The sequence below is a fragment of the Aquisalibacillus elongatus genome (genome assembly GCF_003843875.1).
Classification (GTDB): Bacteria; Bacillota; Bacilli; order Bacillales; family Alkalibacillaceae; genus Aquisalibacillus; species Aquisalibacillus elongatus.
Genome location: NZ_RKRF01000014.1, coordinates 57,672 through 115,342 on the forward strand (window position 1 = coordinate 57,672; position 57,671 = coordinate 115,342).

53 protein-coding genes (2 of these 53 cut by a window edge) are annotated in these 57,671 nt (G+C 36.9%); 46 read left to right on the plus strand and 7 right to left on the minus strand.

All coding sequences use genetic code 11. From position 1 onward, the window contains the following. The 9 genes from EDC24_RS14255 to EDC24_RS14295 form a co-directional block, all read left to right on the plus strand. Positions 1 to 448: the 3' portion of a methylated-DNA--[protein]-cysteine S-methyltransferase gene (locus EDC24_RS14255; RefSeq protein WP_245998201.1), read on the plus strand. The gene continues 83 nt to the left of window position 1, outside the view; the window shows 448 of its 531 coding nt (coding positions 84-531); its start codon lies beyond the left edge, outside the window; its stop codon occupies positions 446 to 448. A gap of 50 nt (positions 449 to 498) precedes the next feature. After that, a complete protein-coding gene (trmL, locus tag EDC24_RS14260; protein ID WP_124223735.1) occupies positions 499 to 972 on the plus strand; it encodes a tRNA (uridine(34)/cytosine(34)/5-carboxymethylaminomethyluridine(34)-2'-O)-methyltransferase TrmL in 474 nt (157 codons plus the stop codon). A 258-nt stretch (positions 973 to 1,230) separates the two neighbouring features. Beyond that, positions 1,231 to 2,832: a hypothetical protein gene (locus tag EDC24_RS14265; RefSeq protein ID WP_124223736.1), complete on the plus strand. Its 1,602-nt coding sequence runs from the start codon at positions 1,231 to 1,233 to the stop codon at positions 2,830 to 2,832. A gap of 222 nt (positions 2,833 to 3,054) precedes the next feature. Next, positions 3,055 to 5,886 (plus strand): 2-oxoglutarate dehydrogenase E1 component, encoded by a 2,832-nt coding sequence (locus EDC24_RS14270; RefSeq protein ID WP_425455194.1) that lies wholly within the window; start codon positions 3,055 to 3,057, stop codon positions 5,884 to 5,886. Between the two features lie 14 nt (positions 5,887 to 5,900). Continuing rightward, on the plus strand, positions 5,901 to 7,184 hold the full coding sequence (gene odhB / locus EDC24_RS14275; RefSeq protein WP_124223739.1) for a 2-oxoglutarate dehydrogenase complex dihydrolipoyllysine-residue succinyltransferase: 1,284 nt from the start codon (positions 5,901 to 5,903) through the stop codon (positions 7,182 to 7,184). Between the two features lie 488 nt (positions 7,185 to 7,672). Then, a complete protein-coding gene (locus tag EDC24_RS14280) occupies positions 7,673 to 8,236 on the plus strand; it encodes a hypothetical protein (RefSeq protein ID WP_124223740.1) in 564 nt (187 codons plus the stop codon). Positions 8,237 to 8,433: 197 nt separating this feature from the next. Beyond that, entirely contained in the window at positions 8,434 to 9,630 is a 1,197-nt protein-coding gene (locus tag EDC24_RS14285; protein WP_124223842.1) for a NupC/NupG family nucleoside CNT transporter, read from the plus strand. 107 nt (positions 9,631 to 9,737) lie between these two features. Next, entirely contained in the window at positions 9,738 to 11,159 is a 1,422-nt protein-coding gene (locus tag EDC24_RS14290; protein WP_124223742.1) for an aldehyde dehydrogenase family protein, read from the plus strand. 249 nt (positions 11,160 to 11,408) lie between these two features. Next, positions 11,409 to 12,167 (plus strand): SAM-dependent methyltransferase, encoded by a 759-nt coding sequence (locus EDC24_RS14295; RefSeq protein ID WP_124223744.1) that lies wholly within the window; start codon positions 11,409 to 11,411, stop codon positions 12,165 to 12,167. 13 nt (positions 12,168 to 12,180) lie between these two features. Here the strand turns inward: EDC24_RS14295 and EDC24_RS14300 are convergent, their stop codons facing one another. Further along, positions 12,181 to 13,527 carry an MATE family efflux transporter gene (locus EDC24_RS14300; protein ID WP_124223746.1) on the minus strand — a complete coding sequence of 449 codons (1,347 nt, stop codon included), beginning with the start codon at positions 13,525 to 13,527 and terminating at the stop codon, positions 12,181 to 12,183. A gap of 94 nt (positions 13,528 to 13,621) precedes the next feature. Here EDC24_RS14300 and EDC24_RS14305 point away from each other — a divergent pair, with 94 nt between their 5' ends. The 4 genes from EDC24_RS14305 (at position 13,622) to EDC24_RS14320 (ending at position 18,149) form a co-directional block, all read left to right on the plus strand. Continuing rightward, on the plus strand, positions 13,622 to 14,695 hold the full coding sequence (locus tag EDC24_RS14305; protein WP_124223748.1) for an undecaprenyldiphospho-muramoylpentapeptide beta-N-acetylglucosaminyltransferase: 1,074 nt from the start codon (positions 13,622 to 13,624) through the stop codon (positions 14,693 to 14,695). 316 nt (positions 14,696 to 15,011) lie between these two features. Beyond that, positions 15,012 to 16,007, plus strand: a complete 996-nt coding sequence (locus EDC24_RS14310; protein ID WP_124223749.1) for an ABC transporter substrate-binding protein — start codon at positions 15,012 to 15,014, stop codon at positions 16,005 to 16,007. An 88-nt stretch (positions 16,008 to 16,095) separates the two neighbouring features. Beyond that, the gene (locus EDC24_RS14315) at positions 16,096 to 16,974 is read left to right on the plus strand and encodes an ABC transporter permease (RefSeq protein WP_124223751.1); all 879 of its coding nucleotides are present in this window, start codon (positions 16,096 to 16,098) and stop codon (positions 16,972 to 16,974) included. A 2-nt stretch (positions 16,975 to 16,976) separates the two neighbouring features. After that, positions 16,977 to 18,149, plus strand: coding sequence for a quaternary amine ABC transporter ATP-binding protein (locus EDC24_RS14320; RefSeq protein ID WP_124223752.1), 1,173 nt, complete (start codon positions 16,977 to 16,979; stop codon positions 18,147 to 18,149). 41 nt (positions 18,150 to 18,190) lie between these two features. Here EDC24_RS14320 and EDC24_RS14325 read toward each other — a convergent pair whose 3' ends face one another. Genes EDC24_RS14325 through EDC24_RS14335 form a run of 3 tightly spaced genes read right to left on the minus strand, consistent with a single transcriptional unit; the run spans position 18,191 to position 21,952 of the window. Continuing rightward, positions 18,191 to 19,333, minus strand: a complete 1,143-nt coding sequence (locus EDC24_RS14325) for a Ger(x)C family spore germination protein (RefSeq protein WP_124223754.1) — start codon at positions 19,331 to 19,333, stop codon at positions 18,191 to 18,193. After that, positions 19,320 to 20,432: a GerAB/ArcD/ProY family transporter gene (locus EDC24_RS14330; RefSeq protein ID WP_124223756.1), complete on the minus strand. Its 1,113-nt coding sequence runs from the start codon at positions 20,430 to 20,432 to the stop codon at positions 19,320 to 19,322. The genes EDC24_RS14325 and EDC24_RS14330 overlap by 14 nt, the downstream gene beginning before the upstream one ends. Before the next feature lie 11 nt (positions 20,433 to 20,443). Further along, complete coding sequence (locus tag EDC24_RS14335; protein ID WP_124223757.1) at positions 20,444 to 21,952, minus strand: spore germination protein; 1,509 nt, start codon at positions 21,950 to 21,952, stop codon at positions 20,444 to 20,446. A gap of 100 nt (positions 21,953 to 22,052) precedes the next feature. Between EDC24_RS14335 and EDC24_RS14340 the strand changes: the two genes are divergently transcribed. The 15 genes from EDC24_RS14340 to EDC24_RS14415 all read left to right on the plus strand — a co-directional run bounded on the left by EDC24_RS14340 (position 22,053) and on the right by EDC24_RS14415 (position 38,093). Beyond that, entirely contained in the window at positions 22,053 to 23,078 is a 1,026-nt protein-coding gene (locus tag EDC24_RS14340) for a TIGR00341 family protein (RefSeq protein WP_124223759.1), read from the plus strand. A gap of 496 nt (positions 23,079 to 23,574) precedes the next feature. Then, positions 23,575 to 25,317 (plus strand): ABC transporter ATP-binding protein, encoded by a 1,743-nt coding sequence (locus tag EDC24_RS14345; RefSeq protein ID WP_124223760.1) that lies wholly within the window; start codon positions 23,575 to 23,577, stop codon positions 25,315 to 25,317. 1 nt (position 25,318) lies between these two features. After that, positions 25,319 to 27,346: an ABC transporter ATP-binding protein gene (locus tag EDC24_RS14350; RefSeq protein ID WP_124223762.1), complete on the plus strand. Its 2,028-nt coding sequence runs from the start codon at positions 25,319 to 25,321 to the stop codon at positions 27,344 to 27,346. A gap of 12 nt (positions 27,347 to 27,358) precedes the next feature. Continuing rightward, positions 27,359 to 28,171: a S1 family peptidase gene (locus EDC24_RS14355; protein ID WP_245998204.1), complete on the plus strand. Its 813-nt coding sequence runs from the start codon at positions 27,359 to 27,361 to the stop codon at positions 28,169 to 28,171. A 77-nt stretch (positions 28,172 to 28,248) separates the two neighbouring features. Beyond that, on the plus strand, positions 28,249 to 28,986 hold the full coding sequence (gene sigI, locus EDC24_RS14360) for an RNA polymerase sigma-I factor (RefSeq protein WP_124223763.1): 738 nt from the start codon (positions 28,249 to 28,251) through the stop codon (positions 28,984 to 28,986). Positions 28,987 to 28,988: 2 nt separating this feature from the next. Further along, a complete protein-coding gene (locus EDC24_RS14365) occupies positions 28,989 to 30,221 on the plus strand; it encodes an anti-sigma factor domain-containing protein (protein WP_124223765.1) in 1,233 nt (410 codons plus the stop codon). 355 nt (positions 30,222 to 30,576) lie between these two features. Continuing rightward, the gene (locus tag EDC24_RS14375) at positions 30,577 to 31,983 is read left to right on the plus strand and encodes a hypothetical protein (RefSeq protein ID WP_124223768.1); all 1,407 of its coding nucleotides are present in this window, start codon (positions 30,577 to 30,579) and stop codon (positions 31,981 to 31,983) included. Positions 31,984 to 32,000: 17 nt separating this feature from the next. Continuing rightward, positions 32,001 to 33,188: an ABC transporter permease gene (locus tag EDC24_RS14380; RefSeq protein WP_124223770.1), complete on the plus strand. Its 1,188-nt coding sequence runs from the start codon at positions 32,001 to 32,003 to the stop codon at positions 33,186 to 33,188. Then, positions 33,172 to 34,185, plus strand: coding sequence for an ABC transporter permease (locus tag EDC24_RS14385; RefSeq protein WP_124223772.1), 1,014 nt, complete (start codon positions 33,172 to 33,174; stop codon positions 34,183 to 34,185). The genes EDC24_RS14380 and EDC24_RS14385 overlap by 17 nt, the downstream gene beginning before the upstream one ends. 13 nt (positions 34,186 to 34,198) lie before the next feature. Next, positions 34,199 to 34,894 carry an ABC transporter ATP-binding protein gene (locus EDC24_RS14390; RefSeq protein ID WP_124223774.1) on the plus strand — a complete coding sequence of 232 codons (696 nt, stop codon included), beginning with the start codon at positions 34,199 to 34,201 and terminating at the stop codon, positions 34,892 to 34,894. Positions 34,895 to 34,978: 84 nt separating this feature from the next. Continuing rightward, positions 34,979 to 35,596, plus strand: a complete 618-nt coding sequence (locus tag EDC24_RS14395; protein ID WP_124223775.1) for a YhcN/YlaJ family sporulation lipoprotein — start codon at positions 34,979 to 34,981, stop codon at positions 35,594 to 35,596. A gap of 87 nt (positions 35,597 to 35,683) precedes the next feature. Beyond that, positions 35,684 to 36,691, plus strand: coding sequence for a SpoVR family protein (locus EDC24_RS14400; RefSeq protein ID WP_124223777.1), 1,008 nt, complete (start codon positions 35,684 to 35,686; stop codon positions 36,689 to 36,691). Between the two features lie 307 nt (positions 36,692 to 36,998). Continuing rightward, a complete protein-coding gene (locus EDC24_RS14405) occupies positions 36,999 to 37,418 on the plus strand; it encodes an NUDIX hydrolase (RefSeq protein ID WP_124223779.1) in 420 nt (139 codons plus the stop codon). Between the two features lie 3 nt (positions 37,419 to 37,421). Further along, positions 37,422 to 37,820 (plus strand): DUF4440 domain-containing protein, encoded by a 399-nt coding sequence (locus tag EDC24_RS14410; protein WP_124223781.1) that lies wholly within the window; start codon positions 37,422 to 37,424, stop codon positions 37,818 to 37,820. 81 nt (positions 37,821 to 37,901) lie between these two features. Beyond that, a complete protein-coding gene (locus EDC24_RS14415; RefSeq protein WP_124223783.1) occupies positions 37,902 to 38,093 on the plus strand; it encodes a PspC domain-containing protein in 192 nt (63 codons plus the stop codon). Here the strand turns inward: EDC24_RS14415 and EDC24_RS14420 are convergent. Further along, positions 38,088 to 38,519, minus strand: a complete 432-nt coding sequence (locus EDC24_RS14420; protein WP_124223785.1) for a DUF1284 domain-containing protein — start codon at positions 38,517 to 38,519, stop codon at positions 38,088 to 38,090. The two genes, EDC24_RS14415 and EDC24_RS14420, sit on opposite strands and share 6 nt — an antisense overlap. A gap of 158 nt (positions 38,520 to 38,677) precedes the next feature. Between EDC24_RS14420 and EDC24_RS14425 the strand changes: the two genes are divergently transcribed. The 13 genes from EDC24_RS14425 to EDC24_RS14485 all read left to right on the plus strand — a co-directional run bounded on the left by EDC24_RS14425 (position 38,678) and on the right by EDC24_RS14485 (position 50,213). Then, complete coding sequence (locus tag EDC24_RS14425; protein WP_124223787.1) at positions 38,678 to 39,484, plus strand: MBL fold metallo-hydrolase; 807 nt, start codon at positions 38,678 to 38,680, stop codon at positions 39,482 to 39,484. A 138-nt stretch (positions 39,485 to 39,622) separates the two neighbouring features. Next, on the plus strand, positions 39,623 to 41,401 hold the full coding sequence (locus tag EDC24_RS14430; protein WP_124223788.1) for a methyl-accepting chemotaxis protein: 1,779 nt from the start codon (positions 39,623 to 39,625) through the stop codon (positions 41,399 to 41,401). An 85-nt stretch (positions 41,402 to 41,486) separates the two neighbouring features. Continuing rightward, complete coding sequence (gene chrA, locus EDC24_RS14435) at positions 41,487 to 42,665, plus strand: chromate efflux transporter (RefSeq protein ID WP_245998208.1); 1,179 nt, start codon at positions 41,487 to 41,489, stop codon at positions 42,663 to 42,665. A gap of 12 nt (positions 42,666 to 42,677) precedes the next feature. Continuing rightward, complete coding sequence (locus EDC24_RS14440) at positions 42,678 to 43,463, plus strand: cobalamin-binding protein (RefSeq protein ID WP_124223790.1); 786 nt, start codon at positions 42,678 to 42,680, stop codon at positions 43,461 to 43,463. Between the two features lie 22 nt (positions 43,464 to 43,485). Further along, positions 43,486 to 44,226, plus strand: a complete 741-nt coding sequence (locus EDC24_RS14445) for an AzlC family ABC transporter permease (RefSeq protein ID WP_124223791.1) — start codon at positions 43,486 to 43,488, stop codon at positions 44,224 to 44,226. Beyond that, entirely contained in the window at positions 44,223 to 44,516 is a 294-nt protein-coding gene (locus EDC24_RS14450; RefSeq protein WP_124223793.1) for an AzlD domain-containing protein, read from the plus strand. Before EDC24_RS14445 ends, EDC24_RS14450 begins: the two co-directional genes overlap by 4 nt. A gap of 16 nt (positions 44,517 to 44,532) precedes the next feature. Further along, on the plus strand, positions 44,533 to 45,081 hold the full coding sequence (locus EDC24_RS14455; RefSeq protein WP_124223794.1) for a GNAT family N-acetyltransferase: 549 nt from the start codon (positions 44,533 to 44,535) through the stop codon (positions 45,079 to 45,081). Between the two features lie 213 nt (positions 45,082 to 45,294). After that, a complete protein-coding gene (gene wrbA, locus EDC24_RS14460; RefSeq protein WP_124223796.1) occupies positions 45,295 to 45,891 on the plus strand; it encodes an NAD(P)H:quinone oxidoreductase in 597 nt (198 codons plus the stop codon). Positions 45,892 to 46,048: 157 nt separating this feature from the next. Continuing rightward, positions 46,049 to 47,071: a hypothetical protein gene (locus tag EDC24_RS14465; RefSeq protein ID WP_124223797.1), complete on the plus strand. Its 1,023-nt coding sequence runs from the start codon at positions 46,049 to 46,051 to the stop codon at positions 47,069 to 47,071. 249 nt (positions 47,072 to 47,320) lie between these two features. Continuing rightward, a complete protein-coding gene (locus EDC24_RS14470; protein WP_124223799.1) occupies positions 47,321 to 47,557 on the plus strand; it encodes an IDEAL domain-containing protein in 237 nt (78 codons plus the stop codon). Between the two features lie 136 nt (positions 47,558 to 47,693). Next, on the plus strand, positions 47,694 to 48,437 hold the full coding sequence (locus EDC24_RS14475; RefSeq protein WP_124223800.1) for a D-alanyl-D-alanine carboxypeptidase family protein: 744 nt from the start codon (positions 47,694 to 47,696) through the stop codon (positions 48,435 to 48,437). A 113-nt stretch (positions 48,438 to 48,550) separates the two neighbouring features. After that, on the plus strand, positions 48,551 to 49,945 hold the full coding sequence (fumC, locus tag EDC24_RS14480; protein WP_124223802.1) for a class II fumarate hydratase: 1,395 nt from the start codon (positions 48,551 to 48,553) through the stop codon (positions 49,943 to 49,945). Between the two features lie 67 nt (positions 49,946 to 50,012). Continuing rightward, positions 50,013 to 50,213 (plus strand): alpha/beta-type small acid-soluble spore protein, encoded by a 201-nt coding sequence (locus tag EDC24_RS14485; protein ID WP_124223804.1) that lies wholly within the window; start codon positions 50,013 to 50,015, stop codon positions 50,211 to 50,213. A 160-nt stretch (positions 50,214 to 50,373) separates the two neighbouring features. Here the strand turns inward: EDC24_RS14485 and EDC24_RS14490 are convergent, their stop codons facing one another. Continuing rightward, positions 50,374 to 50,571 (minus strand): hypothetical protein, encoded by a 198-nt coding sequence (locus tag EDC24_RS14490; protein WP_124223806.1) that lies wholly within the window; start codon positions 50,569 to 50,571, stop codon positions 50,374 to 50,376. A gap of 119 nt (positions 50,572 to 50,690) precedes the next feature. On the opposite strand from EDC24_RS14490, the gene EDC24_RS14495 reads away from it, so the two are divergent. Then, a complete protein-coding gene (locus EDC24_RS14495; protein ID WP_124223807.1) occupies positions 50,691 to 51,827 on the plus strand; it encodes a DUF445 domain-containing protein in 1,137 nt (378 codons plus the stop codon). Positions 51,828 to 51,896: 69 nt separating this feature from the next. Continuing rightward, on the plus strand, positions 51,897 to 52,256 hold the full coding sequence (locus tag EDC24_RS14500) for a YlbF/YmcA family competence regulator (protein ID WP_124223809.1): 360 nt from the start codon (positions 51,897 to 51,899) through the stop codon (positions 52,254 to 52,256). A gap of 37 nt (positions 52,257 to 52,293) precedes the next feature. On the opposite strand, the gene EDC24_RS14505 is transcribed toward EDC24_RS14500, so the two are convergent. Continuing rightward, complete coding sequence (locus EDC24_RS14505) at positions 52,294 to 52,479, minus strand: YhzD family protein (protein WP_124223810.1); 186 nt, start codon at positions 52,477 to 52,479, stop codon at positions 52,294 to 52,296. Between the two features lie 152 nt (positions 52,480 to 52,631). Between EDC24_RS14505 and EDC24_RS14510 the strand changes: the two genes are divergently transcribed. The 3 genes in view from EDC24_RS14510 to yhaM are tightly spaced (at most 15 nt apart) and all read left to right on the plus strand, a layout consistent with a single transcriptional unit that may run on beyond the window. After that, positions 52,632 to 53,858: a metallophosphoesterase family protein gene (locus EDC24_RS14510; protein ID WP_124223812.1), complete on the plus strand. Its 1,227-nt coding sequence runs from the start codon at positions 52,632 to 52,634 to the stop codon at positions 53,856 to 53,858. Further along, positions 53,851 to 56,802: an ATP-binding protein gene (locus tag EDC24_RS14515; RefSeq protein WP_124223814.1), complete on the plus strand. Its 2,952-nt coding sequence runs from the start codon at positions 53,851 to 53,853 to the stop codon at positions 56,800 to 56,802. The genes EDC24_RS14510 and EDC24_RS14515 overlap by 8 nt, the downstream gene beginning before the upstream one ends. Before the next feature lie 15 nt (positions 56,803 to 56,817). After that, positions 56,818 to 57,671: the 5' portion of a 3'-5' exoribonuclease YhaM gene (yhaM, locus tag EDC24_RS14520; protein ID WP_124223816.1), read on the plus strand. 88 nt of this gene lie beyond the right edge of the window; only the first 854 of its 942 coding nucleotides appear in the window; the start codon lies at positions 56,818 to 56,820; its stop codon lies off the right edge, out of view.

A 57,671-nucleotide genomic window follows, 5' to 3' on the forward strand; every position in this document is an offset into this window, starting at 1 on the left:
TAAAATCGGAACGTTAGCGGAGCGTCAAACTTGGATCGAGAAGTGGCAAATTAAACATGGTTTTGGATCTTTTACGGAAGAAAAGAATGCTTTTATACAAGCTAAGGAAGAAATGATGGCATACTTTAATGATGACTTAGACACGTTCTCTTTTAATATGTCGTTATTAGGTACTGATTTTCAAAGACAAGTTTGGGATGCCATGCTTAGAATTCCACATGGTGACACGTGGACGTATAAGGATATTGCTGTAGAAATCGAGAAGCCTAAAGCGATCAGAGCTGTAGGCGGCGCTATTAATAAAAACCCAATAACTATAGCGGTCCCTTGTCATCGTGTCGTAGGAAGTGACGGATCACTTACAGGTTATGCAAGTGGCTTAGATAAGAAAAAATATCTTTTGCATCATGAGACAAAATCTAATAATTGGTTACACTTAACAAGTTAAGATATGATATAATACATCTCGGTTATTAACGCATTGAAGAGGTGTATGAATTGGGAATTCATATTGTTTTATATCAACCAGAAATTCCAGCCAATACAGGAAATATAGCCAGAAGTGTTCTAGCAACTGACTCGACGCTGCATCTAATACGACCATTAGGCTTTTCGACAGAAGATAAAATGTTGCGTCGCGCAGGGCTGGACTACTGGCATGATGTTAATATTTTATATTACGATTCGCTTGATGAGTTATATGGGAAGTATCCAGAAGGAAGTTTTTATTATATCGAAAACTTCGGAACGAAGCATTATTCGGACTTTGATTATAGTGATCAGGATGAAGATATATTTTTCGTATTTGGCCGAGAAACGGATGGAATTCCAAAAACATTACTAGAAGGAAAAGAAGATCGTTGCTTAAGAATTCATATGACAGACAAAGTCAGGTCACTTAATTTATCAAACACGGCAGCGATTATACTTTATGAGGCTTTAAGACAACAAAACTTTCCTAATTTAAGCTAAAAAAAGGTGACAGGGTAGGCCCCTGTCACCTTATTTTTTGGGTTGTCCTGGTTTTGCTTCGTAACCAGCTGTGAAAATTGAAACTAAAAATGTGACGCAAACGCCAAGAATGACTGCTAATTTCATGAAGATTCCACCTCAATTATAAATTCATTAATTGTATTATAACCAAAAATTGTTCAAATGTGAACTGATGTCAAAAACTGTTCAAATAAAATTGTCTCCTTGAATAAGATATACGAGGAGGTGTGCGGTTGTATGAATGAAAAATTGACCTTAGTACAGTATGCTGAGATTATTAAATCCGGCACGTTTAAACCACTAAATGCACACGAACGCTTATATTTAGCACTTCAAAATGAACCACTCAATATAAACCCTCAGTTATTTCAACAATTAAATGATGAATATCTTAAACCCGCTAGTCAAGGTTATGACCTACATAAGAGAATGTTAATTTTAGTTGGACCTCCAGGTAGTGGCAAATCGACTTTTTTAAGCCAGATGAAAAAGGCGCTAGAACATTTCTCTTATACCGACCAAGGTGCTGTCTATCAAATTGAAGGCTGTCCAATGCAGGAAGATCCTTTGAAAGCTTTACCACAAGAAGAAAGAGAAAAACTTCCGTTAGATATAAGTGGCAAACTATCACCTTTTAATCAATACCGTCTCGAAACAGAGTGGGGTGGGGATTGGAGGCAAGTTCCTGTTGAGCGTTTTTTTATTTCAGAATCTAGTCGAAAAGGTATCGGAACATTTTTTCCTGGTGACCCGTATACGCAAGACATTTCGGACCTTATTGGCGCGGTGGATTTTTCAAAAGTAGCTCAATACGGGAGTCAATCGGACCCTAGAGCATATAAATATGATGGTGAAATTCAAGCGGCTAATCGTGGACTTTTAGAACTTCAAGAAGTTTTCAAAACAGAAAAGAGATTATTATATCCGTTTTTATCCCTTGCAGAAGAGAAGGTTTACAAAGTGTCGCGACAAGCGTTAATATATGCTGATGAAGTCCTCATAGGTCACACGAATGAAGATGAACTGAAGGCTTTTTTATCTGATAAAACGCATCAAGCGTTATTGAATCGTATGATTTTTATTCGCGTGCCTTATGAGCTGAACTTAGAGCGGGAAGTTCAGCTGTATCAAGCTAAAATCCAGAAGAAAGACCGTGAACGTTTTGGCTTTCAAGCAATTGAGACTCTAGCGATGGCATTTATTTTAACAAGAATAAAAAAGTCAAAAGACTCCAAAACAAGGCTTGAGAAGTTTGAACAACTGCACGAGTATGATCTGGAAAGTGATGGGATGACTGGATTAGACCCACGCTATGCCTTTCAAGTTTTAGCAAATGTTTGCGTGAGAAATCCGGACGTCATAAAGGCTTCAGATTTACTTCATGAATTAGAACGTGTTATTACAAAAGATTATCGGCTTGACCAAGCACAAAAAGAAGATGTCATGCATTGTATAAAGTTAGCTGAAACCGATTATGACAATAAATGTGTTTATAAAATAAAGCAGATTATTCTCCAAAAACAATATAAAGAGATTGATGAAAAACTTAAAACTTATTTTCATGATTATCAATTAAATTCGTTACATAACTTTATAGGAGTAGACGAAACTAATATTCAGCATTTTAATGACATGAAAGAGCAGCTTGAATTGGATTCAACTAATCTTACAGTCACTCAATTACCTGAAGTTCTACAAGACGGCATTATCGATTGGTATTTGTATATTAATAAAGATCAAAAAACGAGATGGTTTAAGGAGTTAATTGAGCCAGAGCTTAATGAATCAAAATCTGAGCTAATTCAGATTTTAAACCGTCACATAGAAAGATTTGTGTAGTTTTGCGCTTTAATCCGACAATTTTTGTTGTGTTTGCCTTTTCTATATGTGCTTTTTCATATATACTAATTGTGATGATTATAATGTTTTTCGAGTTATTTTTTTCAAGTTGTTTGCTAATACTTAATAAAGGGTAAACACCTTGATAGAAATACTTCGGAAAGCTGTTATATACTAGTAGTAGATAAGTTACTTATTTGAAAACTGATGGGGGTAGTAAAAGTGGCAATCAAAGGGTCAAACGACAATGTTTGGGATGCTTTTCATGGACCTAATATGGGCTACATAGAAGAGCAATATGATTTATATTTAGACGACCCTGATGCAGTTGACGAATCACTGCGTCAAATGTTTGACGAACATGGGGCACCTTCTTGGGTGTCTGAATCAACATTGGATACGTCATCTGCTCAACAAGGAGCTTCTACAGCTGACTTACAAAAACTAACTGCAACAATGAAGTTAGTAGAGGCTATTCGCCGACATGGCCATTTAGAAGCTGACATTTTTCCTGTTGGAAAGCAAGATGATCGGTATTCACCTTTAGTCGATCCAAAAAAATACGGATTATCAGAAGGTGATTTAAAGCAATTAGATGCTAAATTATTAACCTCTGAAGTCCCTAGAAATGTGAAAAATGCATGGGATTTAGTGCAACATCTTAAAAAACGATATTCAGGAACAATCTCATACGAGTTTAACCATATTCCTGACGACGATGAACGTGAGTGGCTCTATCAAAAGGTAGAAACTGGCGCTTTTGATGTTTCATTAAATAATGAAGAAAAGAAAGAAGTTTTAAAGCGTTTAGGTGATGTGGAAGGCTTTGAGCAGTTCTTAGCGAAACAGTTTGTGGCTCAAAAGCGTTTCTCCATTGAAGGTCTAGACGTCATGGTTCCTATGCTTGATCGCATGGTGATGAACGCTCATAACGATGATGTAGATCATGTATTAATGGGCATGGCACACCGCGGTCGTTTAAACGTATTGGCGCATGTTTTAGGCAAGCCATATGACATGATATTCTCTGAGTTTGCTCATGCACCTGATAAAACGCTCGTACCTTCTGAAGGTTCAACGGGTATTAATTATGGTTGGACAGGTGATGTGAAGTATCACTTTGGGGCTGACCGTGAGTTTATTGATGATGATGAAAGTAAAACAAAAATTACATTAGCTCATAACCCGTCACACTTAGAGTTTGTAAACCCTGTTGTAACGGGTTATACGCGTGCTGTACAAGATAATCGTGATGAAAAAGGTTATGCAAAGAACGATCCAAGCAAGGCTTTTAACATTCAAATTCACGGCGATGCAGCATTTATTGGTGAAGGTGTTGTGGCTGAAACGTTAAACCTATCTCAATTACGTGGTTATGAAACGGGTGGCTCGATTCACGTCATAGCTAATAACTTAGTAGGTTTTACTACGGACCATGAAGATGGCCGTTCGACGAAGTATGCAAGTGATTTAGCAAAAGGTTTCGAGATTCCAGTTATTCATGTAAATGCAGATGATCCAGTTGCTTGTCTAACTGCTGTTGAGCTTGCATATCAGTACCGTACGACGTTTGAGAAAGATGTCTTAATTGACCTCGTAGGCTACAGAAGATACGGGCATAACGAAATGGATGAACCTCGTGGAACGCAGCCAGAGCTATATCAAGATATTGATAATCAACCAACTGCATATGAAGTTTACGCAGATCGCTTAGTTAAAGAGAACATTTTAACAGAAGAAGAGGCTAAGTCTTATAAAGAAGATGTGAAGAAGAAACTTCGCGAAATCTTCGATAATATGACTGAAAGTGAGAAGAAAAATCCTTCAGTCCCAGACCTACCAGAAGAGGTCGTTAATGGTTTAGATAAAATTGAAACAGCCGTAGATGTAGATACATTGAAGAAATTAAATGAAGATATGTTGAAACGTCCAGACGGCTTTGAAGTATTTAGAAAGTTAGAGAAAATCTTAAAGCGTCGTGAGAAAGCCTTTAACGAAGGTGAGAAAATTGACTGGGCATTAGGCGAAGCATTAGCGTTTGCATCGATATTAAATGATGGAACGCCAATTCGTATGTCAGGTCAGGACTCTGAGCGTGGAACATTTGCTCACCGTCACGCTGTCTTAAACGATGTTAATAGTAAACAAAAATATAGCCCATTCCATGGATTAGAAGGGGTTAATAAATCCTTTAGTATTTATAATAGCCCACTATCGGAAGCGGGTGTGTTAGGTTTTGAATATGGTTATAGTGTTCAATCGGATGATACACTAGTTCTTTGGGAAGCACAGTATGGTGACTTTGCGAACGCGGCACAAGTTATTTTTGACCAATTTATTGCAGCAGGACGCGCTAAGTGGGGGCAAATTGCTAGTATGGTCATGCTTCTACCGCATGGGTATGAAGGTCAAGGGCCAGAACACTCCAGTGCACGTCTAGAACGTTTCTTACAACTTTCTGCTGAAAATAACTGGACGGTTGCTAATGTGACGACGTCTGGGCAATATTTCCATTTACTACGCCGTCAAGCAGCGATTGTTGGAACTGAAGCGGCACGCCCATTAGTTCTAATGACACCGAAGAGCTTAATTCGTAATCAACATGTTGCAGTAGAGCCTGAGAAGTTAGTAGAAGGTAAATTCCAAACAGTTCTTGAACAAGAAGGTCTAGGCGAAAACCCTGACAGTGTTAAGCGACTCGTCATTGGCAGCGGAAAAGTTATGGTAGATATCGAAGAACATATGGAAGATCAAGATCCGAACGACGAACTACACGTTATTCGTTTAGAACAGATTTATCCATTCCCTGAAAAAGAGCTTAAAAACATCCTTAAGAAATACAAGAATGTTGAAGAAATCATTTGGATACAAGAAGAGCCGAAGAATATGGGTAGCTGGGATTTTGTTAAAGAACGAATTCAGTCCATTAAGAAAGTGAAGCAAAAATTAGAGTACGTTGGACGTCCATATCGTTCTTCACCAGCTGTAGGTGACCCTAATATTCATAAATCTGAACAAAATCGAATTATTAATGAGGCATTGACGCTTGATTAAAGGAGGAAATTAAAGTGAAGGAAATCGTAGTTCCTGAATTAGCCGAATCCATCACAGAGGGTACGGTAGCCGAATGGTTAGTATCAAAAGGTGATACGGTATCAAAAGGAGATCCAGTAGTTGAATTAGAAACAGATAAAGTCAACGTTGAAGTAAACTCTGACTTTGCTGGTGTTATTGCTGAAGTTTTAGTTGAAGAAGGCGATGACGTAGAAGTTGGCGACGTTATTGCAAAAGTAGACGAAAGTGGCGAAGCAGCAGGTTCTGATGACTCTGGTAGTGAAGAGCCGAAAGAAGAGAAAAAAGAAGAGAAAAAAGCAGAATCTAAAGAAGAACCTAAAGAAGCTGAAGCTAAAGAAGAATCACCAAAAACAGACGAAGACGGTGAAAAAGCAGATCCAGATCAGCCAGTAGCTTCACCAGCAACTCGCAAGCGTGCTCGTGAATTAGGCATTGACCTAAGTGAAATTAAACCAAAAGATCCAGTTGGTCGTATTTCTAAAGAGGATGTTGAAGCAGCTGCTAAAGCAAAAGCTGACTCAGGTAAGAAGAAATCACAAAAAGAAGACAAATCAGCCGAGAAGACTGAATTTGACAAACCAGTTGTCCGCGAAAAAATGTCACGTCGTCGTCAAACAATCGCTAAACGTTTAGTAGAAGCACAGCACAACGCTGCGATGCTGACAACGTTTAACGAAGTTGACATGACAGAAATGATGAAAGTTCGTAGTGAACGTAAAGACGCATTCTTAGATAAGCACGGTGTTAAGCTTGGTTTCATGTCATTCTTTACAAAAGCTGTTGTTGGCGCCCTTAAAGAATTCCCATTAGTGAATGCGGAAATTCAAGGCGACGAAATCGTTAAGAAGCAGTTCTATGATATTGGTGTTGCAGTATCGACCGAAGAAGGTCTCGTCGTACCAGTTGTTCGTGATGCAGATCGTCTATCATTTGCTGGTATTGAATCAGAAATCGGCGATTTAGCTAAAAAGGCTCGCGACGGTAAGCTTGGCTTAAACGATCTTCAAGGCGGTTCATTCACCATTACAAACGGTGGTATTTTCGGGTCATTACTATCAACGCCGATTATTAACGCACCACAGGTTGGTATCCTAGGCATGCATAAGATTGAAAAGCGTCCTAAAGTAATGCCAGACGATTCAATCGAAGTTCGCCCAATGATGTACATCGCAATGTCTTATGACCACAGAATTATCGATGGTCGTGAAGCTGTACAATTCTTAGACCGCGTTAAACAAATGGTTGAAGACCCATATGACCTATTATTAGAAGGCTAAAACAAAAGCTCCGGAAATTCTCCGGAGCTTTTTTCTATCCCAAAGAGCGCATAAACGGTTCGAAAAGGTCGCATAAATTTGAAAAATTGTTACGCTCGACAAGATTCGAAGCGCATAAATGGGCAAAAGTAGCGCATAAAATGAAAAAAACGTTGCATAAATAAGTGGTATTGAAACGACAGCATAAGAGTTTTCTAAAGAGCGCATAAACAGGTTGAAAAAGTCTCATAAATCCGAGAAAACGTCACTTTCGACAAAATTCGAAGCGCAAAAATGGGGACATTCAGCGCATAAAATGAAAATCCGTCGCATAAACTGGAGATCTTGAAACGCAGCATAAAAACTTTCCAAACACTACATAAACGGCTCCAAAAGGTCATATAAATCCGAGAAACTATCACGTTCGACAAAGTCCAATTGGGGAGAAATAGCACAAAAAGTTTGTTATGGTACATCATTTTTGGCATATAATGTGACAGGTGATGAGAATGAAGTTCTATCATGGGAGAACTCCTAAATTAGCTGAGGTACAGACGCAAAAGAGTAGTCCGTCGTCGAGGCAGCCTGTCAAACAAGTTGATCTCAAACAAGTGCTACAAACGCTTCAGCCACCTCAAGAGAATTTTCAACGTCAAAAGTTAAACGTTACACAAACTTTGCTTCAGCATGTCGGCTATAACATACCGATTGAAGAAGCATTGTATTATCAACCCATCCACCCGAATTCGACTAGAATCCCTCGTGTCCTACTGTTGGATTGTTCATTTTCGATGAAACATAAACCTCTTACTTTCCAGGACGAATTTGATTTAACTTTATACCACGATCAAGCGATCTTTGACTTTAGTATTAAACCTCTATCGAATGTTAAATGTTTAGGTGGTACAACTTTTTCTGAACCTTTGAAACAAATTCTAAAAGCAACAAATGCTCCATTACATATCTTACACATTTCAGATGGTGAAATTTCCCCTAAAGACCGACTTGAAGCGACAGAAACGATCAATCAATTAGAAAAATTGAATGGCTCTTATCAGCTCAAAAGAGTGTGACATAAAAACTAGGCTTTCGGTAAAGATAAACATATCCGAAGGCTATCTATTGTAGGTTGAAAATTAACTCAATTCTTAATATTAATTACCAATATTTTTATAAGTTGAAAGTATTGTCGGGAGTCATAAAAGTTGCTACAATCTGAAATTGTGATAACATTTTTATGACTTAAAGGGAGGACAACATCGTGGGTATTATCCTAGACATCTTATTTGCTCTAGCTGCGGTAGCTATTGTCTTATCCATTGCATGGTTCATGTCTAATGATAAGAAAAATATACCGTATAAAGGAATCGCTTTCATGCTGATCTCTCAGCTATTAATAACTTGGTTTATGTTCATGACGACAATTGGACAAACTATTATTAAGTGGATTTCAGACGCCTTTAACAAACTGATTGAATTCGGTATGTCTGGCGTAGATTTCGTATTAGGTGGTATAGCTTTAGAAGCTGAAGATACGAGTGTTTTCTTTTTCGACGTACTATTAATTATTATATTCTTTGCAACTATTTTATCCGTATTAACTTATCTAAAAGTACTACCTTGGTTAATTCAAATCTTAGGTGGTATTATTTCAAAAATTACTGGTCTACCAAAGATCGAATCATTTAACGCTGTTAACAGTATGTTCTTTGGTCAGTCAGAGGCGTTACTAGCGATAAAATCACAGTTCCACCGCGTAACTGAAAATCGTCTGTATATTGTAAGCGCTTCTGCAATGGGGTCTGTATCAGCGTCAATCGTTGGTGCTTACCTAACGATGCTACCTGAACAATATGTTCTAGTGGCTATTCCGCTTAACATGTTCAGTGCTTTAATTTTAGCTTCAATCATTGCGCCGGTTACAATTGAAGATCAAGATGATGAAGTTGATATTAATGATGTATCAGAATCTAAGAGTGTGTTTGAAGCAATGGCAAATGGTGCACTTGACGGTGGTAAAATTGCCTTAATCGTTGCGACGATGTTAATTGCGTTCTTAGCATTCCTAGAGCTAGTTAACTTCATGCTTGGTGCTGTAACGCCAGGTTGGACATTAGAAGGCATCCTAGGTACAGTCTTCTCACCATTAGCATTCTTGATGGGTGTACCAGCTGCCGAGATTTCTCAAGCTGGTAGTATGATGGGACTTAAGATCATCACGAACGAATTCGTAGCTATGGGACAATTAACAGAGGTTATGGATAGCTTGTCAGATAAAACAATTGGTATTGTTTCTGTATTCTTAACAAGCTTTGCTAACTTCTCATCTATTGGTATCATTGCAGGTACTGTTGCAGGTATTAATAATGAAAAAGGTAAAATCGTTTCTCGTTTCGGTTTTAAACTATTAGTTGGTGCAACATTAGCATCAGTTCTTTCAGCAACAATAGCTGGACTATTTATCTAATAAAAATAAAGGGTTTGGATCTATTAAGGTCCAAACCCTTCTTTTGTTTAATTAACAATGTATAAGGTAATATTGTAAGAAGAATGATGTTTGAAAGGATGATGAACATGGAATCATTTGGATTACTGATTAATGGTAAATGGAAAACGACTAATGAGATGATCGATGTTTTAGATAAAACTAATCAAGATGTTTATGCAAAGGTGGTAAAAGCCTCTCATGACGATGTTAATCAAGCAGTGGACGCAGCTGAACAAGCCTTTCAAAATGACCAAACAACTCCATATGAACGCTACGAAATTTTAATGAAGGTTGCGAACCTACTTAAAGAAAACAAAGAGGAGCTTGCTCAAAACATTACACACGAAGCTGGAAAACCAATTAAGCAAGCACGTTCTGAAGTGGACCGTGCTGTTCAAACGACGATTTTATCCGCAGAGGAAGCAAAACGATTAACAGGTGAAGGGGTTCCGGTTGAAACAGCCCCAGGCAGTGAAAATCGAATGGCGTTTACCATTCGTGTACCTGTGGGTGTTGTTGCAGCCATCAGTCCTTTTAATTTCCCGTTAAACCTAGTCATGCATAAAATTGGGCCAGCAATCGCTGCTGGTAATACTGTGGTGTTAAAGCCTGCTAGTGCAACACCGACAACGGCTCTAAAATTAGCTGAGATCTTTCAAAAGGCAGGTTTACCTGACGGTGTGCTAAACGTTGTTACAGGGAAGGGCTCAGAGATTGGAAAATGGCTAACGCAAGATGAACGAATTCAATTATTCACGTTCACGGGAAGTGCTGAAGTGGGGCTCAATATTAAACAAAACACTGGCATGAAAAAACTAGTTATGGAACTAGGTAATAACTCTCCCGTTATCGTCGATCATGAAACAGATATCCAAGAAGCTGCACAAGTCATCGCAGTTAAAAGTTATGCCTATGCTGGGCAAGTTTGTATTTCTGTTCAACGTGTTTATGTTCATGAAAGTATTCGAGACGAGTTTGTAAAAGAACTGATCCATGCAATGAGTGATTTAAACGTTGGTGATCCGTTTGATGATGCGACTGATGTTGGGCCAATGATTTCGATCGATGAAGCTAAAAGAGCCGAAGAGTGGATTGAAGAAGCTAATGCAAAAGGAGCTAAGGTGGTTCAAGGCGGTACACGAAAAGAAAACTTATTAGAGCCGACAATTGTCACAAATGTAACAGAAGAGATGAAAGTTGTTTGTGAAGAAGTGTTTGCGCCGATTTTATCGTTAATTCCTTATAACGATTTAGATCAATGTTTAGAAGATGTAAACCAGTCAAAATATGGCCTGCAAGGCGGAATTTTTACGAAAAATATTGATAAAGCCATGAAAGCAGCTAGAAAAATGGAAGTCGGCGGCTTTATGATTAACGATGCTTCTCAATACCGAGTCGACCTCATGCCATACGGTGGTATGAAAGATAGCGGATGGGGCAAAGAAGGCCCGAAATATAGTATAGAAGAAATGACCGAAGAACGATTGATTGTGATGAATTTAAAATAAAGTTAAAACTCCAGCACCCAACTGCTGGAGTTTTAACTTTTTAGCACTTTTTTACTGCTATTAAGACGGTTTTTATTTAATTTCATACCCCAATTTTTAATTAATATGCATCGAAAATTGTCAAAAGCATATTGAATTTTTATTTTTCAGACCTTTTCGTTATAATAACGAAGTAGGAGGTATTCGATGGGAGTATTGAATTTCTAATCAGAGTCTTCTTCAGTCAATTATAGAAGGAGGCTCTATTACATGAATTGGTTAAATGACTTTTATAGTAAACAGTATCAGTGGGCAAAAGAAAAGACAGATGATCTATTCGATGATTTAAGGGAGGATTTAGTTAAGCGAGTTAAGGCTAATGCCAATGATCATAGTAATATGATATTGGATTTAGGTAGTGGTCTTGGACAGTTCGCTGTTGCGTCAGCTAAAGAGGGTTACGATGTGACAGCAGTGGAACTGACAGAAGAAGGCGTTCGTCATACAAAACAATTAGCCAAAGAGCATAAAGTCGGAAATCATTTACATGTCCTTCAGGAAAATTTCTATGCCATCAATTTTAAAGAACCTTTTGATGTCGTTTGCTACTGGGATGGCTTTGGCATTGGTTCAGATGAAGACCAAAAGCAATTATTAAAAAGGATATCAAGTTGGTTAAAGCCTGGTGGTGTTGCTTTAGTCGATATTTACACGCCATGGTATTGGGCAAAAACGGCGGGTCAGTCCATGGGTATGGGTGATATTAGAAGACAATATGATTTTGATGCAGAAGAATGTAAAATGATCGATACTTGGTGGGTTGATGGCGAAGAGGACAACCAAGTTACTCAGTACTTAAGGTGCTATTCACCTGCTGATCTTAAATTATTATTAAATGAAACAGACTTAGTAATTGAAACAATTATTCCAGGCGGGGCTGTGGATTATGAAAACTTTCAATATGAAGAAAAAGTTCCGCTAAACCAAGCTATGCAATATATGGTTAAGTTGAAAAAGCTCGCCGACTAACGGCGAGCTTCATTTATACGTATTTCTTTTTAGTTACATAAATTAAACGAACACTTAAAGCCAACGCTCCGACGCCTAATCCTGTAATTAAACCAACCCAATATCCATAAGGTCCTAAATCCGTAAAATTGGCAGCTAAATATCCACTAGGAAGTCCAAGGACCCAAAATGAAATGAGCGCAATGACTGATGTGATATTCACATCTTTATAACCTCTTAAAGCCCCTTGGATAGGCGTTCCAATCCCATCTGATAATTGGAAAAAAACCGCATAGATCAAGAAATGCTGCATTAAGCCAATAACAACGGGATCATTACTATATAATGATGCCACATCTTCTCTGAATATAAAAATTAAAACACCCGCAATGGCTGATGTGACAACACCTGAGCCAATGCCAAGTTTGGCGTAAGTGACTGCTTCATTATACCTTCTTGCACCGACCTCAAAACCAACAGCAATCGTAAGTGCCATCGCAATCGCTAGCGGTAACATGTAAAAAATAGAAGCAAAGTTAATCGCGGATTGGTGGGCCGCAATCGTTTCTGTATCGTACGTACTCATAAATAAAGTAATGGCAGCAAAAATACTTGTTTCAAAAAAGATGGTAATGCCAATCGGGATGCCGATTTTTAATTGCTCAAGCCATGCTTTAAGCTCAGGCTTTTCGATTGAAGAAAAGATTTCATATTGATTAAAAGGCTTTTTCTTTTGAATAATTAAAAGCACAATGATTGAAGTAATAAAATAGGTGACGGCAGACGCTATTCCTGCTCCGATCCCCCCATATTCAGGCGCTCCCCAGTTACCGAAAATAAATATATAATTAAAAAACACATTTAAAGGTAAAGCTAGTAATATAATGAGCATGGAGATCTTAGTTTGACCAAGTGCATCTATAAACGAACGCAATAAATTAAATACGAACAGTGGAATCATACCAAAGCCTAGGCTAACTAAATAATATTTAGCTACGTGACTCACACCTGGCTCTAATGATAGAGCATTTAATAACGGCGTTAAGAAGATCAACCCTATTATAAAGATTGCTATGGCAATCATAATGGCTAGATATACACCTTGCCTTACAACGTGTGTAATTTGCTCCCCTTGTTTGGCTCCTAATAGTTGAGAGACTATTGGTGGGATGGCCATTAGAATACCGATGACACCTGTTAGGATTGGAACCCATAAGGAAGATCCAATCGCAACGCCAGCAAGCTCTTGCGCTCCAGCTCTTCCAGCCATTACAGTATCAAAAAAGTTCATTAAATAGAGCCCAACTTGTGTAATTAAAATAGGGATTAATATTTTAATAAATAATGACATTTTTTCAGATATGGATTGTGTTTCATACATAATGATGTTCCGCTCCTATTCAAACCTAACGTCTTTTGCTAATATGACATTATACTTGATATTGATTGAAATGAATAGAAGGGAAGACGTTTAGATGACAAAAGGTACAATCGTCTTTACTGGTGGAGGAACGGCAGGTCACGTCGTTGTTAACCTCGCCTTAATGCCAGAGTTCATCAAAGAAGGTTATGACGTTCATTATATTGGTTCATATGATGAGATTGAAAGAGAATTAGTTGAAGACATGGAGGGTGTCACCTACCATGGGATTTCAACCGGGCGTTTGAGAAGATATTTATCTAGGCGCAATGTTCGAGACGCTTTTCGTGTAGTCAAAGGAGTCTTCCAGGCTAAAAAGATTTTAAAGCAGCTAAATCCGAGTATTGTTTTTTCGAAAGGTGGGTTCGTCTCCGTTCCTGTTGTTATGGCGTCAAAAATGGCTGGAGTGCCGTCTATTATTCACGAATCGGACTATACGCCAGGATTAGCTAATAAGATCGCCTTGAGATTTAGTGAGAAAATACTAACCACATTCCCTGAAACAAGTGAGTACTTACCTGATGAAAAAGTTCATTATATAGGCGCCATTATTAGAGAAGAACTGTTTCAAGGTGACCAAGAAAATGCCTATGAATTAACAGGATTCAATTCTCATAAGCCGACCATTCTTGTCATGGGCGGAAGTGGTGGCGCCCAAAAAGTAAATGATATGGTGCGTCTTTCCTTACCAGTTCTGCTTAAAGATTTCCAAGTTGTTCACCTATGTGGAAAAGGAAAAGTTGAGGCTAGTAAACAACAAGATGGCTATGTTCAATATGAATATGTGACAGATGAACTGAAGGATTTATTAGCTATGTCAGATGTCGTCATATCACGGGCTGGCGCGAATGCGATTTTTGAATTTTTAGCTTTAAGAATCCCTATGTTACTGATTCCTTTATCAAAACAACAAAGTCGGGGAGACCAGATATTAAACGCCAAATCATTTAAAAATCAAGGTTTTGCTGAAGTCATTGAAGAAGAAGTATTAACTAGAGAGCAGTTGATACAAAAAGTGAGTGATTTATATGAGAATCGAGCGCAGTATCATCGGAAAATGGAGACTTATCAATCACAAGAAGTAAAGGATCAAGTCATTAATTTAATCAAAAATACGATGAAACATTAAACTATAGGCACTATGCCTATAGTTTTTTGTTAATATTTAACTGTTAATAAATTGAAATCATTAGTATATACGAGATAATTAATAGAAAAATAGCATTATTTTAGCACTGATTATACTAAACTACTATTTTAGTAAATAAATAACGTTATTCTAAGAGTATTTCGTCTAAATGAAAATTGTAGAAGAGAGTCGTAATCGGTACAATAAAACGTGTTGTATTCAGATCAAATGGCATTCAACCAACCTTCTGTATACCTACATAATCTTCATTTCACTAGAGTTCACTTGATTTAAAAATTGAAAAGGAGAGTATCACATGAAAAAATTAATTATTAGTTTGTCACTTTCTGTCCTTGTATTTTTAGCAGCGTGTAGTGGTGGCAGTGACGACTCATTAGAAGAAATTGTCCTTGCTGATGCTGGTTGGGATAGTATCAAAGTTCATAACAGTATCATGCAAAACATTATGGAGTATGGTTACGACTATGAAACAGACGTCCTCTCAGGATCTACTCCGAATACAGTACAAGGTCTTCGTGATGGTGACGTTAATGTTTACTCTGAAATTTGGACAGATAATATTAGAGAAGTTTATGAAGAAGCGATTGAAAACGAAGAGATCGTGAAAGCCTCTGTAAACTTTGATGATAATGTTCAAGGCCTTTATGTACCGACTTATGTTATCGAAGGTGATGAAGAGCGCGGCATAGAACCTATAGCACCGGATTTAGAAACGGTAGAAGACTTAGCAAATTATCCTGATGTGTTTGAAGACCCAGAGGATAACTCGAAAGGTCGTATTGTAAACGGACCATCTGGTTGGGCTGTTAATGAGACAATTCAACAGAAGGTTGAATTCTATGGATTAGACGAACAGTTTAATGTTCTTTCTCCAGGTTCGGACTCAGCTGTTGTATCTTCTTTAACATCAGCATATGAATCAGGTGAACCTTGGGTTGGTTACTACTGGTCACCTACTTGGGTAACAGCTTCATATGACCTAACATTACTAGAAGAACCTGAGTATGATGAAGAAGTTTGGATTGAATCAAAAGGTACAGAATTTCCACCGAATGATGTTGTTGTAGGCGTTCATGGTGACTTCCCTGAACAAGCACCAGAAGTATATGAGTTTCTACAAAACTATGAAACGTCAACAAAACTGACAGAAGAAGCTCTAACTTACATGCTTGAAAATGATACGGAAGCTGACGAAGCAGCGGTTTGGTGGATGAATGAACATGAAGATTTATGGACTGAGTGGGTTCCAGAAGATGTGGCTGAGAAAGTAAAAGAAGGAATTCAAGAATAATAGTTTTAGAAGTTAGCCACTTTTAATTTTGGTGGTTAACTTCTTTTTAGTTAAGGACGACTTTGATTAGAATAGAAGAGGTGAAAAAATGTTATCAACGATTTGGGAAAAGTTAAATGTATTTCCTGATGTCAGTATTCCCCTTGGCACACCAGTAGAGAAATTCGTAAATTTTCTTGAAGTCAATTTTGAAATCGTGTTTGATATTATTTTTAACATAACATCAACGACGATTGTAGCCTTTGATGACTTTTTAAATTGGCTTCCATGGACGGTTTTTATCCTGATCATTGTTTTAATTGGAACATTCTTTCAATCATTTAAATCTGGGTTATTGTACGGATTTTTCATGTTCTTAGTTGGAAGCTTTGGGTTATGGGAAGAGATGATGATTACGATTGCTGTTATTCTGACGGCAGTGATCATTTCCATTTTTATAGGGATTCCAATAGGGATTATGATGGCGATGAATAAAGCCTTCTCTGTTATTATGAGACCAATACTAGATGCGATGCAGACGATGCCAAGTTTCGTCTATTTGATTCCAGTTATTTTCTTCTTTCCGCTAGGTAATGTTCCAGCGGTATTTGCAACGATTATTTATGCTGTTCCTCCTGTTATACGTTTGACAGAATTAGGAATCCGCAATGTAGATCGTGAAGTGACTGAATCTGCTGAATCGTTCGGTTCTTCACGTGTGCAAATGTTAACGAAAGTACAACTACCTCAAGCTGTGCCAACGATTATGGCGGGTGTTAACCAAACGACTATGATGGCACTAGCGATGGCTGTAATTGCTTCCATGGTAGGTGCTGGTGGTTTAGGTGAGCAGGTTCTAATTGCCATTAATCGTATTGATATTGCACTTGGTTTTGAAGCAGGTATTAGTATTGTTTTCCTAGCGATCATCATCGACCGAGTGACAGCAGGTATCGGTAATCGTTTCCAACGAAGTGAGGAGGGATAGTAATGGACGCTAAACTTAGCTTACAAAATGTATCAAAGATTTTCGGTTCAAGACCTAAAAAAGCTGTGCCTTATATAAAAGAAGGGTTATCCAAAGAAGAGATCTTAGAGAAAACAGGTAATACAGTTGGGGTTTATGATGCATCTGTTGATATTAACGAAGGTGAATTATTCGTTATTATGGGGCTGTCAGGTAGTGGTAAATCAACGTTAATTCGTTGTTTAAATATGCTTAACAACCCAACTTACGGCTCTATTTATGTAGACGGAGAAGACATTGTGCAATATAAAAAAGATCAATTAAAAGATTTTCGTCAAAATAAAATTGCAATGGTTTTCCAACATTTTGGTCTATTTAGCCACCGTACCGTTTTAGGAAATGTTGAATATGGACTAGAGATTCGTGGAGTATCACAAGAAGAAAGACAAGACATTGCTCTTAAGAATCTTGAAGTTGTTGGATTAAAAGGTTGGGAAGATAAATATCCTGATGAATTATCCGGTGGTATGCAGCAACGTGTTGGTTTAGCACGTGCTCTAGCAAATGATCCGGACATTCTTCTAATGGACGAACCTTTCAGTGCCCTTGACCCATTAATCCGACGCGAAATGCAGCTTGAGTTATTGGATATACAGGAAAGGCTACAAAAGACGATTATCTTTATTACACATGATGTAAATGAAGCTTTCAAAATTGGCGATCGTGTAGCTGTTATGAAAGATGGACGGATCGTACAAACAGGCAGTCCTGAGGAAATCTTAGAAGAACCGGCTGATGATTATATTTCAGAGTTTATTAAAGACATTGATCGATCTAAAATCTTACAAGCTGAAAATATTATGACGAGGCCAAACGCTTTAGTTTCTCTTAAGGATGGCCTAAATGTTGCGATTAAAGAAATGGAGACAAATGGTATCTCAAGTGTATTTGTGGTAGATCGAAAACGTTCACTTCAAGGAATTGTGACGATTGATGATGCAATTAAAGGCCGCCAAAATGGCCAGTCTCTAGAAGATATATTAATTCGTGATGTAGAGCAAGTTCAACTAGTCGATTATGTTCAAGATATTATTCCGAAAGCAGCTGAGACTAAATATCCACTTGCAGTGGTTGATGAAGAAAACAGATTAGAAGGTATTATTTTAAGAGTACATGTCTTAACAAGTTTATCTTAAGTTAAAAGCTCAAAGGTTATTTATAGCCTTTGAGCTTTGTTTTATTCTACAATTCCATAACTTCTAATCTTAGTTGTCACATTGATGTCCACATTTATATTAGGGTACATGTCATGCCATTGATCTTTTGTGATTTCTTCGCCTCGTTTCCTAGTGGTATACTCCAATCCAAATCCAAAATAGTCAGCTTGAAGTTCTTTAGACTCGTCTATTAATGTTGTTAGTTTATCTTTTACTTCTTTACTGACTTCTTGTTCTAACAGTTTGATTGCCTCTTCTTTCTGAAGATCAATTCGCTCAGATAGTTCTACAATTCGCCCTTTTATATCAATATCTATTTTGTAAGATAAACTATCAGGGTTTTTGAGTTCAATATTCACATCATTATACAATTGATCCATTACAACAAAAAAGGTTTCCGTGTCTAAATCCTCATATTCTTTTAAATACTTTTCAAATTGTTTTGTCGGTAGCTCCATCTCAACCTGGCCTGATTTAAACTCATCAGCAATCAATCGGACGTAAAAAACATCCTCTAATGTAAGTTCGCCTACATACCGATCATCTTTGAAAATGGCAAGGCCTAATAATTGAGCTTTGTTATTCAAGTTAGCGATAATCGGTACTAATGGGTCTTGTCCAACTGCGAAGAACTTATGTGTAAATTCATGTAATGTACTACTAATTAACCGCTCATCTCGTACAGCTGTTTCAATAAGCCGTTGAATGTACGTACCGATGTTAGGTGATTGCTCATAGTTTGTAGCGGACAGGACCTGTTCAGTAGGGTCCTTAGACATCGCGACAAACACCATATCAGAGATCGAAGCATCACGTTCGAGTGTATCAATGTAAGGGAAAACGCCATCTTCAGAAATCTTGGGACCAAAGAGAATGGTTCTTAATTGACCTGAAACAATTTTATACCCTGATTTTTTATTTGCGTTATTCCTAACTTCACGAAATGTGTGTCCTTTACTTTGAATCACTTGAGAGGCATCTGTAATATCAGGGTTAAATTGAAATAAAACTGTTGTTGCCTGTAACATATTATCCTCATCAGAGAGATCAAATCCATAGATAGTAACGATCCCTAATTCCTCTAAGATATTTTTCTCAAGACAACCTGTTAAAAACAACAACGACGAAAGTAATAAGATTATAATCTTTTTAGTTTTTAGCATGATTTTTCTTCCTCTTCATTCGATGTCTCATTGCAAACGGTAGTAGTAAAAATGGGAAAATGAATCCAAGTCCTAACCCAATCTTACCCGTATAATCCGTAAGTTGGTTCACAAATTCTCTATCTTCAAATATCCACACTAAAATTAATGTCAAAATAATTAGTGCTACTAAACAATGTTTTTGTTTCCAATCACTCACCCGCTTACACGTAAAAGTAACCATCCATCCAAGTAAGATTAGGTTAGGTAATACGATGATCATCCAAATGGCAACAGCTAATAGATCAAAGCGTTCAAAGAAAGGAAATGATAATACTTTAAATAACGTAAGTAAGGGCCAAACTTTTTGTTCTAATTGAGTTGGGCTAAAATAACCAATCACAACCATAGTAATGGTTAAGTACATCAAGACTGTAAATGTCATTGCCAATTGACTATAGCGATTCACTCTTTTTTTATCGTTGATAAAAGGAAAAATCACCCACAGTAATTCAAAACCTAGGAATGTGTAAGAAGAAATCAAAACACCACTAAATATATCGCTTATAGCCGTGTCAAATACTGGGAAGTAATGGCGGCTTTCAATAAAAGTTATAGGTTTCCGTAGCAATCCCATCATCCAAATGGTTGATAGAAAAAAGACAACACTCGCTCCAACAGCTACACGGATCCCACCTAAGACGGCGTACCAAACTAGTGATAATAATAGTAAGCCTATAAACCACGACTGCATTTGTGGAAAGATAAAGACCTGAACAAACTCAATGTAATTTACAATGACACTGAAAAACAATAAGTAAAAATATATGACAAAAATAACCGCAATGGATTTGCCTATAATACTTCCAAAAATCGTGTGTAAAATGCCCGCTAAGTCTTGTTTTTCATACGTCCTCAAGACAAATACCATGCAGGCGATTACAAGGTGAAGAATGAGTCCGGTTACAATGATTGAAATCCAACTATCTTGTCTTGCCTCCATAAAAACTAATCTTGGATAACCGGCAATGCCGACACCAACTTGCATCGTGTGTAACACAATGAATAGATATGCTGCTCTAATTTGTTTATCTTTTGAAATCATTAGTTGCTTATGCATAAGTCTAGCCTCTATTCATCAATGTCTTCCTTTTTCTGTCTCGATGGTTCCTCAAACCGTTTAATTTTCTTCGGCATATTTGAATACGCTCTGTAATTACTTTTCAAGAAAGGAATGCGAAAAATAGAATTATCGATATCTTTAGGGCGGAACGGGTAAATAGGTACAAAATATGGGCGTTTTAATGATTTTTGTTTTAGAACATGAATTAGAATAAAAGCATAGCTGTAAAAAAGTCCAATGAACCCCCAAAGTCCTGCCATAATAATAAGTGGAAAACGTATGATTCGGATGGCTGACCCCATTAAGTAACTCGGAACAGTAAAGGACGCTAAGGCACTAAGAGCCACAATAATAATTAAAATGTTACTTGTAAAACCTGCCTGAACAACTGCCTGTCCAACAACGATTCCCCCAACAATACCCATCGTCTGACCGACTTTCGTAGGCAGTCTCGCCCCCGCCTCACGAATGAGTTCGATTAAAAACTCTAAGATTAGAGCTTCCAGTAATGGTGGGAATGGGACTCGCGACCTCGAATGCCCCAATGATACGAGTAATGCAGTCGGGATGATTTCATAATGGAACGTTAAAGCCGCAACATATAGCGGTGTTAACGTAATTGATAAAAACATGGCCACAAGTCTCATGAGGCGTATAAATGACCCCATATTCCAACGTGTATATAAATCCTCTGTTGATTCAAAGAAGCTAAAAAAGTTGGTTGGAGCGATAATAGCACTTGAGCTTTTATCTACAATCACTCCTAATTTCCCCTCTTTTAATTCATAACAAAAACGGTCTGGTAACTCAGTTACATAAAGTTGAGGAAAAATAGAGTAAGAATTGTCTTCCACGTATTGTGTTAGAACAGAGCTTTCTAATACATCATCTGTTTGAAGTTTATTTAATCTGTTCCGCATCTCATTAATATTTTCATCGTCGGCTATGTCTTTTAAGTAAATTAACCTAACCTCAGAAGGAATTTCATTTCCAATGATAAACTTTTCTGTTACTAGAGATGGATTATCAAGCCGCCAATGAATAATATTTAAGTTAGTTTGAATAGATTCCGTAAACGATATTTTAGGACCAAAGATTAGAGATTCAGTTTCAGCTCGTTCTGGTTGGCGTTCCTTTAGTTGAGGTACTGGGTATGTAACGCATGCGTCGTCATTTTCTATATAGATTGCAACATAACCTTTTAACATATCTAATCCAATATCTTTTACAGATTCTCTTGTTTCACTTCCTGAGATTGGAATATTATTTTCTAAAGCCTTTGTGTCCCACTCAGTATTCGATTGTAGAATTACTTCTGTTATATGCTTGAAAATTTGATCCTTTTCAACCATATAGTTGAGAAAAGCTATGAAAATTCGTTTGTTTTCGTGTTCGAATTTCTTAACTGTGAAATCCGCTGAAGATTTAAAAAAGCCATCTTTTAAATCTTTTTCTAGTTTTTCTATTTCACACGGAAAATAACTTTGTTTTGATGTCTTTTTGGATCTTCTTCTCATCGTAATCTCCTCAACAATATTTAAGAATAGTATGTGATTGTTATATAAAAATATGTAAATACTAAACGTCATACAAATATGTTTTTAGTAGGTGAACGGAGTGGGATTACAGCTTGTGGAAGTATATGTTCCGAGACGAAATTATCACTTTGTTGTTGAGAAACTACGTAGTTTTTCAAGAGAAGGGACTTGGAAGGAAGTTCCTCAAGAAGACGACAGAATCTTAATACGAATGGTCATTTCATCTGATTACGTCGAGGAAGTATTAAATTATTTGGAGACGGTATCTCGATCATCAGAAGGTTTCGAGACTATTTTGTTTCCGGTCCATACTTATTTTTCGCATCAAACCATTGAAGAACGTGAACAAGATGAAGAAGAAGAGGAAAGTGAAGAAAACACTGAAGAGGATCAGAGTAAATTTTTAAGAGCGAGTCGACAAGAATTAATGCACACAATCGAGGAAAAAAGTGACCTGACGTTAAACTATACTTTACTTGTAATTTTTTCAGCTATTGTTGCAACAGCAGGATTTTTAAAAGATGATACGGCGGTTGTTATTGGGGCAATGGCGATTGCTCCTCTTATTGGACCTGCGATATCGATGGGTTTTGCAACGGTTTTAGGAGATATTCCTCATCTAGGTAAAGCTACTTGGACTTTATTTCTAGGTGTTATATTAATTGTTGGTATTTCGGCATTATTTGGATTTTTCTTTTATACCGGAACGGAGTCGTCACAGTACACATCAAGAACAGAGGTATCTTTGGCAGATTTCTTCTTAGCCTTAGCAGCGGGAGCAGCAGGAGCAATGTCGATATTAAATCGATTATCCAGTAACTTAGTTGGCGTTATGGTCGCAGTTGCCTTACTTCCTCCTGTGATTACGTTTGGAATGTCTATTGGTAATCGGTTGTGGGAAGATGCGTTTGGTTCATTTTTATTAATCATGACGAATATTACGTGTATTGTAATCAGTGCTGTTATTATTTTCTTTTTAAGTGGTGTACAACCTGTTAAGTGGAAAGATGAGACCATGATCAGTGCTTCGAGGTTGTTTTCTATAATTTTTATAACGATAATTGGTTTAATTTTATTCGTAGTTGTTTTGATTGGTTTTAATTAATTTTAAAAATTGTGTTGCTTTTTTGACATTTTCAGTATATAATCTTTTAAGTAATTAACAAATTTAGGTAAAGGAGGTCACGAAAATGATGAAAGCTATAAAAAATACTCAACCTATGCAATTAGTATATTTCGTACATTTAAAAGAACATAAGATCGTGACCAATCCTTTATACGCTCGTAGTAGCTTCTGATAAGGGTGTTTCCTTGTCTTTAATTTTAGCGCTAAATATGTAAACGTCGCGATCACTATAACTAGATCGCGGCGTTTTTTATTTTTGTTATTAAAGCACATTTGGCCACGGTCGAATGTGCTTTATTTATATAGATTAATTTTTAGAACTAAAAGGGAGTGTTAAACATGATTAGAATTTCATTTGAATTTCATAAAAATGGAATTCGCAAGAAAATCAATATCGATTTTCACTTATTTAACAGAAAGAATAGGCTAGACGACGGTTAGCTAAATGTAAGTTCAACAAAAGGGGGAATCCAACATGATTAGTGTTTTTCAAAAATTATCTTGGTATTTTAAAGAACAATGGATTAGATATACATTAGCCATCAGTGCATTAATAATTGTCAATGTTCTCATTGTCATTCCGCCAAGAATCATTGGAGCGGTAATTGATGCGATTCAGACTAATAGTTTAACAACAGAGCGGTTTGTAGAGTTTGTCGGCTGGTTTATCGCTTTAATTGTGACAGCGTATTTAATTTCGTTTTATTGGGACTACACACTTTTCGGTCGTGCGATTTTGCTTGAGAAGAAAATGCGCACAATCTTAATGGGGCATTTCATGAAAATGAGCCCTTCATTCTTTGGAAAGTACCGTACGGGAGACCTTATGGCGAGAGCGACCAATGATCTTAAAGCCATAATGATGACAGCTGGCTTCGGTATTTTATCGTTAGTCGATTCTACTATTTTAATGATGTTTATTATTGGAATTATGGTTTTTACAATCGATTTCGAATTAACGATGGCTGCGTTAATTCCACTGCCGATTATGGCCTATATTATGCAAAAGTATGGACGGGCGATTCATGAGCGATTTATGAAAGCTCAGTCTTCATTTAGCGACTTGAATAATGACACATTAGAATCAATAAAAGGCGTTCGTGTGATCCGCGCTTTTGTACAGGAACGACAAGATTTTAGTCGTTTCTCTGACCAAACTGAAGATGTTTTTCAAAAAAATATAGAAGTAGCCAAATTAGATGCTTTATTCGAACCTACGATCAAAATTTTAGTGGGACTGTCTTATGCTATTGGTTTGGGTTATGGTTCATTATTAGTCATTCAAGGAAACATTACGATTGGGCAATTGGTGACGTTTAACGTCTATTTAGGGATGTTGATTTGGCCGATGTTTGCTGTTGGTGAATTAATTAATGTCATGCAAAGAGGTAATGCATCTTTAGATCGTATTGATCAGATTTTGTCACATGAACCGGATGTTCAAAATCCTGAGCATCCAAAATATCTCGAACGACCAAATCAAATTAGGTTTGATGAATTATCATTTCAATACCCAGAAAGCGATCAAGCTGCCTTAAAAAACATTAGCTTGAACGTAAGTCGTGGTGAGACCATCGGGGTTGTAGGCATGACAGGTTCTGGTAAAACGACGTTATTTAGACAGCTTTTAAGAGAGTATCCAAAAGCGGCTCAAGGAACTTTGCAAATAGACGAGATTCCAATTGAGATGTTTACGCTTGATCAAACACGCGAATGGATTGGGCACGTGCCTCAAGATCATATTTTATTTTCAAAAACCGTTCGCGAAAATATTATATTCGGAAATGTTGAAGCCACCGATGAAGAGATTTATAGAGTTTCAGAAATGGCTTCCTTAAAAGAAGACATTGAAAACTTACCTGAAGGGTTAGATACCTTAGTTGGAGAAAGTGGCGTGACATTATCAGGAGGGCAAAAACAACGTGTCTCTTTAGCACGCGCTTTAATTAAAGACCCCGAGATTTTAATATTAGATGATTCACTATCAGCCGTTGATGGTAAAACGGAGGCTAATATTATAACGCATCTTAAAGAGGAGCGAGCGCATAAAACGACATTTATTGCCGCTCACCGATTATCTGCTGTGAAACATGCTGATCAAATTATCGTTTTAGAAGACGGTGAGATGGTTGAACACGGGACACATGATGATTTAATGAAAAATCAAAACTGGTATTACACGCAATATGTCATACAGCAAATGGAAGGAGGGGCTTAATATGAGTCAGAAACATCCCTCTACTGAAAAACGATTATTTCAATACGCATGGCGTTTTAAGAAAACGATTTTGATTGGGTTAATTTGTTTAGTCTTTTCAGTGGCATTAGAGTTAACAGGACCATTTATTGCGAAGCATTTAATTGACAATCATATCGTAGGCGTGGCTAATCATTACGTTGAAAGTGACGAAACTCAAGGTGTTGAGTTTCAAGGCCAGACTTATGAACGAGTAGATCGAACTGATCTTGAATCAGATCAAATTGTGACACTTTATCAAGATGGTTTGTCATTTTATTTTTTTGAGGATGAAGTTCCATTGAATGCGTCGTTGGAGTCAGCGGAAGAGGATTCATTCATCTTGCAATATCAAGGAAATTCATATGAAGTTTCCGGTCAACAGCTTCAAATGACAGATGTGTATCAATTTTTTAAAGGAGAAATCAACTCAATCATTTGGTTACTCGTATTATATATGGCTTTAATATTAATTGCTTCATTTTTCTTATATTATAAGACGTATTTATTACAATTTGCATCTAACCGAATTATTCAAAACATGCGCAAAGATGTGTTTGAGCACATTCAGAGATTACCGATCAAATATTTTGTTGACCAACCAGCAGGGAAGATTGTTGCTCGTGTAACTAATGATACAGAGGCTATTCGGGAACTATACGTTAAAGTACTTGAAGTATTTGCATCGGGTATTATTTACGTCATTGGTATTTTTATAGCGATTTACATTCTTGACCCTAACCTTGCGACGATCTGTTTAGTGTTGATTCCGGTGATGTTTATTTGGATGAAGGCGTATAAGAAAATTGGCGGAAAATATAATCGTGTCATACGCGAAACAAATAGTAATATTAATGCGAATATCAATGAGTCAATTCAAGGAATGTCTATCATTCAAGCATACGGCCAATCGGAACGAATGATGGATGAGTTTGAACAATTAAACGAAAAGCAACGGAATTACCAAACGAGAATGAACACGTTTACGGCATGGACGTCGTTTAATTTAGTTGACGCATTACAAAATGTTGCTTTTGTTGTTTTCATTCTTTACTTTGGCGGAGCTGCCCTGGATGGAACAACAATTGCATCGGCCGGTTTGCTTTATGCTTTAATTGACCTTTTGACGAGATTATTTGAACCGATTAACCAAATTGTAAGTCAACTGGCTCAACTGGAACAGGCTCGAGTCTCCGGAAGTCGTGTTTTTGAATTAATGGACGAAGAAGGAGAAGAGGTTAATCATGAAGGTATCGAGCGCTACCTGGGCCGTGTCGAGTTTCAAAATGTCTCATTTGCATATGAAAAAGATGAGTATGTGTTAAAGGATATTAATTTTGAGATTAAACCTGGTCAAACAGCAGCGTTTGTCGGCCATACGGGTTCTGGGAAAAGTACTATTATGAATTTACTATTCCGTTTTTATGATCCTAGTGATGGGAAGATTTTAATAGACGGAATAGATACTCAGAAGTATGCTAGGCAACAAATTAGACAGCATATTGGGATTGTTTTACAAGATCCGTTTATATTTACTGGTACGATTCTTTCAAATATAACAATGAATGACCCTGCGATTAGTAGAGAGCAGGCGATTCAAGCACTTAAGGCTGTTGGGGCAGATCAATTTATAGAAAAATTACCAAATCAATATGATGAACCAGTTAAAGAGAAAGGGAATGAATTTTCTCAAGGGCAGCGTCAGTTGTTATCATTCGCTCGTGCATTAGCGTTTGACCCGGCAATTCTCATACTAGATGAGGCCACGGCCAATATAGATACAGAGACTGAAAGAGTCATTCAGAATGCTCTGAATGTATTGAAAGAAGGACGTACGACGCTCGTTATTGCTCACCGTTTATCAACGATTCAACAAGCTGATCAAATTTTTGTTTTAAAACATGGTAAAATATTAGAAGAAGGTACCCACGAAAGTCTCTTGAAACTGCAGGGAGAATATTTTAATATGTACCAAATGCAATTAGGTCGAACATCAACTAATGTCTCTTAAAGGGTGAGCGCCTTGTCTGATTATAAGCGTCCGGATGGTATGGATGATGATTTATTAGAAGATATTGATGAAGAAGAAATGTATGAGATTTTACAAGAGAAGAAGTCCGAGTTTCGTCAAAAGCGTGACCGTAAACCAAACAGCAAGCCAAAACGCCCATTTCCTAAATGGGTATTTTGGCTTATTGCTATTTTTATGTTTGTGAACGTTTCAGCTGTTACGTTAAACTACTTTTCATTCGCTGCGATTGATTTTATTAAAACATCTTCAAAGTTACTTATGGATGAAGATGTGCAGGAATATAAGGAATCAGTAGCTGTCATTGATATCGGTAATGGAAGAGGGACCGGGTTTGCGTTTACAGATGAAGGTCATATTATGACGAACGCTCACGTCATTGATCAAAGAGAGCGATTATGGGTTTACATATCAGGTGAAGGTCCGTATCATGCTGAAGTGGAAGAAACATATCCAGAAGTTGATTTAGCCGTTATAAAAGTAGATGACGAAGAATTTTCTCACTTACAATTGGCTGAACAAACAGAATTCGAGAAACAAGAGCATTTTTATTTTATTGGTAACCCGTTAAGGTTTAGTGGAATTGCTAATGAAGGTACGATTATTGGCTGGACTTCCTCATCAGATATTGATCATGAGATCCTAATGTTAGAAGCACCAGTTTATCATGGAAACAGCGGGAGTCCGGTTATTAATCATGATGGTGAAGTAATCGGTGTCGTCTATGCGACCAGGCAATCGGATGAGCATGGAAAGGTAGGTCTTGCGATACCGATTGATGCTTTTCATGAACGTTATTCAAAATAGGAAATGAATTGTAAGACTTAACACCCAAAAAAGTCGAAGCGAATACGAAATCTATAATATGTTGGGGGTGATGAGGGGTGTTGAAGCGTCAAGAGAAAACAGAAGACGTATCCCTCGAAGAACACGTCAAGTCCGTTCAATCAGGGGATGAGGAAACCCGTCATCATCTGCTGAAAGATTATCAACCTTTTATTGCTACCTGCGTTTCAAAGGTGTGTAAAAGGTATATAGATCCGGTGAAAGATGATGAATATAGTATTGGATTGATTGCGTTTAATGAAGCGATTGATGGTTATTCAGCAGAAAAAGGAAGCTCGTTTTTATCTTTTGCGAGATTAGTTATTACACGAAAAGTGATTGATTATATTCGAGCTGAGCATCAAGATGTATCTTTAGTATCATTAGATCAGTCCGACCAAGATGATGACAATGATTCAACCGCTGACTGGCACTTAGCCGATACAGCTAAAAAGATTCATAAAGAAGATGAAATAGCGTGGTACAGACAATTTGAAATTGAGGAGTATAATAAGCGGTTGAAAGAATTCCAGCTATCTTTTCAAGAGTTAGCAAAAGTATCTCCTAAGCACCAAGATGCAAAAAAGACATCTCAACAAATTGCACGTATCATTTTCGAGCATGAAGAGATTAAAAACTACATTTTGGATAAGAAACGGTTACCGATTAAAAAGATTTTACCGCTCGTAGATGTTAGTAAAAAAACGGTTGAGCGTAATCGGAAGTATATATTAGCTATATTTATTTTACTAAATGAGGATTTTGTTTATTTAAAAGATTACGTAAAGGAGGTGTGAAAATGGCGAAGAAAGGCATCATTGTTGAACAAAAGAGAAATAAAACTTATTTAATGACATCAGACGGATCATTTTATAAAGCGCGTAAATTAGATGGCTCTGTTGGGGAGGAGACATCTTTCGAACCGTTAAGTCAACCGGGTTGGTCTTTCGACAATATTATTCAGTGGTTTCAATCATTTGCTGGTTATAAAACTGCCGCCGTAGCACTGATTGCATTTTTATTAATCTTTCCATTTTATTCTTGGCATGACAATCAGCAAGTCCATGCTTATGTGAATATTGATATCAATCCGAGTGTTGAGTTGTCCGTCAATGATGATTATGAAGTCATAGATCTTGTTGGGTTGAATGACGATGGCGAGAAATTAGCCAGTCAATTAGAGAATTGGGAAAATCAAAAAGTTAATAACGTTTCAGAGAACGTACTCGATTTAAGTGAACAGCTAGGATATATTCAGGACGATCATCAAGTGCTAGTCGGGATTAGCTATGTAGATCAAGTACAAAATAATGACCAGACAACTTTTGATGATTTATCAAGACAAATGGAAACTACACTTGATACGATTCAAGTCGCTTCATTTGAAGTACCGTTAGAAGTAAGAGAGGAAGCAGAGAGCCAAAAGGCTTCTATGAATTTAGTTTACGCTTCTGAAGTTTTAGGTGATGAAGAAACAGAAGATCGCCAACAATCAGAAGGCGGCGAAGAAAAAGATGAGTCAAATAAACCCTATAAACAGATAAATGATAAAAATAAAAAAGTCATCGAAAAGTTTTTACAGAAGACAAACAAGGACGAAATCCCACCAGGGTTACAGAAGAAATTAGAGAAGTTCCAGGATAAAGAAAAGTCGAAGAACAATAAAGCTAAAGACGAGTCAGAACAAAAAGGTAATAAGGGTAAAGGGCAAGATAATAAGCCACCAAAAAATGAAAAATCAGATGATCACCCATCTCAGAAAAAAGGAAACAATTCTGAGAAAGGTAAGGGTAATAACGGTAAAGGGCCAGGAAAAGGTAATGGAAATGGCAAAGGCAACTCAAATCAAGGGGAGCAAAATTGGACTCCCCCTGGTTTAGATAAAAAGGACAAGCCAGGTAAAAATAATGAAAATGAAAAATTTGGTGAAAGCTCAGAAGAGGAAGATGAAGAAGGCTTCATGCCATCAGGTTTAAAAGATAAAGATGATGATCATCCAGGTAAACAAAACCATAAAGGTAAATTTAATTAAGATGAAAAAAAGGGGTTGTCCGGAATCGGACAACCCCTTTTTGAGCACTCAGCCAAGGCTTTTGAGCACTCAGCCAAGGCTTTTGAGCACTCAGCCAAGGCTTTTGAGCACTCAGCCAAGGCTTTTGAGCACTCAGCCAAGGCTTTTGAGCACTCAGCCAGCACTCAGCCAAGGCTTTTGAGCACTCAGCCAAGGCTTTTGAGCACTCAGCCAAGGCTTTTGAGCACTCAGCCAAGGCTTTTGAGCACTCAGCCAGGTATTGCGATTACTCTCTAGTTTTATAGAGAATTTCACTTCTTAACGGACAAGCTAAATAATAGTATAATACCATCAGTATAAAATTGAGAGGTAACTTATGAAGAAAATTGGTCAGTTTTTATGGCAAAATAAAGTGGTTGTGTTATTAATCCTTGTTGCGATAGGCGCAGGAGTGTTTGTGAAATTCATTAACCACCCGATTATGGAGTACTCAGAGATTGAGCGTCAGACGATAGAGCAGATTGCAAAACAAACGGAACCATACACGGAGTCTGCTCAAGACTTAAAGCAGAGATTGAGTCAAGATGCTTATGAAACGGAATCGATTATAACTGGTAATATTAATATGAGTGAGTATAGTCGGACATCTATGTTATTAAGAGCGGCTTTGGCTAATTCTCGAATAGTCGTTCAGTCTCAGTCGAAACCTCAATCGAATGAATCTTCATCTCAAGTTCAATTACAATTGCAAAGAAATAATTTACTCGAAGCGGATATTTATCAAAACGACTTGTACACTGCCATCCGACTACCATTTTATCCAGAGCCCGTGGGCATTAAAAATGACCGATTAGGTGATTTTTTAGAAAGAAATAATAATCAAGCTTGGCTAGATGAAGTGCCGCAATCGTTTAATGTGGACGAATTTTTCTCAATTGAATCTAGAGGTTTTTTAAGCTTGATTAGCGAGGTCTCTCAATATGAAACGTATACTGAACATAATGTTACTTATCAAAATAAGGATTACCATAGATTTACAATGAATCTGACAAATGAACAGGTTCAATCGTTAGTTCAGCAATTAACAAATGAACTTCAAATTGATGAAGAAAACCCTGTTTATAAATATATTGAAAAACTTAAGCAAGCTAAGTTTCCTGAGGGATTGGCGTATGAAGCTTACTATACAGACGATTACGTTGAAAAAAGGCTATTAACAGGTGTTGTGGAACTCGAAGGTCAATCGTATCCTTTTGAATGGGAAGTTGAGACGAATGTTAATCAAAACAACTATGATATAGTGGTACAAGGTGTTTTGAAACAGAATCAGCCTGTTGAATTTTTATATGAAGCAAAAGGTCAACCTAACGAAAAGGGTTATCAAGTTAAGCGGAAAGTTGATATACAATCTTCCGATCGAACCAAACTAGATTGGCATACGGATTATACGGATGGCCTGCAGGAAACGGAATTTCAATTTAATCCTCCGTATAATTTGTCTAATGTTGAAGGGAATTTGGATATTAGCTCGAATATTAACCATAACCAAGGTCAAAAGCAGTACGACGGTTCATTAAATTTTAGCGGTCTTTCAGTGAAGTTTAAGATCAATCAAGATATTCAATTTAACAAAGCAGCGGTAGTGGAGAAGATGGATGCGAATAATGTTCTTTTTTTACACAAGCAATCAGATAAAGAACATAACGAATTTATGCGAACCATCAGGCAATTAGGTGAAGAATACGCAGATCAATTAATCAAACAGTTCAATCCATTTGAATAAAGAAGGAGGTCAGGTTTGTGCTTTTTCATCTGTGGCGTTATGAATGGAAACGAATGTTAAGACACCCTGGCCTTTTTTTATTTGTCGTAATTTTCCCGATCTTACTCGTCGGAGCAATTGGCCTGTTTTTATATTCGTTTGCAGAAGAAGAATTAGATTCTGTGACAATCTTAGTGTTAGATGAAGATAAAACGTTTGAGACCAATATGTTAATTCAACAACTTCAAAATGATGATACGATCGATGGGGATGTAAATTTTGAAAATGGCGAGAAACCTTTAAGTGTTTATCATAAAAATCCTGACAATTATGCAGCAGTGATTCAAATCCCTGAAGGTTTTACGGACAAATTAATAAGCGGAGTCAATGAAACCATTACGGTCTACTTAAATGATGGAATGCCCCTTGCGTCTAACTTAGCTTATTTACTCATGGAAAGCGGTCAAGATTATATTACGGCTGCACAAACAGGAGTCAATACGGTCAATCATTTTCATATAAAGTCTATAAATGATTCAGATGAGCGGAGTCGTTTTCTCCAACAGTCAATAGTCCACTTTACAGCGTTTGCTTTGAATCGTAATGCTTTATTTAATGAAGAAGCGTCGACATCAGATGATGTTGTTAGTTTTGAAAACCAAATCTACATGCTCGTGATGGTCGTTTTAATTTGGATGACTTACATATTATTAACCATTATTTTTCAGCCTAAATATGCGCATTTGATTCAAGAGCGGTTACAATTAATTTCTGTCAAAAGGATTCACCGTTTATTAGCAGAACTATTTCATCATATAACGTTTATGGCTATTTATATTGCTTTTATAACAGTTGGATTGTATGTGTCGGTTGATTCAATCATTGAATTGAATTGGATGGTTTATATTCAGTGGCTAATCATTGGTATGTGGTTGAGTTTAATTTATTTTATGATTCATTATGTATTAAAAAATATATGGTTAACGCAAGTCGGATTTATTTTAACGAGTGCGACATTGTTACTCTTAGGTGGATTATTAATACCGCCGATGTACTTATCGGATACATTCCAAGGTTTAATGGTAGTGTATGACGGCTTCACAGATATTTGGAGCGGTAAAAGTTTACCATGGCAACTTTGGCTAACCCTCGTTGGCATATGGCTCATTTTAGTAATCGTATGGTTTGCCGTCGGAAAGGTGGGACGTCATGCGAATCATCGTTAAAAAGATTTTTAAAAATAAATGGACTTGGCTCTTTTTAGTGTTTATGCCACTAATTGCTGCCATTATGGCCATGACGTTAGTTGATTCGACGTCTAATGACTTGCGAATCCCAGTTGTCGTAGTGGATTCTCATGAACAGCCTATAACGGACGACATTTTAAGTGAAATTAAAGGCGATGACACTTTTTATATTAAAAAAGAAACCTCAATCCCAAGGTATGCACTCGAACGCGGTGAAGTCGAGGCTATATTTGTGATTCCGGAGAACTTAGAAGAAAAAATTAACTCAAGCGATTTAGAAAAATCGATATTATGGTATCGCAATAAACGAAGCGTATTTGATGGTTTATTTAAAGAACAACTAGCTTCCACGATCATGAAACGAGCTGTTAGAGCTGAAGCGGCTAATATTGTCATCAATGAACAACCTGAACAAAATTGGAATGAGACATATGACTATGGCTTACGCTATTTTGAACCGGAGCCAATTTTTCAACTTAATTTTGAAGAAATTCAGTCAGTTCAAAACGATGCTGGTGAAGAATCAAACCAGCAATATATTTTGCTAAGATTTTTAATTTGGATTTATATGTGGATTGTTCTCGCAATGCTAGCAAAAATTGTACTGGATTGGAAACAGCAAGCTATTTTTGATCGAATGAGTGTTGTTCATCATTCACATAAATTACGTCACGCGTGGTTAATAATGACGATACTAATAACAGGAATCCTTAGTTTGTCATTATTATTAATACTACAACACATGATGTTAGAAAAACTTATTTGGTTTGACGTATTTAGAGATGTCTTACTTATTTTAGGATCTGCTGTAATATACTATATGATGACGTACTTTATTCGCAGAAAGGAAACGTTATGGGCGTTCGCGCTGTCATATAGTACAGTGTCCACTGTCGTATTCTTTTTGGTTTATTATCAGTTTTTGACACTTGATTGGTGGACATTCTTATTTCTTCCGAGTTGGATTCTAATGTAATGGAGAGGTGCTTATGCTAAATCTGCAGGATGTAACCTATAAAAAAAGAGGAAAATATTTATTATCTGGTATTAATGGTCATGTTAAATTAGGGGATTGTATTACGCTTTTTGGTCCAAATGGTGCCGGAAAATCGACACTGCTTAAAATTATGGCGGGATTAGTTAAGCCAACTAAGGGAAAATGTCAGATTGAATCGTCATCAAAAAACCCAATTGGTTATGTTCCGCAACAAGTCGCACTATTTGAAGGTTTAACAGTTAAAGACCAGTTAGCCTATTATCAAAAAATTACGAAGCAAAAATCTGATACCTTTTTAAATGATATGATTCAGTCACTAGGCATTGAGGATATTTTACACAAACGGATCGAACAATTAAGTGGTGGTATGCAGCGAAAAGTGAATCTGGCTGTCGGAATGATTCATCAGCCAGAAATTTTGCTATTAGATGAAGCGTTTGTAGGGGTTGATTTGGCAGCAAAATATGATATGTTATCGTGGTTAAATCAACTCAATCAGCAGGGTACGACGATTGTGTTTATTACACATGATTGGTATATCATAAACAGTTTAAAACCAACGATGTGGGTTTTAGATGAAGGACAGTTGTTAGATCAAGTCGAGTGGAATTCAATATCTTACCTGAACTTAAATGGTGGGTCTAGGTCTTTACAAAAGATGTTTGATGTTAATGTTGCTAATCATTAGCAATTGTTTCCATTGAGAATGAAGCATATTCGCCCCTTTCTTTTTTCATACTATGACTAACTACATGAAGAAAGGAGGACGAGTATGCGCTTTTTATTTTATTTGACGCTTGGTGCAAGTATTGCGATGTTAGGTGCCTGTCAGGATTTAGAGGATCAAGGTTTAAATACCGGTAATGATGACGGTTTAGAGACAGAAATGTTAAACACAGATGGTGATGGGGTAGGTAATCAGCGACAATACCGTGATGATTATCGAGACCGTAACAATATGAACGATAATAACCAGGAACGTACCAATCGTCTTGATATGATCGATTTAGAAGAAGATCGTGATCAGGAAGCGAATAATGGTGAGAACAATTATGAAGTCGCAAATCGTGCGGCTGATAAAATAGCGAATGAATTAAATGAAATCGATGACGCATACGTTTTAGCTGGTGATAACAATGCGTATGTAGCGGTTGAATTAGAAAATGACAATGAAAATAATGAAGTTGATGAACAAGTTAAAGATAAAGTCGCTGACGTTGTAAAAAATACAAATGAAGATATTGATAATGTCTACGTTTCAGCCAATCCTCAATTTTTTGATATGGTCAATAATTATGTAGATGATGTTCGTAACGGAGATCCTGTAGAAGGATTCTTTGAAGAATTTAATGATATGCTTAATCGCATATTTCCAGATTTAAATCAATAACTAAAAAACTCAGACGAAGGATCAATCCTCCGTCTGAGTTTTTTTATGCAGTTTTTATCATACCTTTTATTGAGGGGGTGATAAGCTGTGGAGTATCGAATAAAAAGAGTTTCAGTAAGTGAAATATTAGATATTCATTACAAAGGGTACTTTGAGCGATATGGGACTTCACGACCTAAAAATAGCGATAACCATGTATTAGAAGTTTTTGAAATCGACCAACCTCCAACGATTTATCTAAATAACAATCATTCAAGAGTCGAATTCCATTACGTTATGGCTCACTGCCAGGGTCACTTGGAGTTTATAAATGAGAATGGTTTATTAAAGAACTTAAGAAAGCCACGATTAAGAAAAAATGCCATAAAGTCACTATTCGGTTATGAAGATCTAAATTTATTTATTAATACGATGAGGACATTAGCGACGACAACTCATGACCTTAATTCACACTTTATATCCCCAATTAATTATTTTTTGTCAAAACCTGATTGCTTTAAAAATTGGCAATTGTGGCTCTTAAAATTGATAAATGAGGAAGCACTTTATTTTAATGCTATTAAACGAACAAAACTGATGAATGAAGGTTATGCCACATGGAGACAAGGAGCAATACTTAAAGAGCTGAACCTCTCGCTTTCAGAAAAGATGGAGTTAACCTATTTAGAAGCTAAACTGCATGTTAAGCCTGATGAAGGATTGAATTATTACTCTTTAGGTAAAGCTTTGTGGAAAGAGGTTTCAACTGAGGATCTAAATCATGTGTTGTGTTCTCAAGAAGACCATTTATTTATTGAACAATACTACACAGAAATTGTCCATGAAAAAGAGAACATATCTGTTGTAATAGATGGGGAGGTTTTTAATGACTATCAAAGTGTCAAAAGGTATTTAAGTCATTTTTTTAAGCACCAGCAACCACAACTTTACATTGATCAACTTGTAACAAAAGAAACGGGTTACCTGACGATCCGCTATCTACATTTTCCTCAACATCATCAACTTCACATAAATCAATTAAAAGCATCTTTAGAAAAAATCTTTAAACAACCTGTTTATTTCAAACCATTCTCCTATAACGAAAAAATTAGATGAATTTTATGAAAAATTAGGTTAGAATGTTGGAATATTATGTTAATATGACGATAAGAAAGTGATTTAGCGATGGGAGGGTGTCAAATTAGAATTATTGTATTTATTTTGGTAATCCCTTTTGTTTTCTTAAGTTTGGGATGTTCAGATGAAAATGATACTCAACCAACTATTTCGGTAAATGAAAACTCAAATTATGAAAAAACCTTTAATGATTTGAAATTAGGGATTCTATTTGATTTTAAATTTTATTTACCTCAAACAGATGAAAGAAGATGGAGCTTTTGATTAATTTAAAAGGAGTTTATTTATGAAGACACCAAAACATATTATTTCTGCAGCAACGATTGTTTTAAATGAAAATAATGAATTGTTGTTGATTAAGGGACCTAAAAGGGGATGGGAAATGCCAGGAGGACAGGTAGAAGAAGGTGAGTCTCTAAGCGAAGCAGCCATTAGAGAAACAAAAGAAGAGTCCGGAATTGATGTTGAAATTGAAAAATTCTGTGGCGTTTTTCAAAACGTTAAACGGTCTATTTGTAATACGTTATTTTTAGCTAGACCAATTGGCGGGGAGCCTACCACGAGTCCTGAAAGTTTGGAAGTAGGCTTTTTTCCTGTTGATGAAGCCTTAGATATGATTTCACTTGAGTCATTTAAACAAAGAGTTAAGCTTAGCTTAGATCAAAGCATGCAACCATTTAATATCGAATTTAACAAGGGGGAATAAGAAATGGAACAATTATTAAAAGACTTTAAAGCATTTTTACATAAATACCGTGAAGATTGGAATAGCACCAATGCGGAACAAATGTCATCTAATAGTTCAAAACAGTTAAAGGTCAGATGGGCTAATCCTGATGCAGAAGTGTCAGACTGGGGTTATGAAGAGACAAAAGAAGGATGGAAGCAAGCTTATGGCCAATTTGAAGGCAGAAATCCTAAATGGTCTTTTGAGGATGTGTTAGTCGATGTGAATAAACAACAAGAAGGTGTGGCGATTTTTTGGGTGAAATTTGAGCTAGATGGGAAAATGACAGGTGAAAAATTATTGTTCACAGAGACATTTCGTAAAGAAAATGGCAAATGGAAGAAAATTAGAGAGTATGTAGAGAACGGGTTTTTTAATTAGATTCGGAAGACACCCTTAAATAGTTTTTACCAAGACTTTGATATAATATAGAAAAATACTAAATTAAGGGAGTCACAACTTATGAGAAAGTTTTATAGATCAACAAAAGAGAAACAATTATCAGGTGTATTAGGCGGCCTAAGTGAAATGTATAATATTGACGTTAGCCTGCTTCGTATTTTAACGGTAGTGCTTGGAATCTTTACAAGCGGTATCGTATGGCTAATTTATATTATAGCTGCTATTGTGATGCCGACTGATAAAGAATTATAGATTGGTAGAATCGCCTATTGTTCTTAATCCTTTACCATCTATTAATTCTTGAACGCCTTCTTCACAAACACCATAAGAGCGCCATGAGCATGTTTGGCAAACGGTCTGAATATCAGAAGATTTTACGTTACGTTGGATTTGTTTGACCACATCTTCCCAACGAATAACTTGTTCAATTTCAAGACCTAATTTAGCCAAAATGGCTTCATCTCGTTGGAAAATATCAACGTCTTGGCAGTGATAATTCCCAGTCTCAGGGAACTTTTCACATAACTGATCCGGGCCTTTTACAATTTTAATTTGCGTCATTGGGTTATGTTTTAAGCTTTGATGAATTTTAGTCATGTTTTTCACATAATCCTCAGAATAACCCATGCCTCGGTAACCTAAAAGACAAAATAAATGATGACCTCGTAGTTTGTACACCATGATCACACCTTTTGTAAACTTAATAAAATAATGAGTAAACAATATGTGCTATTCTATCATTTAGCTTTAGATCTGTGAATGGTGGATAGGTATTAAATAAACTTAAAATGTGCGACAGTGTTCCTGTCGTATTTTATTTTAGAAAGGTGATTTGAATGGTACAGGTTTTTGAAAAAGAAGGTGTGACTTGTATTGAAATTCACGCGCCTGAGGTTGGTCGAGTTTATTTCTATTTAGTGGATGGGATGTTAATTGATACGGGTGTTCAACGATTTGAATCGGATATCATTCCGATTCTAAAAGACTTGTCGTTTGATTCCGTAGTATTGACACACAGTCATGAAGACCATTCGGGGTTAGGTTGTTGGATACAAGAGAACCGGGATGTTCCTATTTATGTGCACCCTAAAGGGATTGATATTTGTAAACATCATTGCCCTTATCCCAAATATCGTCAAATGGTATGGGGCATCCGTGAAGCATTTACTCCTCATGAGTTGCCTGAAGAGATTCAATCTCGGAATTATAAATGGAAAGTCATCGGGATTCCTGGACACGCAGAAGACCAAGTGGCATTTTTGAACCAAGAGACAGGGGTACTTTTCTCAGGTGATTTATATATTCGCTCGAAAACGAAAGTGATTATGGATACGGAATCCATACCGCTCATGATGCAGTCGATCCGCGACGTATTAACGTATGATTTTGATTCTATGTTTTGCGGTCATGCTGGGTATCTACCAAATGGAAAAGAGTATTTAAGAGAGAAGTTGGCAAACTTGGAAAGAACCTACGAGGAAGTTAAAGCACTGCTTATAAAAGATTATTCTATGGAATCTATTCATAGTCAACTATTTCCTGGCCACCCATCGATTATTGATTTTTCAGAAGGTGAGTATGTTTCAAAGCACATCGTTAGATCGATTATTGAAGATATAAATAATAATCATGATGGTCATTAAGGTTTAACTATACATATGTTAGTTATTTTCATTAGTCCTAAAATATCAAAATGTGTCAAAATTTGAATAATTCGTGTTGCGAATTGTCGAAATTAATGATACTTTTTATCTATAAGTTACATAAAGGTGGGGGAAATCTTGAAGAAGCTTATCAAAAGAAAGAGAAAAGAAGAAGGTATTACAGAACTTGAACCGAGCGTTAGTCAAAAGCAAAGCAAAGGTAAGTTCTGGAGAAATATAAGTGTCGGTAAGAAATACGGATTAATATCGATTATTACGATTTTGTTATTTTTAATTGCGTCTGGAGTAGTATTCGCTAGTTTGCAGTCAGCTGATAGCCAAGTTGATGCACAAGATAGACGTAGTGAACGTGCTGTGCTCATCGATGAGATGACGACGTTATTTTTACAGAAAGATTTAACAGTTGTGGATTATGTCGAGTATAGATCAAATAGTTATGAAGAAGATTTTCACACACTGGATGAGCAATTTGAGGGTGTCATGAAAGAGGTTCGCCCAAGGTTAGAGGGGGAACAAGTTGAGTTAATGGATCAGATTTCAGCTAATAATACTGAAGTTAATACCCTTTTTGAAGAAGAAGTGTCACCAGCTATTTCGTCATTTGATGATAATGCTGCTCAATCTGCTCGATCTCAGATTGCATCTATTCGTGAGGATACGCAAGTGTTGTTAGAAGATTTAAGAAACATGGTGATGACAGATTATAATACAGCTTATCAAAATACGAAACAAGCTTTTGCCTCTGTCTTAATATCACTTGTTGCTGGAATAGTTATAGTAGTTGTAATCTCTGCCCTATTACTTTGGGTAATCAGCCGTAATGTGAGAAAAAATATCAACGGTGCCGTTGAGATGGCAGATGAAATTTCTAATGGTAATTTAAATGTTGAGCCGTTAGATTATGAAAGCCAAGATGAGATCGGCCAATTATCTCATTCACTTAATACAATGAGAGATAATTTAAGAAATATTTTGGGAGATGTTTCAGAAGCTTCTCAGTCAGTTTCTAGTCAAAGCCAGCAATTAAACCAGGCCTCTAATGAAGTACAAGAAGGTAGTGAACAGATTGCTTCGACAATGCAAGAGTTAACATCAGGGTCGGAAAATCAAGCGAATAGTGCTTCTGCTATTTCTGAGATGATGGAAAGCTTCTTGCAAAAAGTTAGATATTCCTATGAAAATGGTGATCAAGTCGCACAGGAATCCGATTCTGTTGTAGCTTTAACAGAAGACGGTCGAGATAAGATGGTGGCTTCTACTGAGCAAATGAAGCAGATACATTCGATTGTTGAAGAAGCGGTTAATAAGGTAAAAGGGCTGGATCAACAATCTCAAGAAATTTCAAAACTAGTTGAAGTTATTCAAGATATTGCGGAACAAACAAATCTCTTAGCTTTAAATGCTGCGATTGAAGCTGCACGCGCTGGTGAACATGGGAAAGGTTTCGCTGTTGTAGCAGACGAGGTTAGAAAACTTGCAGAACAAGTCGGAGATTCTGTAGGGGATATTACGAAGATTGTTACGAATATTCAACATGAGTCAGCTGAAGTAACCGAATCACTTGAATCCGGATATAGGGAAGTCGAAGAAGGTACTTCACAGTTGGAGAGCACACAATTAACATTTGATCAGATTAATCAGTCAGTAAACCAAGTGACTGGAAAAGTTCAAGAGATCTCATCCAACTTAAAAGAAGTATTGGATGACAGTGTACAGATGAATGAATCTGTTGAAGAGATTGCTTCGATTTCTGAAGAGTCAGCTGCAGGTGTCGAGGAGACTGCTGCAACGGTTGAAGAGTCAAATAGTTCCATGGAAGAAGTGGCAAAAGCTGCTGATGAATTGAATCAATTGGCAGAAAAATTAAATGCACAAGTCAGACAATTTAATTTATAATTATGATAGAATAAAAGAGACTACAACATGTTATGTAGTCTCTTTTTGTAAACAAAAAAATTACATAGTGTTAGGGTGTTAAACGTTGTATTCATTCAGGCATTACCTCGAGATATTAATGGTCGCAACTCGACTTGGTTTAACCTCTTTTGGAGGTCCGGTTGCTCATTTAGCCTATTTTCAAGAAGAGTATATTAAGCGAAAGAAATGGCTAGATGACAAGACTTATGCCGACTTAATTGCCCTTTGTCAATTCTTGCCCGGACCTGCAAGTTCACAGGTTGGCATCTCAATTGGAATGATTAGAGGCGGAGTTTTAGGCGGTATTTTGGCTTGGATTGGTTTTACGCTACCATCTGTAATCGTATTAATATTATTTGCGATGTTTATGATTCAAGCTGATTTAGTCGATTCAACATTTATTGGAGCATTAAAAGTTGTAGCGGTTGCCGTGGTGGCCCACGCAATTATTAATATGGGTAAAAAATTGACCCCTGATTTACCGAGAATAGCTTTTGCCATCGTGGCGGCAGGCATTTTATTATTAGCGCCATTGGCATCGACTCAGATTATTATTATCTTAGTGGCTGCATTAGTCGGTTATTTCATGTTTAGAAAACAGGACCTAAGCACAGATACGAGTCTTAACATTGATTTATCGAAAAAGGTGGGAGCGGTAAGCCTAACCTTATTTTTTGCTTTGTTACTGGTCTTGCCACTGATTAGTCGTAGTTTTGACCATGTTTATGTGCAATTGTTTGATATTTTCTATCGTGTTGGTTCACTCGTATTTGGTGGTGGCCACGTTGTTCTACCATTATTGGAGCGTGAGTTAGTACCAAATGGATTTCTATCAGAAGAGATGTTTTTAGCAGGTTACGGTGCGGCGCAAGCCATCCCTGGTCCGTTATTTACGTTTTCAAGCTATTTAGGTCAAGTTGCTTCAAACTTAGGCGGTGCTGTAGTTGCGACATTAGGGATTTTCTTGCCATCGTTCCTATTATTAATTGGGATTTTACCGTTTTGGAAAACTATTAGTCAGTATAAAGCCGTTCGGGCTGCTTTGATTGGCGTGAATGCAGCAGTCGTAGGTATTTTATTAGCAGCTTTTTATGATCCAATTTTCACAAGTGGAATTAGTTCAAGTGCTGATTTCGCAGTAGCGTTAGTCGGATTTAGCTTACTTCAGTTCTGGAAAAAGCCAGCATGGTTAGTTGTCATCATCACTGTCCTTTTATACATGTTGGTTGCGATGTTGATCTAAAGGAGTGACAAAATGAGAATTGTATCTCTTTGTCCGAGTAATACAGAAATTTTAGCATACTTAGGTTTAATGGATTATGTCGTTGGTATAGATAACGACTCCGACTGGCCGGAAAAGGTTGAACATCTACCTCGTGTTGGTCGTGATTTAGATATCGATATAGATAAAGTGTTAAGTTTAAAACCAGATTTAGTATTGGCGTCCTTAAGCGTTCCAGGCATGGAAAAGAATATAGAAAAGTTAGAACAAACTGAACTAAATTACATCACACTAGATCCCAATTCATTGGATGAGATAGCAGAGGATTTATTGACAGTAGGTCGTTACACAGGTTTCGAAACTCAAGCAGAAAGAGTTTATCAGGAGTATTATGAAACGTTACGGCAATATGAAGAATTGGCTAAACAAATTACAGAGCCTAAACGAATATACTGGGAATGGTGGCCAAAACCGATTTTTACCCCAGGTGCCCTTAACTGGTTAAGTTATATCAGTGAATTAGCTGGTGCTGTTAATGTGTTTTCCGACGTCAATCAAGCTAGCGTTCAAACAGAATGGAATGAAGTGATGAAGCGGAACCCGGATGAGATTTGTATGGTTTGGGTTGGTGTTCAGGAGAAGAAAATGAACCCAGATATAGTTAGAAAACGCGAAGATTCTCAAAAAGTGACTGCTATACAACAAAATAAAATTCATGTATTAGAAGAGTATTTGTATTGTCGTCCTTCACCTCGATTACTAGAGGGACTTCAGAAATTAGCTTACACCTTACATCCTAATCTTTTTCCTAAAATTTAATCATGATGAGAGAAGGCTGGAAATGGAACACATCGATTCAATACAACCAAACGATACATTAGACCGTAAACTAGCGATCAAACAAGGAATTGTGTCTGGATTCCCAATCTTTTTAGGGTACTTACCTATTGCGATAGCCTATGGTGTGTTGGCTAAGGAGTCAGGTTTATCAACATTAGAAACGACGATGATGAGTGTATTAGTGTTTGCTGGAGCAGCCCAGTTCATGGCAGCAGGGATGTTTGCTGCTGGCGCGATGTTTTTTGAAATTGTTATTGCGACATTTGTTTTGAACTTTAGACATTTTATCATGAGCATGTCGTTTATGAATGTGGGCAAACGTTTTCCGTTAAAATGGAAGTTTCCATTGTCTTTAGGTCTGACAGATGAGACGTTTGCTGTTTCATCATTGAATAAAGATCAAGCACAATATAAGAATGGAACTTATTTTTATTTGTCCTTAATTCTAATTGCGTACATCGGATGGATCTTTGGAAGCCTCGCAGGCGCGCTTTTAGGTGACGTTTTGCCTCAAGCTTTGAGTGAAAGTATGGGGATAGCGCTCTATGCGATGTTTATTGGATTATTAGTTCCATCTGTTAAAAAGGAATGGCGAATTGGAATTATTGCGATTTTTAGTATGATGTTAAATTTTATCCTAATGGAATTGGCAAACCTTTCTCAAGGGTGGTCGATTGTCCTAGCTACGATCATCGGTAGCTTCTTAGGGATTTTCTTGTTAAAGGAGGACGATGAATCATGATTATGCTAACGATTATTGGCATGGCTATTGTCACTGCAGTTCCGCGCTTTTTGCCAGCTTTTTTCATGAAAGAGTCGACCTTTAAACCTTGGGTGAGCCGCTGGTTAAATGCCATTCCATTTGCGGCTTTAGGTGCCTTAATTTTTCCCGGAATTATGACCGTGATTAATGACCGACCTTTTGTTGGAATAGTAGGGGGCATTGTGGCTGCAATTATTGCTCTAACGAATATTAATGTCATTTTTGCCGTGATCGGCTCAATTGTTACGGTTTACTTACTTACAATGTGATGAAAGTAGGGATACAATGTTCAACGTAAGGCAAGCTACATTAAAGGATGCAGAACAAATTGCAAAGGTACACGACCAGACTTGGAAATTGACTTACCAACCTCTTTTAGCTAATGAAGACTTTCAACAAGTCATGACTTATGAACATAGAAAAATTATGTGGGAGACGACTTTGGCTTCAAATAGAGTTCAGCAGTATGTCTATGTAGCTGAACACAATAATGGCGACATCATCGGATTTATCTCAGGCGGTCAAGAACGAACAAAAAACTTCGATTATGAATTAGAGATCTATAATATTTATGTTTTAAAAGAATACCAAGGTCATAAAGTCGGCCATGAACTTTTGAAGCAGTTTGTTAACCAAATGATTCAGGACGGTTATCAATCATTGCTCGTCTGGATTTTAACTAGGAATCTTTATGGTAAGTTTTATGTACGCTACGGCGCTAAAGTCGTTGAGGCAGAAAATGTTACAATTGGGCACGGAACCTATGAGGAGACGGCATACGGCTGGAAAGACGTCCAACACTTGAATCAAAAATTGTTAGAAGCTATTTCGTAAAAATCACGTCGCTATGACGTGATTTTTTTATTGGAGAAACAGACCCGATGGAAGGCGGAACGTACCCGGTGGAAGGAGAAACAGACCCGATGGAAGGGGAAACTCACCCGCTGGAAGAGGGAACTCACCGATGAAGATAATCACTCATCATTCATAAATTCAACATTCTAGGGAAGAATTTTATAGTGTATAACTTTTATGAGGAGTGAGTGTATGGCTAAGATAGCAGTGTTATATTATAGTTCTACAGGTGCCAATTATCAGCTAGCACAGTGGGCAGAAGGTGCCTTGAGTGAAGCGGGAGCAGAGGTTAAGTTCTTAAAGATTCCTGAGACAGCACCTGAGGACGCTATTGCTCAAAATCCTGCTTGGCAAAAACATTACGAGGCGACAAAGGATGTACCAGAAGCATCTCCGGATGATTTAGATTGGGCGGATGGCTTTATCTTTAGTTTTCCAACGCGTTTCGGAAATGTGCCTGGACAGGTTAAACAATTTATGGATATTTGTGGAGGATTATGGGCTCAAGGTAAGTTGGTTAATAAGGTATGTAGTGCCATGACTTCGGCGCAGAACCCACATGGTGGTCAAGAACAGACATTGAGTAATTTTTATACCTCGATGTTTCACTGGGGATGCATTATAGCTGGGCCGGGCTATACAGATGACGTCATTTTTGCCTCTGGTGGAAACCCATACGGAACTAGTACAACTGTTGATGGAGAAGGTAATATTCAAGATGATGTTCAAAAAGCAGTAGAACATCAAGCGAGAAGAACATTTGACATTACCAATAAGATTTCAGGATAAGAAGCCTCTAATGAGGTTTCTTTTTTTAAAATAATACATAAAAACGTTTGCTTACACATACAAATATTTTTTAAACTAAAAAAATTTTTAAAATACCCCCAAACCATTATGTGCTTCATCGTAAATTATGAGTGAAATACACAAAAGAGGTGATCAGATGAAGCGCAACAAAACGATTCATTCCTTAACTGCTGCTACATTAACGGCATCATTAGTCTTAGCGCCACTAGGTGTTTCAGCAGACAATCACGACACTGACGATCAAGAAGATAGTCAGGAAGTACAGGTGACATTGGAAGAGAAGTTATTTTCTTATTATGGTAAAACTCACAGCCAACTAGCATTAGCACTAGAAGAAAATGATTCTGAGCGCCTACAACAACTCTTGAATTGGTCATTAGAACAAATTCAAGAATCCGAGGCACTTTATGAAGAAGGAAATGAGGAAGAAGCTAATTTAGTTTTAGAAGAAGCTTTAACTATCTTAGAACAATCAGAGGAATCTCAAGATTCTGATGAAGAAGAGTCATCAGAAGAAGACGGCTCTGAAGAAGAAAACGGTGAAGAAGAGAATCAAGAAGAAGAAACTACAGAAGATGAAGAATCTAACGAAGAATCATCTAATGAAGAAGAATCCAATGAAGACGATGAGTCTAACGAAGAACAAGAAGAAGAGGACTCCGAAGTTGTCGGTCAGAATGTGCTTTCATTAGCTACAAACATGGAAAAAGTTAAAAATCCAGTAGCTAAATCAGCATTGAAGCGTAATGTTGAGCGCTCTTTAGATCGTCTAGAAGCTAAGTATGATGACTTATCGGACCTTTATGAACAACTAAATGAAATTACTGACGAATTCCAAACTGAAGAAGACACAGATCAAGAGGAATCAACTGAAGAAGAAACAGACCAAGAAGAGTCAACTGAAGAAGATTCAAGTGATGAAAGTGAAAATACTGAAGAATCAACTGAAGAAAATAACGAAACGACTGTAGAAGAAAAAGAAGAGGACTCGGAAGTTCGCGTAGAATCTGATCGCGAAGAAAACTTCGAAGTTCACCCTTCTGAAAAAGCCAAAGAAATGGGCAAAAACAAATCAAAAGATAAAGGACCAAAAGATAAGAAGGGTCCTAAAGGTAACAAAGGACCTGGAAACGGTAATGGCAAAGGACCTAACAACTAAATTTTGGTGAACTCTTCGCTATTATAGCGAAGTTCATATACACCTCTCTCCCAACAAGAGGCTTTTCCTGACATGTTGAATACATGTCAGGAATTTTTTTGTTTTAAAGAGTGTGTTTCGTGATATATAACCTATAAATTCATTTTCCTTTTAAAAATCAACAAAATTTTTTGTATATTTTCTGAATATTGTTGCAATTTTTGATGATTTTTTATTATAATAGAAAAAAGGGAGTAAGGGGGAGAAAAGATGAAAAAACAAGTGACCTCTTATGTGCTCATTAGATACCAATTTCCAAAGCGGGTAGCCATTAAAGCCAAAAGGGAAGTCCCGTATGACATTAAATTGGCCGCACGATTAGTGTTAGATGAATTAGTATTTATGTGGAATAAAAATGCTTTAGAAGAGCAAATTAACATAGCGATTGATCAAGACGATCAACAAACGTTTCATGAATTAAGTAAACGATATGCTAAATATCTTTAGCTTGAGTAAAAAGCCGCCCTAGATGAGGTGGCTTTTTGCTTTGAAAAAAATTAAAAACAGTAAAATGGTCTTTGGTCAAAACAAATAGAGAGTGTTAACATAGTAGTTAGAAATAGAGAGTACAGAAAGGGATAATATGAGGAAAATAATTTTATTTACAGTAGGAATCTTACTTTTAGCAGGTTGTACATCTGAGTCAGACAAAAGTTATGACGGCAATTTATTAGCAGAAACTGAGAATACATTGGAACAAAAGGAAGCGCCTGAATTACCCGAACCAGAGCAAGTAGACGAAGATGGAAATGTCATTGTGAACAACCCTCATGCCATTGATGTCATTGTGAACAAAGACAGACGATTACCAATGGATTTCGAGCCGAAAAATTTAGTCGAACCTAATGTAAAAAATGATCATTCTACAAAAAAACTTATGAGAAAAGAAGCCGCCGATGCACTAGAGGAGTTATTTGCTGGGGCTGAAGAAGCAGGTTATGAACTTTATGCACAATCAGGGTATCGCTCGATTGATACTCAGCGAAGAATATATAATAATAATGTAAATACAAGGGGACAAGAATGGGCTGATAAATATTCAGCAGTTCCAGGGCACAGTGAGCACCATACAGGTCTTACAATGGATGTGACGATTGCTGCACTAGCATTTAATCTTGAAAATTCCTTCGGCAATACTCCAGAAGGTCAATGGGTTGCAGAACATGCCCATGAATACGGTTTTGTCATTCGTTATCCTGAAGGAAAAAGCGACATCACAGGTTACAGCTATGAACCTTGGCACTTAAGGTATTTTGGAGAAGAAATGGCAACAGATATTTATGAGTCAGGTTTAACAGTAGAAGAATATTTTGGATTAGTGGAATAAGAGTGCATATGACGTGCACTCTTTTTTAGTAATTGGTAGTTTGTTATTCGTTTTTGTAAAGGTTTTTTGATATGATAAAAGTGAAAAGATACAAGCTATAAGGAGGATGTCTCATGGATTATCGTATTGAAAAAGATACGCTTGGTGAAATTAAAGTTCCAAGTGATAAATATTGGGGAGCTCAAACACAACGTAGTAAACAAAACTTTCCGATTGGAAATGAAGAAATGCCTCAGGAGATCGTTGAAGGTTTTGCGATTTTAAAGAAAAGCGCTGCACGCGCTAATGAAGAATTAGGATTATTAGAGTCAGAAAGAGCAGACGCCATTGCTCATGCGGCTGATGAAATATTAGCTGGAAACTTACAAGAGCATTTCCCACTAGTCGTTTGGCAAACTGGAAGTGGTACGCAATCAAATATGAACGTGAACGAAGTAATTGCGCATGTAGGCAACAAATGGCTGGAAGAAAAAGGGAAAGAGACTCGGCTACATCCTAACGATGACGTGAATAAATCACAAAGTTCAAATGATACATTCCCTACTGCTTTACATATAGCGTCTGTTAAGAAGGTTGAAGAGCATGTTTTACCTGCATTAGAGAAAATGAAGCAAACGCTTAAAGAAAAATCAGATGCTTATAGTGAAATAGTAAAAATCGGACGTACGCACCTTCAAGATGCCACGCCATTAACATTAGGACAAGAAATTAGCGGTTGGCATCGTATGTTAGAAAAAACCGAGAATATGATCAAAGATACTTTAAAATACGTTCGAGAAATTGCTTTAGGCGGTACTGCAGTAGGGACAGGAATTAATGCACATCCTGAATTTGCGGTAACGGTCGCTAAGAAAATTAATGATGAGACAAACGGTACTTTTATTTCAGCGCCCAACAAATTCCATGCTTTAACTAGCCATGATGAGTTAGTTCATACACATGGTGCATTAAAGGGATTAGCCGCGGATCTGATGAAAATTGCGAACGACGTGCGTTGGTTAGCAAGTGGGCCGCGTTGTGGAATTGGTGAGATTTCGATTCCTGCAAATGAACCTGGAAGTTCCATCATGCCAGGTAAAGTCAATCCAACTCAAAGTGAAGCTATTACAATGGTAACAGCACACGTGATGGGTAACGATGCCGCAATTGGTTTTGCAGCAAGTCAAGGTAACTTTGAACTTAATGTGTATAAACCAATGATTGGCTATAACTTCCTGCAATCTTGTCAATTATTAGGTGACAGCATGGAATCATTCACAGATCGTTGCTTAGTTGGCTTAGAGCCAGATGAGGAAAAAATCGAACAATACTTAAGCGATTCACTAATGCTAGTTACTGCATTAAATCCTCATATTGGTTACGAAAATGCTGCTAAAATCGCCAAATATGCACACGAAAATCGTTTAACGTTACGTGAAGCGGCAGAAGAGACAGGCATTCTATCTGGTGATGAATTTGACAAGCTCGTCGTGCCAAAAGAAATGACGAAACCAAACGCTAAAAAGTAGCCAAAAATTACCGTAAATAAGTTTCATCCTCCTGTAGAAAATATGGATACACAGGAGGTGAGACACAATGGCACAAAACAACAACTCAAATCAATTAGTAGTACCAGGTGTTGCTCAAGCTTTAGATCAAATGAAAACAGAAATTGCACAAGAATTTGGTGTTCAGCTTGGACCAGACACAACTTCACGCGCTAACGGTTCAGTTGGTGGTGAAATCACAAAGCGTCTAGTACAAATGGCAGAACAACAATTAGGTGGATCACAGTAACAAAACGTCAATAAAACCTCTAAACAATAAAAAACAGATTTAGAGCAGGTAAGAGAAAATCAATAAAACCTCTTGCCTGCTAGATAATATGGAGGGGGTCATTACGGCCCTCTTTTCTTATGTAAAAGAAACCTCCCCATAAAGAGGAGGTTCATCTATACTACTCATCATCCGGTGTTTCACGTTTGGTCGGACTGAAGGGTTCGTCATTTTTGCGAATTTCATGGGTTTCGCCAATTTGTACTTGACTATAAGTTGGCCTTACATATCCACCGGCTAAACCTTCATTAAGCATTCGGTCCACATCAAGGTCATACTTGCTACGGCTATCTTCGTCTCGATTTCCCGGTTTGGCCAATATCACAACCTCCTTTCGTTTGTTTATAGTTTGCGCACTGAATAATTCGTCAATACTGGTAATAAATCGGTATTCATGATAAAAATATATAGGAATACACGCACAAAAAGGGTGAAAATATGAACGTAGCATTTATCATAATCATGATGGTTCTTATAGGTGCATTAATCGGGGGGATGACCAACTATTTAGCAATTAAAATGTTGTTCAGACCTTATGAGCCAGTCTACATTGGAAAATGGCGACTTCCTTTTACCCCGGGGTTAATTCCGAAACGACGTGAAGAACTTGCAGCGCAGCTCGGAAAAGTCGTAACGGATTATCTTGTGACGAGTGACTCGTTGGAACGAAAGGTAGTTGATCCACAATTTCAACAACAAATGGTCAGCATGATAAATCGTCAAATTGATGATGTTGTTGACCGCAAGTTAACGACAATTGAATTGTTGCAAAAGATAAATCCTAACTTTGAACTTAATCAAGTTGAACAAGAAGTAGATCAGTTTATCTCGAAAAAGCTGCACCAGCTCTACGAACAATATAAAAACCAAAGCTTAGAGGACATTCTTCCGCATGACGTCGCGCAAAATATTGAGCGAAACTTACCAGAGTTATCGGATTATGTATTAACGCAAATAGAAGGCTTTTTATTGAGTGAAGAAGGCAAACAGAAGATATCAGATAGTGCTTCGAAGTTTTTGCAAACACAAGGCTTTTTAGGCAATATGGTTTCATCTTATCTAGGTGAAGACGGCTTAGCTGAGAAGATTACCCCAGCCATAACAATGTTTCTAAATTCAGATGAGACAAAACACTCTGTCGAGAACTTAATTCGAAAAGAATGGGAAAAATTGAAAGGCCAGAACCTTGATGAAATTCGAATGAATCTAGGCAATCCAGCTATAGAAGATCAAGTATCAGATATTCTTCTGAATGAACTTGATATAACATCTGTAGCTAATAATCCTATTGGTGAGTTAATGTCTGATTATATAAGCAATATTAAACGAACATGGGTACCTAACCTTGTTAAGCAGTTACTGCTCCAGTTATCAAAACAAATGCCAGTTTTATTAAAACAACTTGATTTATATGATTTAGTGAAGAAAGAAGTCGAGTCGTTTGATGTGTCTAGAATCGAACGGTTGGTGTTAGAAATTACAAAACGAGAAATGAATATGATTACATATTTAGGTGCTTTTCTCGGTGGAATGATTGGATTGATTCAAGGAGTAATCGTAATACTAATCGCCTGAGGATATGACTATACAGCAAGTCTATTCTTTGGTACAGTGGGTAAGTAATGAACTATTAGGAGGTATATTGTGGCTAATATTTATGATTTAGCTTATGACCTTGAAAAAGGTCTAAGAAACAGTGATGAATTTCAAGATTTAAAACAAGCTTACGACAAAGTAATGAACGACCCTCAAACGAAGAAGATGTTTGATGATTTCCGTGAAACACAGCTTAACCTTCAACAAAAACAAATGCAAGGTGAAGAAATTACGGAAGAAGAAGTAAACCAAGCGAAACAAGTTGTTGAACTTGTCCAACAACAGGAAGATATCTCAAAACTAATGGAAGAAGAACAGCGCTTAAACAATTTAATTTCTGACATTAGTAAAGTCATCACAAAGCCATTAGAAGAGCTTTATGGTGAAGAAGGCGAAGGCCAACAATAAAGCGAAACCCGAGTCAGCGGACTCGGGTTTTTCTATATTATCGATGAAACAGTAATAGTCGTGCATCTGGTGACACTAAGCGATGCGTTTCTTCTTCAAAATTTTGTTCCTTAAGCTTCTCAGTGCCTATTGTTTTCGCTTCATCATCACCATTAGCTTCAATTTGCTCATTTAATATGGCTTCACCTTTTTTAGAATAAACTGTTAGAAAGTATGTTTTCATGATTAATCCCCCTTCAATCTATCTAATTTAACTATATGGATTTTTTTGATTTTTGTAAATAGTAAAGGAATTATGTCTGAATATAAACCGAACGTGCATTCGTGTTTTGGATTTGGTAAAATAGAGATATAACAAATTTTGGAGGTTTAAATATGGGGAAAAATATTCGATTTATACATAGTGCTGACCTGCACTTAGATAGCCCATATAAAGGATTGAAAGGTTTGCCAGATCGTATTTTTCAAGATATTAAGACGAGTACGATGACAGCCTTCAATCGCTTAATTGATTTAGCTATTGATTTAAATGTTGACCTCCTCTTAATCGTTGGGGATCTATTTGACCAAGAGTCAACATCAATTAAATCTTCTTTGCAATTAAAAAAAGGATTAGAACGTTTGAATCAACAAGGCATCAAAGTTTATATCAGTTATGGCAACCATGATTATATGATGCAAGATAAAGTTAATTTAACTTTTCCAGAAAATACATATGTCTTTCCCTCACACGAAGTGACTAACGCCGTTTTTGAAAAAGACGGAGAGAGAGTTGCTGAAATTAGCGGGTTTAGCTACTATAGCCAATCAGTAAAAGAGCGTATGGTCGAGAATTATCGCAAAACGAGTGATGCACCTTATCATATTGCTACCTTACACGGCAGCTTACAAGGTCAGGATGAACACGCTGTATATGCCCCGTTCTCACTAGGAGACCTAAAAAAAGTCGATGCGAATTATTGGGCTTTAGGTCATATTCATAAACGTGAATGGATTATGGATGAACCTTACGCAGTCTATCCAGGGAATATACAGGGGCGTCATATGAAAGAAACTGGTGAGAAGGGTTGTTATTTAGTAGAACTCTCAGATCATCAGACTGACCTCAACTTTTATTCTCTACAAGAAGTCGTATTTACTGAAGAAGAAATTGCTTTGGATAATGTTCATTTAATAGATGATCTAATCGAAAAACTTCAAAGTGTAAAAAAGACCTTAAGGCAGGAACACCAAAAATACGTGGTGCGGATGCAGGTTCATTTGAATGAAGCAAGTGAACTAACTCTAGATTCAGAACAAATAGAAGATGTGTTATCCGTTTTGAACGAAGAGGAAGAGGATGAACCTTATTGGATATGGTTCAGCGAATTAAACGTTCAAGAACCTCAAATCATCTCGGAAGACCTATCCAAAACAAACCTCTTTGTATCTGAAGTGTTACAAACCATTAAGCAAACAGAAGATCTAGATGATTATCTTGAAGATTTATTAAAACACAAAATTTTCAGGCGACATACAGCGTTTGACCAAGAACGTTTTCAAGAAGAAGTCAAACAAGAAGCCGAACAAATGATTTTACACGAACTTTTAAGAAATGGGTGAGAAGATGCGGATTAAAGAGTTGGATCTTGTGTCATTTGGAAAATGGAATCAAAAGAAATTGCATTTAACAAATGGTCTCAATACCTTTTATGGGCCAAACGAATCCGGTAAGTCAACGCTTAGAATGTTTTTAACATATGTATTTTTTGGCTTAAAGGCTGATGAGCGGGAGCGATATCGATCAAAGCTGGATGGACAATTGGGTGGACGGGTTGTTCTAGAGGAAGATGGAGAAGAATGGACGTTTGAGCGATTTTCTCATAAACAAAATGGACACAGAGTTGTTTATAAGCAAGGTGAGGTGTCTAATGAAGACCGTGTGAAACAACTGTTAAAAGGGTTAGACCGTTTCTTGCTAGAGTCCATTTTTTCATTTCAGGACCGTGACTTACAAACGATTCGTCAGTATCAAACAGATGATATCGGAAAATTATTGTTTAACATTGGACTAACTGGTTCTGAGCGTATTTCTGAACTGGAATCTAAGCTGGACAATCATTCTGATGATTTATTTAAAAAACAGGGTAAAAAACCAGAGTTGAATCAAAAATTAACTGAATTAAAACAATTAGATACGCGTATTTCTGAAGCAAATGAACGTGAGCATGAGCATCACACCTTATATCAAGAGGTTACCGGTTTAGAAAAACAGATAGAACAGCTTAAGGTAGACGAACAACAGCTTTTACAAGATATAAGGCATCATGAAAAACTACTTCAGTCAAAGTCTTCAATCGTTAATTATCAATTACTACAAAATAAAATTCAAAAACTGAAATTTGTCTATAACTTTCCACGAGACGGTCGAAAACGTTTTGAAGAATTAATGGAAAAACGTCAATCATTCGATAAAGAACATAATGTTTTAACCTCAACGATCCAGAATTTAGAAAATCAATTGACTGACCTAAAAACTAAAAGCCAGTATGAAAATTGGTCAATAAATTTAACAGAATGTAAAGAACTACTAAATCGAGTGCAACGTGCACAATCAAATGTTGAAAAACTAAAGAAAGAACAGCAACAGCTGACGTTTGAGTTTAATAAAATTCAGGACGATCTAGGGTTAACATTTGAAGCAGAAGAGATGAAAGAGTTATCACTTGGCCACTATACAAAAGAAACGTGGCGACGCATTGCAAACCAATGGGAAGACCTTCAAAGTAAGGTGAGCTCTCTTAATAAACAATATCGAGCGAAGCAAGAGGAGCTAAATCAAGAAGAGCAACAGAAAGAAGAACTTCAACAGCAAATGTTAAGTGAAACTGAAGAAGAAAAACTACAAGAACGTCTAGATGACCTTAGATTATCCGAACAAAAAGAGCTGCTGAAAGAGCAATTTAGAGATCAACTTAGACATCAACAAAATTCCTTAAGCCATGTGAAACAATTTTTTAATATGGCAAAAGTGGGGATACCAGTAACCTTGATCTTAGCCTTTATTATAAACGGTGTTTTTAACGGATTTACCTCAGGAGTTAGTTATGGACTAGGCGCATTTGGGTTAATCGTATCAATAATCTCAATTATGTTGATTCAAAAGCAGCAGCAAAAATTAAACAATATGAGTCATGGTCAAGAAGAAGCAAATAGTTATGATGAACAACAGTTAATGACGGTAAAACAGAAGTTAAATAAGCAAAAACAAGATCAAAACAAATTAGACGAAATTGTAAAGCGTATTTATGTGATTGAATCGAATAGGTCAGATATTAAAACAGATTTAGATCACACAAAGGAACAACTATCAGAACTTGAAAAACAAATTGATCAAGAAATTGAGAAATTCCCGTTTTTATCACAATATGAGCTTTATTTCTGGCCCAATGTCCACGAGCAATTGTTACAAGGTAAATCAGTTTCAGAACAACTTATACAAAAGGAAATAGAGCTAGACTCACAGAAAGAAATACTGCATCATGATGAGCAACAGTTAAAAGAGCTCTACACATTGTATGAACCTAATACGAGTTCAGACCAATTAGATATACTCTCTAACGTTATGCAAGACCGATTAGAACAAGAAGAAAAATGGCAAAGAGAAATCGAACAAAAACAACAATGGATTGAAGACTACCATCAGGAACTCAAGCAGATCAAGGCTGCTCAAGAACCATATGAACAATCATTGAATCAATTGTATAGGCAGGCCTCAGTTGATAATGAAAATGAGTTTAGACGTCAGTTGCAGCATTACGAAGAGTATTTAAATTTAAACGAGCAATTGGATCAAACATATCAATTAATTTATGAAATTTTTCAAGAGAAAACAGATCAAATTCTTAAGAAAAGTTACGATTGGGATGAATTAGAGGCATGGTTATCGGATAAACAAAATCAGCAGAGTACCACTGAACAAACGCTGGAAAATCATAGGCAAAAACTATCAGAAAAAAGAGCCCAAATTAAAAATCTCGAAGAAGACGGCATTTTATCCGACTTAGTTCACGAACGATCACAACTTGAAGAGGAAATTTATGAGTTAGCCAAAAAATGGGCAGTGTCTAAAACAGCTCAAGGATTTATACGAGATACAAAATACAGGTACCAAAATGTGTATTTACCTGATATTATGGAACAAACGAAGAAATATTTTGACAAATTAACAGACGGACATTATCAAAACTTGTCGTTTACTCAAGATGAGACAATTTTAGTTCAACATGTTAATGGTGATTGGTTTAATTTAAACCAGTTGTCAGAAGGAACGGCGGATCAGCTCTATATTTCACTTCGATTTGCGCTAAACGACTCGCTAAAACGCTTAATTAATGTGCCGTTTATATTAGATGATGCTTTTGTCCACTTTGATGAAAACCGAAAAGAACAAGTTTTAGACCAGTTAAGAAGACTGTCGCACGACCAACAAATGCTTTATTTTACTTGCTATGAAAAAGATTTAGAACATCTAGAAGGCGAGATGCTTCAATTAAATGTAAGTTAAAGGGGAGAGATTAAAATGAGTCAGGGAATCGCCCATGTCTCTGTAGGGGAACAATTTGAAGGATATCTTTTAATTAAGTCTGCTGATAAAGGTGTTGCCAGTAATGGTAAGCCATTTTTAACTATCATATTTCGCGATCGTTCCGGGGAAATCGACGCCAAGCTTTGGGAGGTCATGAAAGATGATGAAGAGGTCATCACACCAGAAAGTGTCGTCCATGTTCAAGGGGATATAAGACAGTTTCGAGGAAAACCTCAATTAAACATCCGCCAAATCAGATTAGCAACAGCTGCTGATGGTATACATCCGGAAGATTTTATGGAAAAAGCACCCGTTCCTGTTGAAGAACTTCAAGAATATATGACAAAAACAATCTTTGAAATGCGAAATCCAAATGTACAACGAATCATTCGTTATTTTATTAAAAAATATGAGCATGAATTGTTCACTTATCCGGCAGCTACGAAAAATCATCATGAGTATGCAGCTGGGTTAGCACATCACATTGTGTCAATGCTGAAACTAGGAAAACAGTTATCGGAATTGTATCCGACACTTAATACAGATTTATTGTATGCGGGTATTATTTTACATGATATCGGTAAGGTTCAGGAGTTATCGAGTCCAATGTCTCCTAGTTACACATTGGAAGGTAAATTATTAGGTCATATTACGATCATGATTGATGAAGTCGAGTTGGCTGCCAACGAACTGGGAATTGAAGGTGAAGAAGTATTACTTCTTAAACATATGATTTTATCGCATCATGGTAAAGCAGAGTGGGGAAGTCCAAAACCACCTCAAATACGGGAAGCTGAAGTCCTTCACTTAATTGATTTAATGGATGCCAAAATGAATATGTTGGACCG

What these genes read in the sequence shown, in the direction of transcription:
- EDC24_RS14505 (WP_124223810.1), bottom strand. Translation starts at nt 52,479, where the DNA reads ATGAAAACATACTTTCTAACAGTTTATTCTAAAAAAGGTGAAGCCATA.
- EDC24_RS14320 (WP_124223752.1), top strand. Translation starts at nt 16,977, where the DNA reads ATGGACGCTAAACTTAGCTTACAAAATGTATCAAAGATTTTCGGTTCA.
- EDC24_RS14415 (WP_124223783.1), top strand. Translation starts at nt 37,902, where the DNA reads ATGAGAAAGTTTTATAGATCAACAAAAGAGAAACAATTATCAGGTGTA.
- EDC24_RS14450 (WP_124223793.1), top strand. Translation starts at nt 44,223, where the DNA reads ATGATTATGCTAACGATTATTGGCATGGCTATTGTCACTGCAGTTCCG.
- EDC24_RS14290 (WP_124223742.1), top strand. Translation starts at nt 9,738, where the DNA reads ATGGAATCATTTGGATTACTGATTAATGGTAAATGGAAAACGACTAAT.
- EDC24_RS14385 (WP_124223772.1), top strand. Translation starts at nt 33,172, where the DNA reads ATGCGAATCATCGTTAAAAAGATTTTTAAAAATAAATGGACTTGGCTC.
- EDC24_RS14410 (WP_124223781.1), top strand. Translation starts at nt 37,422, where the DNA reads ATGGAACAATTATTAAAAGACTTTAAAGCATTTTTACATAAATACCGT.
- EDC24_RS14445 (WP_124223791.1), top strand. Translation starts at nt 43,486, where the DNA reads ATGGAACACATCGATTCAATACAACCAAACGATACATTAGACCGTAAA.
- EDC24_RS14475 (WP_124223800.1), top strand. Translation starts at nt 47,694, where the DNA reads ATGAGGAAAATAATTTTATTTACAGTAGGAATCTTACTTTTAGCAGGT.
- EDC24_RS14465 (WP_124223797.1), top strand. Translation starts at nt 46,049, where the DNA reads ATGAAGCGCAACAAAACGATTCATTCCTTAACTGCTGCTACATTAACG.
- EDC24_RS14390 (WP_124223774.1), top strand. Translation starts at nt 34,199, where the DNA reads ATGCTAAATCTGCAGGATGTAACCTATAAAAAAAGAGGAAAATATTTA.
- wrbA (WP_124223796.1), top strand. Translation starts at nt 45,295, where the DNA reads ATGGCTAAGATAGCAGTGTTATATTATAGTTCTACAGGTGCCAATTAT.
- EDC24_RS14440 (WP_124223790.1), top strand. Translation starts at nt 42,678, where the DNA reads ATGAGAATTGTATCTCTTTGTCCGAGTAATACAGAAATTTTAGCATAC.
- EDC24_RS14335 (WP_124223757.1), bottom strand. Translation starts at nt 21,952, where the DNA reads ATGAGAAGAAGATCCAAAAAGACATCAAAACAAAGTTATTTTCCGTGT.
- EDC24_RS14315 (WP_124223751.1), top strand. Translation starts at nt 16,096, where the DNA reads ATGTTATCAACGATTTGGGAAAAGTTAAATGTATTTCCTGATGTCAGT.
- EDC24_RS14350 (WP_124223762.1), top strand. Translation starts at nt 25,319, where the DNA reads ATGAGTCAGAAACATCCCTCTACTGAAAAACGATTATTTCAATACGCA.
- EDC24_RS14395 (WP_124223775.1), top strand. Translation starts at nt 34,979, where the DNA reads ATGCGCTTTTTATTTTATTTGACGCTTGGTGCAAGTATTGCGATGTTA.
- EDC24_RS14365 (WP_124223765.1), top strand. Translation starts at nt 28,989, where the DNA reads ATGGCGAAGAAAGGCATCATTGTTGAACAAAAGAGAAATAAAACTTAT.
- EDC24_RS14510 (WP_124223812.1), top strand. Translation starts at nt 52,632, where the DNA reads ATGGGGAAAAATATTCGATTTATACATAGTGCTGACCTGCACTTAGAT.
- EDC24_RS14515 (WP_124223814.1), top strand. Translation starts at nt 53,851, where the DNA reads ATGGGTGAGAAGATGCGGATTAAAGAGTTGGATCTTGTGTCATTTGGA.
- EDC24_RS14495 (WP_124223807.1), top strand. Translation starts at nt 50,691, where the DNA reads ATGAACGTAGCATTTATCATAATCATGATGGTTCTTATAGGTGCATTA.
- EDC24_RS14280 (WP_124223740.1), top strand. Translation starts at nt 7,673, where the DNA reads ATGAAGTTCTATCATGGGAGAACTCCTAAATTAGCTGAGGTACAGACG.
- EDC24_RS14265 (WP_124223736.1), top strand. Translation starts at nt 1,231, where the DNA reads ATGAATGAAAAATTGACCTTAGTACAGTATGCTGAGATTATTAAATCC.
- fumC (WP_124223802.1), top strand. Translation starts at nt 48,551, where the DNA reads ATGGATTATCGTATTGAAAAAGATACGCTTGGTGAAATTAAAGTTCCA.
- EDC24_RS14455 (WP_124223794.1), top strand. Translation starts at nt 44,533, where the DNA reads ATGTTCAACGTAAGGCAAGCTACATTAAAGGATGCAGAACAAATTGCA.
- EDC24_RS14485 (WP_124223804.1), top strand. Translation starts at nt 50,013, where the DNA reads ATGGCACAAAACAACAACTCAAATCAATTAGTAGTACCAGGTGTTGCT.
- EDC24_RS14330 (WP_124223756.1), bottom strand. Translation starts at nt 20,432, where the DNA reads ATGCATAAGCAACTAATGATTTCAAAAGATAAACAAATTAGAGCAGCA.
- EDC24_RS14405 (WP_124223779.1), top strand. Translation starts at nt 36,999, where the DNA reads ATGAAGACACCAAAACATATTATTTCTGCAGCAACGATTGTTTTAAAT.
- EDC24_RS14295 (WP_124223744.1), top strand. Translation starts at nt 11,409, where the DNA reads ATGAATTGGTTAAATGACTTTTATAGTAAACAGTATCAGTGGGCAAAA.
- EDC24_RS14470 (WP_124223799.1), top strand. Translation starts at nt 47,321, where the DNA reads ATGAAAAAACAAGTGACCTCTTATGTGCTCATTAGATACCAATTTCCA.
- EDC24_RS14345 (WP_124223760.1), top strand. Translation starts at nt 23,575, where the DNA reads ATGATTAGTGTTTTTCAAAAATTATCTTGGTATTTTAAAGAACAATGG.
- EDC24_RS14310 (WP_124223749.1), top strand. Translation starts at nt 15,012, where the DNA reads ATGAAAAAATTAATTATTAGTTTGTCACTTTCTGTCCTTGTATTTTTA.
- EDC24_RS14300 (WP_124223746.1), bottom strand. Translation starts at nt 13,527, where the DNA reads ATGTATGAAACACAATCCATATCTGAAAAAATGTCATTATTTATTAAA.
- EDC24_RS14425 (WP_124223787.1), top strand. Translation starts at nt 38,678, where the DNA reads ATGGTACAGGTTTTTGAAAAAGAAGGTGTGACTTGTATTGAAATTCAC.
- EDC24_RS14305 (WP_124223748.1), top strand. Translation starts at nt 13,622, where the DNA reads ATGACAAAAGGTACAATCGTCTTTACTGGTGGAGGAACGGCAGGTCAC.
- EDC24_RS14325 (WP_124223754.1), bottom strand. Translation starts at nt 19,333, where the DNA reads ATGCTAAAAACTAAAAAGATTATAATCTTATTACTTTCGTCGTTGTTG.
- EDC24_RS14375 (WP_124223768.1), top strand. Translation starts at nt 30,577, where the DNA reads ATGAAGAAAATTGGTCAGTTTTTATGGCAAAATAAAGTGGTTGTGTTA.